The organism is candidate division WWE3 bacterium (genome assembly GCA_026396615.1).
GTDB lineage: Bacteria > Patescibacteriota > WWE3 > JAPLWK01 > JAPLWK01 > JAPLWK01.
In genome coordinates, this window is record JAPLWK010000008.1 from 140883 (window position 1) to 183058 (window position 42176).

The window sequence follows — 42176 nt, forward strand, 5'->3', positions numbered from 1 at the left end:
GAAGATGGGCACACCGGCCGTGAAGGCGGGCAATATTTGGTTTACTTACCACCGACTGCCTGGGCCGATCAACAAATTGCCGATAATGGTTGGCTATTGTCCTAAAGTTTCTGAAATGTCCTCCGCAGATTGGAAAGAGCTGGCGACGGTGGGACGAGCTAAGAAATGTGCTTTTATTAAAATCGAAAGCAACGTGGTCATGTCAGATTCAACAGATAGGACTAACCCGAAAGTTTCGGGCTTAGAAATTAGAAATTCTTCCAGGGTCTTTGCCTCTCACACCTACCTCTTAGACTTGGCTCAAACCGAAGAGCAACTCTTATCAAATCTTCATCAAAAGACCCGCTACAACATCGGTCTCGCGGCTCGTAAGGGTGTGGTCATCGAAGAACGCAATGATGACGAGGCTCTAAAGATATTTTTAAAACTCCAGAAAGAAACTACGGATAGGCAACATTTTTTCGTACATCCGAATAAATACTACGAAACTTTGTGGAATATTTTGGCCCCTAAAAAGATGGCTTACTTACTGCTAGCTAAGTTTAATGATGAATATTTGGGAGCCTTAATGCTTTTTAAATACGGCGATACTTTTTATTACCCCTATGGCGGGACTTCGGAGCATCATAAAGAATTAATGGCGCCGTCACTGCTGATGTGGGAAGCGGTTCGGCTCGGTCAAAAACTTGGTTGTAGCACTTTTGATATGTGGGGAGCCGCCGGGTCACTTGATCCCAAAGATCCGTGGTCGGGCTTTACTAGATTCAAGCAAGGTTTTGGTGGTCAGCTGGTCGAGTTCAAACCCACTTATGATCTCGTCCTCAACAAGCCTTTATATCACCTCTTAACTTTGGGAAATAAATTACGGTGGTTCTTTTTAAGAATTAGCCGCTAGGATTTTGCGATAAGCGTCGGCCGGAATCGAGATTTTTCCAATTAACCTCATTTTCTTTTTACCCCTCTTTTGAAGATCCGTGAGTTTATCTTTGCGGCGCTGGTCGCCACCACTCATTTTAGCGAGGACGTCTTTACGGTAAGTTTGCAAATCTTCACGAGCAATAATATGGCCGCCAATGGCCGCTTGTAAAGACACCGCAAATTGCTGCCGCGGTAAATTTTCTTTAAGTCTGCCTAGAATTTTGCGGCCTTCGGCTTCAGCCTGGTCTCGAATTATCAACTCGGAAAGTGCAGGAACGACTTCGTTATGAACTAAAATATTTAATTTGACGACGTCGGCCGCTCTATAGTCTCCCAGTTCGTAATCCAGACTGGCGAAGCCGGAAGAGACTGATTTAAGTTCATCGAAAAAACCAATTATTAATTCTTTAAGCGGCATTTCGGCGGCGACTAGTACTTTAGAAGCCGAAAAATATTTTATCTCACCAATGATGCCGCGATGCTCTTTAACGAGGTCTAATGACGGTCCCAAGTATTGATTAGGGACAATGATCGAAAGCATGGTCCACGGTTCTCGCACTTCCGTTAGAATCGAGGGATCTGGAAAGTCGATTGGAGAATTAATAACTTCAGTTTCGCCATTAGTTTTCGTTACCTCGTAGGCAACCGACGGCAGCGAATAAATTAAGGCAATTCCAAAGTCCCGTTCTAATCTTTCGCCAATAATTTCCGAGTGTAGCAGTCCTAGGAAGCCAACGCGGTAACCAAAGCCTAAGGCGGATGATGATTCTGGGGTAAAAGACAAGGCGGCATCGGTCAACCGTAACTTCTCTAAAGCCTTTTTAAGATTTAAGAAATCATCACCAGAATTAGGATAGACGCTCATAAAAACCACCGGTTTGGCTTCTTTGTAGCCGGGAAGAGCCTGGGTTGCCGGATTATCTCTCGTCGTCAACGTTTCGCCGGCCCGAACGGCCGAGAGATCCTTAAGGCCGGTCGCCACAAAACCAACTTCACCAGTCGAAAGGTTTTCAACGGTCGTCGGCTTGGGAGAATTAACGCCGATTTGGATCGGGTCAAACGCTTCACCAGAATGTTTGGCTAGCATTTTAGTTTGACTAAGTTGCCCTGCAGTCACTTTAATGGCGGCAATGACGCCCTGGTGCTCATCATAATAAGAATCAAAGACCAAAGCTTGCAATGGTTCGTTGGCTAGACCCGTCGGGGCTGGAATTTTCTTAATTATCTCGGTCAGAAGTTCTTGCACTCCGGCGCCGGTCTTGGCGGAAATCGCCAGAATGTCGCTGTCCAAGAATCCAAAAGTACTAACTAGGTCGGCCTTGGTTTCTTCCGCGTAAGCCGTTGGCAAATCGATTTTATTAAGGACCGGAATAATGGTTAGACCTAATTCTTGCGCTTTTTGAACGTGGGCTAAAGTTTGGGCTTGAATTCCCTGAGTCGCATCCACAACTAATATTGCCCCTTCGCAAGCCGCTAAACTCCGAGAGACTTCATAGGAAAAATCGACGTGGCCTGGGGTGTCGATCAGATTTAAAGTGTAACCTTGGTACGTCATTCTTACCGACTTAAGCTTTATAGTAATGCCTCGTTCGCGCTCTAAGTCTAAACTATCCAAGAATTGCTCACGCATATCTCTGGAACTCACGGTTCCGGTCAAATTAAGTAAGCGGTCGGCGAGAGTCGATTTACCGTGATCAACATGGGCAATGATTGCGAAGTTACGGATTTGTTGTTGTTTCATAATTTGGGATTTCGGGGGCAGTCGCAGGCTTCTTAATAATTTTATTAACGAGACTGTACAGTAACCGAATTTCTTGAACTTTAAAGAGCCAGGTTAGAATTAAGTAAGATATAACGCCAGCAAGTCCTGCAATGGCGGTTAGAATTACTAAATTAATAGTTCGACTAGTGTCGAGGGCGTAGAGGTCGAGTTGCTTCAGAGGTAAGTAGAGGCAACCGGCCATAATAAAAGTGGCGGCGCAAATTTTAATGAACGGTTTGCCGAAATCAACTATCGAAAAACCGTTTAAGGTCTTGGCTAAATAAGTAAAAAGTAAAATGCACTCAATTGAGCTCGATATAAAGTAAGCTAGGGACAGTCCCCAAACTCCAAGATGAAAGACTCTTATAAACAAGATTGCCACTATAATATTTATTATCGTTCCGGCGCAGTTAATAATAAACGGCGTCTTGGAATCTTTAAGGGCGTAAAAAGCTTTAGTAATGCTAAGAGCAGCAGCCTGCGGAAAAAGAGCCAGCGCTAAAAAGGCTAAAGTGTAAGCGGCGGTAAGGGTGGCTTCCCAGGAAAAACGACTGGCGCCAAAGACTAAACGAATCGCCGGGACCCTAAGAACCAGCAGGACGGCGGCAGCCGGTAAAATTAAAAACGATAATTGCAAAAAAGAAGTTAAAAAAGTTTTCTTAAACTCCGTTTTATCTTCTATAAGCGCTTTTTGAGATAAAGTTGGAAAAAGGGCGGCGCTAATTGAAACCCCAAAAATTCCCAAAGGGACGTTTTGCAAGTGGAGCGCAAAAGTATAAGGGACGATCGCGGCCACCGACACCCAAGCGGCCAGCCAGGAATCAATCAAGATTGATAGTTGACTCACTATAATCGTTAAAGTTCTTGGTCCCAGTAAATGCATGGTTTCCAAAAATGCCGGTGCCCTTAAATTTATTTGTGGTTTAAATTTAAAATCAATTTGTTTTAGAGCCGGAATCTGGATAGCCAGGTGCATACAAGCCCCTAAAACCGCCCCCCAGGCGGCAGCGATAATCCCAAAACGAGAGGCGGCTACAATTCCCACAATTAAGCCAAGATTGTAAAAAATTGGAGAAAGGGCGGGAATTAAAAAGTGTTTATGAGACTGCAGTAAACAGGTCAAGAAATTACTGACAATTAGCAGCAGCTGCCCCAGTAGCAGTATCCGTAGTAAGGTGACGAGAGTTGCAAAATCGGAAGGCGACAGTTTACTGCTTGTTAAAAGGCTGGCAATTGGGGTCGCGAAAATAAACAGAATTACTCCAAGTCCCGCAAACCCGACAAGGACGACTGATAAAATTTGGGAAGACAGCTCCCAAGCGGTAGCCACGTCATTTTTTAAATATTTTGTGAATACCGGGATTACGGCGGTGGAAAAACCGCCAATGACTAAAACACTAAAAATAAAATTTGGCAGTTTGTCGGCTAAATAAAACAAACCAAGTGGCGTGCTATCACCGAAAAAGTTGGCTGCCAAGCGATCCCGAATAAAGCCCAGTAGACCGCTACCAAGTAACGTCAGGCCAATTAGGGCCGCGGCCGTTATAATAGACTCCTGGCGCTTGAGAAAGAGATTCTTAAAAGTCATCAAATGCAGGTTACCATAGCCCTTGATTTGGCGCCAGGGCTCTGGTATATTGGTCTCCTGTAGTTTTATGGCTAATTTAAAATCCGCTCAAAAGAAAACCCGAGTCGATATTAGGCGTACCAAATACGCTGTCTCTTGGAAAACCAAGCTACGGAAAGCGGTTAAATTAGGGGTTGTTTCCGATATCTACAAAGTGGCCGATAAGATGGCAAAAAACCATATTATTCACCCCAATAAAGCTGCTAGAATAAAGGGGCATGCCGCCTCTAAACAACTTAAGTCTAAATCTAATTAAACCCGTCTCTTTCGAGGAATCCGGAATCGGAAGTAAAATCCTCTACTTCTTCCGTGTTCAAGGGCGGCTACTCATAATAATTTTTCAGTTTTTAGTGGTCCTTTCTTTCGTGGCTCGCTATCTTTTAGATCAGCAATTGTTACCCGTTAATACTCGTTTAAGCAGTCAAATGCTTACTTTAGATAAGCTTAAAGTGGTTGAGGATCAATTAAATGTGAATAACCAGCGGTTACTGCAACTTCGTAGTATTCAAGCTAAATCAAGTGATCTTCCCGGAATTTTAGTAGCGGTTCGTGGCTGCTTACCGGAAGGTTTAACTCTGTCTCAATTAAATATTACTTCTAAATCAATAACCATAAACGGATCAACCATTGATGCGATTAATTTTGGGAAGTTATTGGTGGCTTTAAAACAAGTGGCCGCTTTTAAGCAAATCGCCCTAAACTCCGCCACTTATGATAAAACCCACAATAGTTTCTTGTTTAATTTAGAAGTAGCTTTATGACTTTAGGGATCCCTAAATATTTAAATAGAAACCTTCGGGCCTATATTTCAGAAACCCCCCAGAAAGCCTACACTTTGCTAGGATTAAGTCTAATAACCATTATAATTTTTGGCACTTTTGGAATTTATCCGGCTATCGCTTCCGTATTCAAAATTAAGGCCAATATTGAGCAGGGCAAAAAATATGAAACGACCTTCGATCAGAAAATCACGGCCCTAAAAGCAGCGTCAGTAAGACTCCGTAACGAGGCGGCCGCGGTTACCAAGATCTCAGAGCTACTGCCAATTAGTGCGGATAACGGCCAATTTATTCAGGATTTATCGCTTCTGGCCAGTAATTCTTTAGTAAAATTAGATTTTATTCAAAAAGTATCGATAACCGAAGCGGCTAGCTCCGGAGAAAATAAATATTGGATCGGTTTAAGTGGCAGTTACGGCAACATTGAGAAATTTTTAAAAGATCTAGGCAGTTTTAAACGTTTAGTTTCCATAGCTTCAATTGGCTTAAGTTCTTTAAACAGCCAGGCGCGAGCGACGGTATACTTAAGTACGTTTAATTATGTTAGGTAAGTTAATTTATGTCTAAGGATTTAATTATAGCTTTAATTGCTGTTTTAATTGGTCTTACGGTCTGGGGCCTTTTTGGAGTTATTCACAGCCGGCAGACTGATAGTCTGCCTTTCGGTGTTGCTGATTATTTAAAACCATTACCACCAACATTAAACCTTGACCTATCCGCTCAAAGCGCTAAAGTTAAGTAATGGTTATTTTAAATAAAGAAATTAACCGGGTGTTTGTGCTACCGGTCGTTGGGGTAATATTAGTTATAATACTGGCGGTTTCCGGTTGGTTTATTAGCAGGCGTCTCACGTCATCGAATCTTTCGGCGGTGACCACGCATGCTACTGAAAGTACCGATGCCGCTTCTCAAAGCGGCTCTCATAATGTTTGTGAGAATAATGCCTGCGTGGCCAAGCCTGGGATTGGGCCTTCCGACTGCACTTTAAATATCGATTGCGCGCCGGCCGAATGCGCTACTGTCGTTGCCAGTCCCGAAAAGCCGGCGATTGGCGATAGCAATGTTAAATTTATTTGTGCCGGTAGTGTGCCAAGTAGTTCCAATACGGTAGCCACGGTCGACTTTTCGTTGACAGTACCGAGCACCGCCAACGCTGACGAATTTAGTTGTCCTTCCGATAATTGTACATTTACATCAACCGGAAGTAACTTTACAGCCACTCTTACTTACCCCAAGGCGCTCGTCAAGGGCTCTTATTCTATTATGACCAGGGCTTGCTTTAAACTGGCTTCGGGAGCCGATATTTGTGGAAAATACTTGCCACCAACGCCTTAAAGCCCCATGAAGAATAATTTGCTACGGCTTCTCATCATCGCTCCGTTCCTGGTTATTGGATTTTTAGTAGTTCAAGGATCGCCGTCTTCTTCTGTGTCTCGCGAGCCCTCGGTTCTGGGGAGTTCTATAATTATTACCGTTGGAGACTCAGGAATTACCTGTACTTCCAAAGCCCAATTGACTTTACCAAAGAATTTTCCGCCGCTTAATTCCGATCTTAATAATTCCAAAACGGTCGATATCGACGGCGTTGCGGTCAAAGGGGCGCCCTTAGGCCTTGATGTCACCTATCAAATTGATTGCACCAATACCGGCATTACTCCGCTAACCGGTCTGGTTCTAACCAATCCGCTCACAGGAGCTAATCAGAATTACTTAACTTATAAATCAACGAATAACTCCGATTGTAGTTTTAATAACCCTGATTTTATTTGTAACCCCGGAAACCTTGCGGTCGGGGCCAAACTCAGCCGCAGTTTTATAGTCACTGTGGCTTCAGATATCCTTGAAAACTCAGTTGCGGTAACAAACGTAGCGACGATTACCGCGGACGGCGGGATTGCCGCACCGGCGTCAACTTCTTTCTCAATTTATAAACGGCCGGCTTGCGGCAGCTTAACCCATTCTCCCAGTCCTGTGGTTGCCAGTTCTCCCGCTACTTTTACCGGGATCGGGACCACTTATGATAATGCGCAAACTACCTATATCTTTTCAGTTGGCGCAGTAGCGGTCTCTGTCCAAAGCGGTACTACTTACAGCCAGTCATTTGTAAATCAAGCCGAGCCATATTACACCACTTTGGCGATTCGTGATTCTTTGGGTAATGCTTCCGGAGACCCCAGTAATTGCAGTGCGGCTTGCGCCAATACTTTTGAAGTGGCGGCCGCTCCCTCTCAATGTGTTTCCGGTCTCACTTTGACTCCCAGCTCTGGCCCCTCACCTCTTAGTGTCACCGCGATGGCTTCACTGACCGGAACTTTCACAATGCCGTTGACTTCGAAGGTTTACGACAGTTCAACTCTGATTAAACAAGTCTCCGGAAATAGTAACAATATCTCGGTGCTCTTAAGTTTTACAAATGATACCCAAAGTCCAGTGCCACATTTACTAAGTCTGCTGGTTTACGACAGCGCCGGAAAGTTGGTATCAAATCTCTGCGAGGCCGCGATTTTAGTCCAGCCAGCCGTTGCCCCGCCCCCGCCACCAACACTTAATCAACATTACGCCTGTGTTAGTGCAACCTGCACTTTACTTAATTCGCCAGGAATAAATTCCTGCACAGTTGGTGGCACTGAGTGCGTGGTAGCAACGCATTATGCTTGTGTTAATAATGCTTGTACTTTGGTCAATTCCGCGGGAGCGAACACTTGTATCGTTGGTGGTTCGGAATGCGCCGCGGTATCACCTCCGGTCGTTTCGCATTATGCTTGCGTGAATAGTGCCTGTACGCGGGTCAATTCCGCGGGCGTGAGTACTTGCACTTTAGGAGGAACGGAGTGCGCCCCCTTGGTCACGCACTTAGAATGTAATGCTACAAGCTTAGTCTGCGAGGCGGTGGTGGGGGCTGGTGTGGATAGCTGCAGTACTAACGCCCAGTGTGCGGTCATATCTCCCAGCGGACCGCATCATTTTGTGTGTAATCAAGTGCGAAAGTCTTGTGACAGTTATTACGGAAACGGCGTGAATACCTGCAAAATTAGTAGTGACTGCACCCAGTTTAACGGCGGTACCCCTAGTTTGACAGGAGCGTTGCTCGTAATTGGTGGCTCTTTACTTCTCGGTGGTTTTGTTACCATAATGAAGTTGCTAAAAAAATGAAAAAATCTGCCAGCCAAACAATTATAACCGTCGTAGTTTTATCTGTAGTTCTAATTTCCGGGGTATTTTTCCTCAAGGGTGGCTTCGGTCTTTTTAATGGCTCTACTGTGTCTGACGTTCCTCAAAACGTCTCCATTAGTGAAGTTCGCAGTACTCAAAGTTCTGTTTCTTGGATTACCGCTGACCGCACTCCCAGCACTGTTTACTACGGCACTACGTTGTCCTTGGGAGACGAGAAGACAATACCCGGTTTAACTACGGCTCACTTAGTGACTTTAGAAAATTTAAATCCCGATACCACTTACTATTTAATGATTGGCGGCAGTAGCCAAAAATATGCCTCCGATGGTCCCAGTGGCGCTATTCCTTACACGTTGCGCACTTTAGCCGCTCTTCCTGCTACTAATAATTCCGCGGTTAATCCGAATCCAATTCCGGTCAAACAACTCGCTTTAGCCCAAACTCCGTCTCCGTTTGGAGAAGTACTAAAAAATGGTGGTAGTAATCGTCCGCAAGTTCTAGCGGAAGCCACTACCAGTGGCGGCACGTCTGGAGGGACGTCCGGCGGCACAAGCGGTGGAAATGGCACGCCGCAAACGGCTAGTCCTTTATATACCTTGTTAGTCGCGGTCGTTTCTTTATCACTCTTAGGGTTTGGGTATAGGCTTCTGAGGCGTTAATACACTAATTTCCCAATCACCAACAGCCGACTAGTCGTTAACCCCGGTGGATAACAGGTCATCAAAACCACGGATGATGAGCTGCCGGTTTCCAGGCCGTAATCTTTTAGTGGTGCCACTTCCGCGGGGTTTAAAATCTTGGTTTCCGTTACTTCGTAGCGGTAAGTCACGGCGTTGATGCCAATGCTAAACTCGTCGCCAACAGTTAGATTTGGTAAAGTCGAAAAGATAGTTTTGTAATTATTAGGGCTAAAAAACAAAGGAGCGGCCGAATGTCCGTAAATAAAAGTCGTGCCAATGTCGCCCGGAATCGCACTGCCTCGAAAATGCCCCAAACGCTCGTCAGGGCTTAAATTTACGGAGTTAGTTTCCACACTGGCTTCTTTAATATTTAGTTTGGGAATTGTTAACAAAAAAGTATCTGGCACTTCCTCATTTACCCCGGAAGTAATTGTTAAAGATTCGCTGCTACTTAGCTTGGCACTTTTTGGTAACGGTACTCCAACCATGGGGGAAGGGGTATCAACATTAAAAGCTCCTAAAACACTGTTTTGGGGGGATTCTAATTTACTATCCTGACCTGTAAATTGAGGTAAGATTACTTGGGAAAGTAGCAATATAAATCCGCCTAAAATAAAGCAAAAAGCGGTTCCAAATTTTAAAAACGGCTTAAAAATGAAGACCCACCAGGCTTTAGCCGGCAATTTTGAGAGGTTTTTCATTGGTGTAGGTAGTGTAGTGAATGATTAAATTGGTCAGTAGCAGATCATCAGAAAGAGAGCTGCCTTTAAGGGCCATATCAACCGTTAACAGTTGACTATAGATTTCCAACAATTCCATTTCCGTAAAATTCTTTGCTGCCGTCGTCAACTTTCTTTTTTGAAAAGGCGACAAGCTTTCGGCCAGTTTATTTTTATACTTGACGGAAAGTAAGTTTCTCGTTAAGTACGTTATCATTACTAAAATTCCAATCGCCGATTCGCCTTGAGCCAAGAGTGTTTGTAATTCCTCAAAAGCCCGGGGGCGGTTTTTGGCGCCCAAGGCATCCAGTAATCCCCAGATTTGAGCCGTCACTTCGTCGTCGAAAAACGTCACTTGGCCACCAAGGTCGGCGACAGATTTTAAAAGTTTGGAGTTCTTAGGGAGCGAGCCGTCGATCCAAAGGACTGCGTCTACGCCGTCGACGCCGGTCTTATTTAAAGTCTTAAGCAGCTCCTCCTCGTATTTTTTCCACTCTGTAGCCATCTCGGCAACGATCAAAGTCTTCTCGGAAAGTAAGGACTGACTGTTAAAGAGGCTGGAAATCGGTCCCGCGAAGTTCTTGTCAATGACGATTGTTTGCACCGCCTCCGGTGGGAAGTTCTTTTTGACTTCAAGTAGGGCTTTTCGAGACGAAGTTTTATTTTTACCGCCAATTAAATAAATCACCATTTCATTTTAACAGATTTAAAAGATTCCCCACTTCCAAACCTAGCTAGATTTGATAGTATGTCTTTATATGGCAGCTACAGATGCTAAGAAACTAGCTCTTACTCATGCGTTGGCCGACATCGAAAAAAGCTTTGGTAAGGGTTCCATTATGCGACTGGGGGAGCGCCCGAAGGCCTCCGGAGTTAACATTATTAACACCGGATCTATTGCTTTAGACTTAGCTTTGGGAATTGGTGGGCTCCCTAAAGGCCGAATCATCGAAATTTTTGGTCCTGAAAGTAGTGGTAAAACTACCTTGTCGCTTCACATTGCCGCTGAGGCTCAACGAGCCGGAGGAACCGCCGCTTTTATTGATGCTGAACACGCTTTAGACCCTATGTACGCCGCCAGGATTGGCGTTAACGTTGATGATTTGCTTATCTCCCAACCCGATACCGGCGAGCAGGCCCTAGAAATTGCCGAAACTTTAATTCGTAGTAGTGCTGTCGATCTAATTATCATTGATTCCGTCGCGGCTCTCACTCCCAAAGCCGAAATTGAAGGGGAAATGGGCGATTCTTTTATGGGGCTGCAGGCTCGCCTCATGAGTCAAGCCCTCCGTAAAATTACCGGAGCTACCAGTAATACCAACACCATGGTTATTTTCACTAATCAGTTACGCGAAAAAATCGGAGTGATGTTTGGCAATCCCGAGGTGACGACCGGCGGCAGGGCTCTTAAATTCTACGCTTCGGTTCGTTTGGAAATTCGGCGGGTCGAGTCGATTAAGGATGGCGATCGAGTGACTGGTAACCATGTCCGAGTCAAAGTGGTTAAAAACAAAGTCGCTCCGCCTTTTCGGGTGGCCGAATTTGACATTATGTTTGCCGAAGGCATTAGTAAAGTGGCCAGTCTTTTGGACGTCGGAACCGAGATGGAGATTATAAAAAAGAGTGGGGCTTGGTATGAATACAACGGTGAAAAATTGGGTCAGGGCCGCGAAGCCTCTAAAGAAAACTTAAAACAAAATCCGAAACTAGCCGCCGAAATCGAGAAGAAAATTCGCGATAGCCTCAAAGATCAAAACGCCCCGGCGGTGCCCCTCGAAGTTGGTGAATCTTCCGAAGAATCCGAAGAATAATTAGATGATTTCCAAAGAAAAAGAGTTAAAAAAGATAGCGGTTAACATCGCTTCCTGCCGTCTTTGTCAGCAAGGCATGTCGGGTCTGCCAGTTCCCGGTGAGGGCGCGGTCAACGCAAAACTAATGTTTATTGGTGAAGCGCCTGGGGTTGAGGAATCTAAGACCGGAAGACCTTTCATCGGTCGCTCTGGAAAATTGTTGACCCAGATTCTGGCTGAAATCGGTCTAAAACGCGAAGAGGTTTTTATCACTTCTCCGGTCAAATACTTTCCCGGCCGCCGCGCTCCCACTTCTCAAGAAATCGATCACGGCAGAACGCACTTACTAGCACAAATAAAAGTTATTCAGCCAAAATTTATAGTTCTAATGGGAACCACGGCCGTTAAGGCTTTATTACCAGACGAAACTTTTCATGCGGTTAAAGATCATGGTCGCGTCGTCACTCAGTCCGGTCAAACGTACTTTCTCACCTTCCACCCCGCCGCCGCCCTGCGCTCCCCTAAAATTTGGGGTGGGTTAATGCGGGCTGATTTTAAGAAGCTATTAAAATTACTCTAGCGATTCATTTTCGAAATAAGATAACGCCCCTGCTTTAAGGTTAAGTACTTTATTAACCCCCACACTTTCCACGAAATAACGATCGTGCGAAACGAGTAGCAACGTTCCTTGGTATTTTCGTAAACTATCTTCTATAACTTCCTTGGTTTCAATATCTAAGTGGTTATCCGGTTCATCTAGTATTAGCAAATCGTAATCTTTATGGGCAAAAATGGCGAAGGCAAAACGAGCTCGCTCCCCGGGGCTTAATTGCCAAATTCTTTTAGCAATATCGTCTTTATTAAATAAAAATTTGCTTAAATACCCTTTAGCATCATAAAAAAAGCAATTAGTACTAGCCGTAAAAATCTCTTGTAAATTTCGATTATCTGTTCCTTCTTTATCCATATGTTGCACTTGAGCAAAGTAACCTAGTTTCACGTTGTCGCCAATCTTTACCTCTCCAGAACTTGTTAGCTCCTCGCCCATAATCATTTTCACCAAAGTAGATTTACCAGCGCCGTTGGGGCCAAAGAGCCACAGTTTTTCCTGACCGCGGAGTTCAAAATCTAAATTAGTAAACACCCGATTTTTTCCGTAAGCCTTAGCCACGTTACTGCAACGGACCATAAGCTTCCCCGGCCGAATGTCGGTCGCGAAATTTAAGCCCTTTATCTTTTTAGAAACGTATTCTTCTTTCGGCTGGCTAGTTACTTCTCGCTCCATTCTTTTCTTGGCAGAGCACGTATTCTTCGTTCCACTTGTCGATCAGCTTTAACTTTTGGGTACGATAATTATCATAATCACCTACAAATTGGTACAGCTTTCCTGCTTCGATTTCCCAAATTTCATCTACTGTGTGATTTAGAAACGAGCGGTCGTGGGAAATCATAATCACTGTGGCCGGCAGAGTTTTAACGTAATTCTCAAACCACATAATACCTTCGATATCTAAGTGATTGGTAGGCTCGTCTATAAATAATGTCGTTGGGTTCTTTAGTAAGACTTCAATTAACTTCACTCTCATCTTCTGCCCCTCGCTCATGGTTTTAACATTTTGCTGGGGATCATAATTAGTAAATTCCAGTTGCGTTACCAATTTATCAATCAGATAATATTCCCAAGAGCCATCAAGACTTGATTCTAAATACTCGGCCACCGTTATATTGGGGAAATCAAATTCTTGAGGAATGTAGCCAATCACCTCGTTTTGAATATCGAGGCCTCCGGCGGTTGGCTCTTCAATGCGGTTAACGATTCTAAATAACGTTGACTTGCCACAGCCGTTGCGTCCTACCAGACCAATTTTCTTGCCGTTACCGAGTTTAAAATCCACTCCGTTTAAGACAAAAACATCGCCATATTTTTTAGTGAGATTTTTAGCCGTAATCACGGCCTCATTTTAGCATTTACCTTCCTTTTATTGGGGTTTTCCTCATCAATGGATCAATCGTTGGGGTTTTGTTCAATGTAATATTGAAGAATCGCTAGTTCTTTTTCGTTGCGAATAATTCTTTCGAAGTAACTCCTTTGCCACAGATCAATCGATTTATCTTTTAAAAGTAGACGAACTTGTTTTGTCATCTCAGACTTGAAAGACCCAACAATGCTTCCAAGCGTAGGGGCGTGGCATGCCGCGCCCGCAATCTCGATTATAAAATGAAGGTGACTAGGCATAATCTGAAAGGTGTTTAATGAAACGGGATAATGATCTGGTATATTTTTCCAAACATTCTCAACGATTTTACCGAGGCGACTTGGGAGAAATATCTTTTCGGTTGCGGGCTGGGCATGCCCAGCCCCTACGATCGATTTTTGTGGTCTCAAGTTGCCGTCAACTATATTTCCAAGAATACACCTTCTATTTTCCACGCAAATCGTCACGAAATAATACCACTCTGTTGAATAATCAACTCCAGGTAATCTTAAAAGCTTTCGCTTAGGTCGAATCACTCGATCATATTTATCCAGCACATTAAAAGAGTAACACCTGAATAATTAGAGTAAAATAAATACATGACCGGCGAAAAATCTTCATTATCAACGGAAGAAGATAAAACTGCTGATGGTAGTCAAAATACTGTTGAGGCTGGTGAGGTTCCAAAATTGACTTTTCGGATTCCCACCGCCGACGAGGAATTTAATCGCTTGTGGTGGACAGCTAATCGAGTCGAACACTACAAAGAAACTCATGCTAACTTAGTTTGGCCGAATAACGAGGAGTTGCGATCTTTAATGACGGGTTTTCCTAAGTTAAAAGCCGGTACTAAAGACAAAATGCGAGAAGTTTTTTCAAGTAAGGTTTATTCTGCGGAAACCTATCAACGTAGTGTAGCCGCTCTAGAGGAAGCCCGACCGACGATTGAGGCAGCTTTTCCAAGATTTATCGATTTAGCAAATCACTGGGGCGTTAACTTTCCAAATGAAATTGAAATTACTGTTACCGCTTACGGAACTGGCGGTAATTTTAACGCTAAAACAGGCCATATAAAGGCGCAAATAAACCCAGAAAACAACTTTAATAATCGGGGTAACCCTGCTCATACACCTCTTCATGAGATTGTCCATATTTTAACGGACGAAGATATTGCAGCAAGATATAATCTGTCTTTTGATGAACGTGAGCGATTAGTCGATGATGTTGTAGTAGCTTTGTGTAGTGATTTAGTTCCCGATTACTTTCGTAAACATCCAGATGGTTCACAAATTGACCCCTACGCCACTGCCGAAACTTTGGATTTTTTACCAGATTCAATCGCTAAATACGTGAAAGATTTTCCCCGTTAATATATTAGGAAGTATTTGGCAACATTGGGCAGTATTTGGTAAGATTAGGTAATGCGGATCCCACCGGCTTATGAAAAGACAATTGAGCTCACTCGAAATCTCGCTAGATTGCAAAGCGCGAGTACTGTTCTTGCAAAAATCCCATTAAGTCCAATTGCTAAAACCAATTATGAGCGGACCTCACTACTGCATAGCGCTCTCTTCTCTGCACGGATTGAAGGTAATGATTTAGATCTTACGGATCTAACCACTAGTTCTCAGGCTCAGAAGCAAGTGGAAGTTCAAAATTTACAACGGGCTCTGAAGTATTTACAAGTAAAATGGGCCGAAAACTCTAGAAAGTCCATTGATCTAGCCTTAATTCTGGCGCTTCATAAATTGGTAATGGCCGAAGTTTCGCAGTATCCGATCGGAAAACTACGTAATAATGTCTCGGCGATTTTTAACGGGGCCGGGTTTGCTATTTATGTCCCTCCAGCGCCTAGTGTCGTACCGGGTCTACTAAATGACCTTATTAGTTATATAAATTCGAAGGAAGACGCCATTATTCTGGCCTTTTTAGGGCATTTGGTTTTTGAAAAGATTCACCCTTTCTTTGACGGCAATGGTCGGGTCGGGCGCTTACTGCTAAAGGCGGTTCTTCTAAAAGAGGGTTACGAAGCTTTGTCTTTCGTTTCACTAGAGGAGGCAATAGACGGTAAGCGCGATGAGTATTACTCTACTTTTACATCGTCGGCCACCAGATATTTAGAGTTTATGTCAGAAACACTGGCAACCGCCGCCGAAAAAGCTATCGATCAGCTATTGCAATCAAAAGAAGAATCTCCCAAAGAGTTGGCGTTGTTACCAAGACGTCAAGAAATTTTAAATATTATTCGTGATCACGGAGCGGTTAATTTCGATACTCTACACAGGCGCTTTCTCGCTATAAATCCCAGAACTTTACGCTACGACATAAAATATTTGATCGATCATGGATTCGTTCAAAAGCAGGGAACAACGCGAGGCGTGTTTTACAGTCTATTTTCCCATACCGGTACTAAACCTGGCGAATTCGATAAACATTCCGGTGAATAGCTCGATCATGGCGAAGGGGGCGAGAATGGAGACCCAATTCTTTTTGCCTGGTTTATAGCCTTTAAGAAGCAGTGAATTAGTGACGACCGAAATAGAGCTTAAGGCCATGGCAAGGCCCGCTAGTTCCGGCTTTAAGATCAGTCCAAAACTCATAAATACCCTGGCGGCGATGGGAATCCCAATGACGTTATAAAAGAGCGCGAAGAACATATTTTGCTTAATTTTTTGCATGGTAGTTTTAGATAGATCAATGGCATTTACTACGTCCCGCAAATCATTTTTTATAATTACGATACCACCGGTTTCCATAGCGACGTCCGTTCCCGAGCCCATGGCAATCCCCAGGTCCGCAGCTGCTAGCGCTGGAGCGTCATTAATACCATCACCCACCATGGCTACTTTTAGGCCTAGCGCTTGAAGCTTAATTACCTCTGCTGCTTTGTCGCCAGGTAGCACTTCGGAGAGGACATTTTTAATGCCCACTTGAGTGGCGATCGCTGCTGCAGTTTTAGCATTGTCACCGGTGATCATATAAACTTTTATTCCTATTTTTTTAAGTCGCTCCACAGCTTCTTTAGAAGTCTCTTTAACTGTATCAGCGACAGCGACTGTCCCTAGAATTGCTTCTTTAGTGGCCAGTATCATGGCCGTTTTGCCTTGTTCTTCTAACGTGGTTAGTTGGTTGTCAACTTTTTCTAGAGCCAGACCGGCCACCTCAGCTATCATCTTTCTATTTCCTAGAAAGTAGGTCGTGCCTAAAATTTGTCCGCTGACGCCATACCCAGGCACCGCTTTAAAATTGATGACATCGTTTATAGAAATGTTTTTTTCCTTGGAATAATTGTAAATCGCTTCCGCTAAGGGATGTTCGGAGAGCTTTTCAAGGCTGGCAGCGAGTCGTATGGTGTCATCTTTGGTGGCGTCACCGAAACTTTCCACATCCGTCACCTCCGGCTTACCTTTAGTTAAAGTGCCAGTTTTATCAAAAACAATGGCTTGAATTTTACAAGCAATTTCTAATGGTTCTCCACCTTTAATTAAAATGCCATTTTCCGCTCCCTTACCCGTGCCCACCATAATCGCAGTGGGGGTGGCAAGACCAAGCGCGCAGGGGCAAGCAATTACAATTACTGAAGTAAACGCCATTAAAGCAAACGATAAAGTAGTCCCTAGAAAAAAGAACCACATACTAAAAGTTATGACAGCTAGCGTCAGAACCATTGGTACAAAATAAGCCGCAATGCGGTCAGCTATATCTTGGATTGGGGCCTTACTGCCCTGTGCCTCTTCCACCAACTTAATAATTTGCGATAAAGTGGTGTCCGCGCCCACCCGGGTGGCGATAAATTCAAAGCTGCCAGTTTTGTTTATAGTCCCCCCAATGACGTTGTCATTAATTTGCTTTTCAATTGGCAAACTTTCTCCGGTGACCATTGATTCATCTATCGCTGATGATCCTTTAGAAATCTTACCGTCGACAGGAATTTTTTCTCCGGGCCTCACAAGAACATTGTCGCCCGCTACCACTTGGTCGCTTGCAATGTCCAGAGTCTGTCCACCACGAAGCACTCGGGCAGTTTTCGCTTGTAAACCCATCAGTTTTTTAATCGCTTCCGAGGTTTGGCCTTTAGCTTTGGCCTCTAGCCATTTGCCAAGTATTACGAAAGTAATTAGGAAAGCGGCAGTTTCAAAATAAAGCTCTGGAATTTTCGCGCCCCCCAAACCAATAATCGAAGACGTTTTTAGAAAGTACGCGATAAAATTAATAAGGCTGTAGCCAAAGGCGACCGAAGTGCCAATGGCAATTAGCGAGTCCATGTTAAACGTCTTCATTTTAAGACTCGACCAGGCACCCTTATAAAATCCGGCTCCAATAATAAACTGCACTGGTGTCGCGAGAATTAGGGAAATAATGCCAATGTACGGTAGCAGATTGGTTCCTGGTAGCCACTTAAAAAAGTCTAGTAACATGAAGTACATTAATGGCAAACTGCAGAGTAAACTAAAAATGAATTTCTTTAAAAGAACTTGAATTTCAGATTTTTTTTTAGATTCGTCCTTTTCAGGGTGTGCAGAATCGGTTAGTGCTGCTTTATAACCAGCGGCGGCTACCGCTTCTAGAAGTGGGGAGGTTTGCACGGTGTCATCGACGGTGACAATAGCTTTTTCAGATCCAAAGTTAACTCTGGCTTCAGTTACTCCGTGAACAGTTTTAAGTGATTTCTCAACCAGCAAAGCGCAGGAAGCACAGTGCATGTTGCTAATAGTGAGCGTGACTTTGTTAGTTGACGACATTAATGACTCCTCGATACATGCCCATACTACAAGAGAATCTTATTTGACCGGCAGTGGTCGGGGTAAATTCAAAAACGTTTACGCCAGGTTGTAAGGATTTTCCGATGTTTAGACTGGGAGCGACTAAATAATTAGCGCAGGTATAACTGGTCGTTGAATTAACTTCCCAGCGCACTGGGACTCCAGCTTTTACTGTAAACGTATTGGGGCTATAACCGGCTCCAATTACGTCCATTTTTATTAATTGAGAGTTGTTGGTGACAACACTGTTGCCTGCTGTTTGTTCTTTGTTATCTAATGTTATTTGTGGCAGTGGTACATTTAGAACTACTAGGGCTTGCCAGAGAGCTGAAAGGCTCATGAAAATAATTATAGCCCCGGCGATTTTAGAAATTAACGGCCGTTTTAAAATAGTGCTTCCGGCAATACCCATGAGCATAAGTACCGGTAAAGTCCCAATCGTAAAGCTTATCATAGTGATTGCTCCGGATAATGGGTTTTTAGAAGCGATGGCTAGGGCCTCAGCTGCAAGAGTGAAGCCACAAGGCAGGAATATAGTCAAAAAACCGACGCTAAAAACCACCGGTAATTTATTTGTTGAAGATTTTTTATCAATGTAGTCAGTAACTTTCCGAAATATTGGCGGCTGAAATTTTCTTAAAGCTGAGACACCAAGCATTTGCAATCCTATTAAGATCATGAAGATCGAAATAAAGATTGTAAGAACTGAGCTAGTGGTTGGCGACAGGCTAATCGCGCTACCAAGGAGTCCTAGTAGAGCTCCGGCGAGGCTAAAAGAAACTAGACGTCCTGCATTAAAAACAGCACCACCAGTAACTTTTTTGTTACCAAACGAAGGCGAGAGGGTCAGAACTATGCTGCCAATTAGAGCGGCGCAGGTAGAAAGACTCGCTAAAAATCCGAGTCCCATCGATGTTAAGGTAGGTAGGAACATATTAGCGATTAAAAAGCTTTGTTACTTGTAGAATCTCAGCGGTCATCTTTTTTTTCTTTTGACTGTTAGAGGTGGCCATGGCGTTTTTAAAACAGGAGTTTAAATGCCCTTCCATTAAGCTTTGATGGGCACTGCGGAGGAGTCCAATGACCGCTAAGTTCTGTTGCATAATATCAATGCAGTATTCACCATTTTCCCGCATCCTAATTATTTTTCCTAAAGAAGTGTGAGCTTTTTTTAATGAGGTAAGTATGGGGTCGGTGTTAGACTTAATCATAGTACCTGTACCTAGGGTATAGGTACATCTTAGTTCTACAAAGGTGCGTTTGTCAAGATGCTGGAATTCACCTGATTTAGTCAGAGATTCATTTTACAAAGCAGAGGCTTTGGCTAAAGGTGTAGAAGACTATCAAAGCGATAATTTTGGATGATGTAATAATGCTAGTTAAATTTTATAACCGACTACTTTTTTAATAATAACCTTCTTTATTTCTTCCCAATCAGCCTCTTGATGCATGCGAGGCATCGGTTGGGCATCAGCATCATCGAAATAGGTTAGTGATTTTACAATATGGATATGGTTATAATTTACGCCTTGGTATTTCTTATCTAAATTTTCAAATAATTTTACTAAAGTATAGGTTTGTAGCAAAAAATATAAATCTATAAAATCTTTCTTACTGCCTCTCGCCGAAATCGTAATTAGTTTAGTACAGGCAACGTCTATCACTGATGACAGATTAATATTTTCGTAGGGCACTAAATTCTCAAGCATTCGGTACGGGTAGTACAGAAATTGGATTTTTACCCCGTCTAGAAATAAGTTAAGAGTATTTTTTTCTAATGTCGCATCGCTAATGTCGCCAAGTGGTAAGAGTTTGGTCTGTAACATTTCAGGATTAAATTCTTTAGAAGTAAAAAAATCTAAATCTTCAGATTCGCGGTGCCCAAGTTGAAGCGATAGGGCGGTACCGCCAGAAAGGTAAAAATCAGTGAATTCTGGTTTACTCTTAATTTTATCAAGAGCAGTTTTTGTTTTTAGAGGTGGCGCTGATTCAAAAAACTTCATGTTTTTGCCTCAAAAAATATCTTCCAAAAGTTAGCTGACTTTACACTTAATTTTAAATCAGGTAATAAAGCCTTAATTTGTGGCTCTCCGACTTCAGAGAACAACCATTTGATATCAGGCGTGTCGCCTTTTTCTAATAATGTTTGGACTATATACTTTTTATTGTCCAGGAGGCTTAGGTTTTGAGTATTATCGCCCCAAAAATACTTGAGCACGGTCGCTGGTATTGGGTTTTCCATCTTTTTATTATACAAGAAAATACGGAGATTCACCGAAAGATGGAGTTGATTTACTTGCTACTTCAAACCGCAAATATTTTGGCTAAAGTTGTAGCCGATGATAAAACCTAGGAAAGGTAGAGCGACGAATAAAATCAAGGCGACGATTTTAGAAAAGGTGGTGACGGTGGTGAACTTCTTAGAAAGTTTCATATTAAGCTGGAATTGTAATTTGGCATTCGGATGTGTTTCTAGTAATGATATTTGATAATAGCTCCGCCTTAATAGTCTCAGATAATTGGAGAGTCACGGCGCTCTTACCTACTGGAGCCGTCTTCCCATTATCAATTTTTTTAGTGAAAAGGTTAATGAATGGTCGAAACGCCTTTTCGTGTGCTCCCAAATTTGCTTTGTAATACTCTATAAATACCCCTCCAATATTTGACTGCCCATCGACGTAAATGGAAAATTCGTTGCTTAGGGACAGCAGGGAAAACTCAGGTTTTATTTTCTTTGGGGAATAGTAAAGACTGTCCAAATCGTTGTCGTAGAAAAATAGCCACTTCTTTGAGGAGGCGATCTTTTGAATCTCTGCGATTTGACCCCCAATTTTTTTGTAATCAATTTTTATGGTCTTTCCCATAATGGCTCCTTAAAGTACTGAGTTTCCTTAATGTTTGTTGGTCTAAATGCCGTAATGATAATGTAGCAATATTTGGTTTTTCGTACAACTACCTTCGTATATCTAGTGGTTCCTTCGAAAGTAAATTCTTCATAGTAATAGCAAAAAAGACCCTTAGATTTATACGCTGGGTAAATGCAGGTTGGTTCTATTATAGCCTTTTTAATTCTTTCCGTGAAATCCTCTCTTAAAAGTTCCGGATGTTTTAGTAAATGATTCGAAAAGTTTTCTTTATCAAAAATATAACGCCTGCCGTCTTTGTCTTTAAAATCGAATTGGACTTCTTTATAAGCCTTATCAGCCACAGGATTTAAACTAAGTTACCAACATATACTTGTAAATAATTAGTCAACTAAAAAGGTGCTCTTGTCCTAGTCATAATTGCGCATGGCAATTTTTGGAGTGTTGTTCGGTATTTAGTTATTTCTCAAGCCGATCGATTATTTTTAGAACCACTTCTCCCAAGGTACCACTAATTTTGTGCTCTTTGTAAGCATTTATCTCATCACAAAAGTCCCTTATAAAAACCATGCCCTTTTGCTCTTCTTGTTCAATATAAAATTCTGGAGTCTCCCCAAAAATTGCTGGATCACTGTAACAAGATTTGATCGCCCGAATAAAGTGTTCTTCAACGCAAGTCTCCCAGCTGTTGTATGCCTTGGAATAACTGGAATTAGCAAGTACTTGGTCTATAAGACCAGCGTGTTTCCAGATTTCACCAAGACATGGTTCCAAAACTTTTTTGGCTTTGGGATGAGAGGCTTCGTGAGCAATGGTGTGTAGCGAATAAAACGAAAAAGGCGTGCCTATTACTTGAAATAAAGTCTCACCTATTTCAGGGCCAAAGCTGCCCTGAGTTAGAGGGTTTGGAATCACCATCTGCTTAAAGTCGGTCTCTAGTTCCCAAACCTCGTTCAAAAGTTTATCAAGGTTAACCTTACTAATTTGATCACTGACGTAATCGGCAATTTCCTGATATTGCGGTTTTACAGAGTTATAGAAATCTTCAAAGTCAGTGTTGCTGTAAAAATGCTTTACCGCCGGTAAAACGGCACTGCCTCTATTTACCTCTGACCTGATCCACTCCGTAAGTAACAAATCTTTTCGGGGACTAAAATCGGGGGCCTCACCTAAAGTTAGAATAAAAGTAACGGCTTTGGACTCGTGGATGTAATCGCTGACTTTTAGACTTGGCCCCTTGTAACCCCGAAAATGCTCTGTTACTAACTTTCTAAGAGGGTGTGAGTTTAAATCGCCATAGGCTTGACCGAGGTTGTTTAGTAATGAATAGAGGAGGAAAATGTTTTTGTTGGTCTCTACGGAAATCTTTGAAGAAACGCTTGTAGCCTGTTCTTCCACTTTCTCATTATAGCAACAATGGATTTAAAGAACCAGACTTTTCTTTTTGGTGGTGGGCTCTATACTTTAGCCGTATGTTAAATCAGGATATTATAGCTGAGCAGCAACATCTTGATGTCGTTAAGACGGCCATTGATAACTACCGTCAAGTGCTATTTGGTCATGTTAACGATATCGAAGAGAACTATAAAAACATTTTTATAAAAATCAGAGACCCTCAACTGACAACCGACGAGCGGTTTTGGGCGGTGTTTAATGCCATCGAAAATTACAAACACAGCGGTATTAGTGGCTTTTCAAAGCACCTACTAGAATTAACGGAGATCCAGGATACTCCCTATTTCGCCAGAGTCGATTTTAATCAAGAGCCACTGTACATTGGAAAATTCGCGTTTTATGAAAATGCCAGTAAAACATTAGTGACTGACTGGCGAGCTCCGGCCGCCACCCTTTACTACAACTATTCAAAACCGACTAAAAACGCCACTTATTCGGTGGATCTGGGCGATGGGGCCGTCAGCCAGTTTACCGGAGAACTTAACCTAAAAAGAAACATTGAAATCCAAAGTGGCCAAGTAGTTAGTATTTTTGATAATGACTCAGATAAACTAAGTTATCTAAAAGAGAAACTCTCACACCAAAAAGGCGGACTACTGAAAGATATCGTCACCACTATTCAAGAGGATCAAAATCAGATTATTCGTCTCCCTTTAAACGCTAGGGTCATTGTTCAGGGTTCAGTTGGTAGCGGTAAAACGACGATTGCTGTGCATCGACTTTCTTACCTCTTTTACAACTACCCCGGTAAAATGAGCAAAGACAGTACTTTGATCATTACCCCCTCGGCAGTCTTGCTAAATTACATTGCCCGAACTCTCCCAAGTATCGGAATTTACGAGACTACCTGTTTAACCTTTTACGAACTGCTAAAAAAGCTCTTTAGAGCCAATGGACTTAAATATCGAATCGTTGCCAAAGGGAGTCAACCACCTAACTTAGGGGAACTGAACGACGAGATTATAAAGTTTAAGAGAGATACTTTAAGAAAACTAGCCAAAAACCAGCTATGCTTTCGTTACGGCCTAATTAAAGAATACCGCCGACTTGAGGATTTGGGACTTCCGCCAGTTTACATTGTTCTATCCCTTAAAAAGCAGTTAAACAAAGATCTAGCCAAACTTAAACATCTCGCTCAAGTCGAGGTGGTAGAAGACAATATACGGGAGCTGAAGATAAGTTACGTGGCTATCAAAGACTTACAAGAGAAGCTCGAAATCTTAGTTCAGGAGATTCGCGGCGAACTACTAGGACAATTTTCGTCAAACCTTAATATTGACGAAGCTAGTCAACTCTTGTATCTCTACGACCAAATCGTGGGACTTAAGAAACCTCAAAAATTCCAACAGATAATTATTGACGAAGCTCAGGACCTAAGTGAATCCAATTACTTGGTAATAAAGGCTATGGCTGGAAGATCTGGACTAACGATCCTCGGAGATCTTAATCAACAGACTAAACTGGGAGCCGTAAAAAGCTGGGAAGCTTTGAAAGAAGTGCTTGGCGATATAGATATTGTTAAGCTCAAAATAAGTTACCGTAGTACCAAAGAAATTACAGATTTTTCGGCGAAGATCCTCGCTCCGTATGTACCAAAAGAGGCCCTACCTCAAAGTTTTGAGCGCCGCGGTCAACCAGTTGAAATTAAATCGACAGACACCTGGGAGGATTTGTTAACTTCGCTAGTTGGTACAATTAAAGATGTCAAAAAGAACCGTCAATCATCGATCGGAGTCATAATCTCCTCACCAAAAGACAGATTAAAAATCCTGAATTTCTTGAAAGGCCGCCTCGATAACGTAATCGAGGTAACAAATGATTTCCGATTATTTTCTGATTCTGCAATATACGTTTGCCGCAAAGAATTGGTTAAGGGGCTGGAGTTTGAAACTGTGTTATTGATAAACCCTGACGAAGAATCGTTCCCGAAGACTCTAACCGGAGCCAAGGAACTATACGTTTGCACCAGTCGAGCTATTAACGAACTTCATATTTATAATCTTAGAAACCAATCTAAATCGTAGTTGTCAACATTCTGTAGTTATATTTTCCCGTGGCAATTTTTGAAGCGCTGTTTAAATGGACACTGCAGAGACTAAAGCCTTTTATATCTAGTTGATCTCCCCAAACCAATCCGCTGGATGCGTTTCAGTTGAAGAAGTTTAGTGAGCACTTGATTGACTGTCGGTCTCACAGAATCTTATATATCTACAACATAAGATTATATAAGATTATTTACTGGATGAAGGTAGTATAAAAGATCTCATAAAACCACTAATCCACAATATTTGAGACCTCTTTTTGAAGTTACGCATTTAAGGGTTGTATGGTTAAATTAGTTTACTAAAATATTGCATTTATCAATAAATAACAAGAAATAAGCGGATTTAAACTCCATAGATTTATCAAGTTTTATGGAGTTGGACTCCTCAAATTTAGTACCCGTTACTTACAAAACTTTATAAAGTTACGCAATAAATAGAGGCTTTATAAAGTTCTCGTAAACCGGTTGATACTAATCTTGGTAATTTCTGAAGTGCTGTTTAGCTAGAGTATCGTATTAATATTTGTAGTCTTCTGGAATTTCGGAGATTACACTACTTAAAAAATCATTCTTTCGTATATTATATTCCCGCTTTGAGAAACAGTACTTCTTTTTAACTTCTGCGTATTCTTTAAGTAATTTTGGATGACCAACTAAATAAGAGTGAAGCTTTTTATCAACTTCAGCCTCGTGGCCTTTAAGAAGAATAATCTCGTTTTCTTTACCTTCGTAAACATCATTAAATTTAACGTAGTTGCTTTCTATATTTTCTGGCTTTCCAAAATACTTTGAAATTTCTTTAATTGCCAGGTCCCAATTAGCCTCATCTAGATAAACTCCGACCTCTACTTCTCCCTTGCCAGCGATTTTAAAAAGAGATGACCCTCTTAATTTTACTTCCGCATCGATACCTTTAAGGTAACCGCTAATTTTTGAAATGTAAAAACCACCAAGTATAGTTTGCTGAGGGTCATATGGTTTTATCTTAACTGGTTTAGTGGAATATTTAAGAAAGTAATCTTCTGTAAATTTATCTAAGCCGATCACAAGTTAATTATAGCAAAGCAGCGACACTCTACGTAGAGACGATTCATGAATCGTACTCAATTATTTACCATGACAGTTTTTATATTTCTTTCCTGAACCGCAAGGGCATAGATCGTTGCGACCGACTTTTGGTCCTGCCACAACCGGGGTTGACGAAGCAGCGGTTTCGTCGGCGACGCCTAGGTCGGATTCTTTGTGAATATACTGCGCATGGGCCAGTTCCCGTGGTTTCTCTACTTGAACTTGCTGCTGCGTCACCGCGTCTTTTTCTAGCATTTCCATCCGCTCCTTAATCGTGGAATAAATAGTTTGAACCAGACGCTCAAAAGCTAGTCGGCCCTCGCGTTTGTAGGCCACTAGCGGGTCTTGCTGCGCATAGCCTCGTAGACCAATGCCTTCATGAAGATCGTCCATGTAGGTTAAATGCTCAATCCAGAGAGTATCAATGACTTGCAAGGCAATTTGTTTAAGAACTTGCAACCAGTGTTCACCAAACTGCGGACTTTTGTCTTCCATCCCGGCGTTTGATAACAACCAAGCACTATCACCAGCTAGTAATTTATTGCGGAGGTTATAAATAACCGTTCGTTGCTTATTCATGACGTCATCGTATTCAACTAAATGCTTGCGAATATCAAAATTGTGGCCTTCCACTTTCTTCTGAGCACTTTCAATAGAACGGGAAACAAGCCCGGCTTCCAGAGGGGTATTTTCGTCCATGCCAAAACGATCCATCAGGTGAGAAACCGCCTCACCGCCAAAGATCCGCATTAGATCATCCTGCAAAGAGACGTAAAAGCGGCTATAGCCCATGTCACCCTGCCGTCCGGCTCGGCCCCGGAGCTGGTTATCAATCCGCCGGGACTCATGGCGTTCCGTTCCTAGTACTGCCAGGCCGCCTAATGCGACGACTTCATCATGCTCTTTTTGCCAATTAGCCTGGTCACGGTTTGAGGTTTCTCCACCTAAAATAATGTCGACCCCCCGTCCCGCCATGTTAGTGGCCACTGTCACTGCCCCTTTGTGCCCGCTCTGAGCGATAATCAAGGCTTCTCTTTCGTGGTTTTTGGCATTAAGAACCTCATGATTAATGCCTCGTCTTTTAAGAAGATTCGATATCAGTTCGCTCTTGTCAACCGAAACAGTGCCGATTAGAATCGGTTGACCGTTTTTATGCCTGGCTTCGATTTCGTCAACAATAGCCTTAAATTTGCCAGCCACTGTCTTATAAACCACGTCAGAGGCATCCTTGCGCACCATCGGTCGATGAGTAGGAATCCCCAGAACTTCTAGTTTATAAATTTTGTGGAATTCTTCGGCTTCAGTTAAAGCCGTGCCGGTCATGCCGGCCAACTTTTCGTAAAGCCGAAAATAATTTTGAAAAGAAATAGTGGCTAAAGTCTTGGATTCTTTTTGGACAGGGACGTTTTCCTTGGCTTCCAGGGCTTGGTGTAAGCCTTCACTAAAGCGTCGCCCCGGCATAAGACGCCCGGTAAATTCATCAACTATGACCACTTCCCCATCTTTGACCACGTAATCCCTATCCCGTTCAAAAAGTGAACGGGCTTTAAGTGCATTCTCAATGTGATGAACCGCTTCAAAATCTTTTTCATAAAGATTGTCGACCCCAAGTTTCCGCTCAATTTTAACGATCCCCAACTCTGTAAGAGTGGAACTGCGGGTTTTCTCGTCAACTTTATAGTCGGTATCGGGAATTAAAATCGTCGCCAGTTTGGCAAACTCTAAATAACGGCTGGTAGAATCAGCATCGGGAGCGGAAATAATTAAAGGAGTTCGGGCTTCATCTATTAAAATCGAGTCGACTTCATCGACAATCGCAAACGCATGTCCGCGCTGCACTTTTTGGCTTAAATCCCAAACCATGTTGTCGCGCAAGTAATCAAAACCAAACTCATTGTTAGTGCCGTAAGTAATATCGGCGGCGTAAGCGACCCGCCTGTCCACCGGTTTTAAATGACGAGAATATTCATCAAGGAAAGTAGTGTTTTCAAACGCAGCGTCAAATATAAAAGCTTGATCGTGAATAATGACCCCAACACTTACGCCCAGCAAATTATAGATTTGACCCATCCAACCGGCGCCATGACGACTTAAATAATCATTTGGGGTCACTAAATGGCAACCGCGGCCGGTCAAAGCGTTTAGATAAAGCGGTAAGGTTGCGACATTTGTCTTTCCCTCACCAGTCCGCATTTCCGCGATTTTACCTTGATGCAAGGCAATGCCCCCCAGTAATTGCTCATCAAATAAATGCTTATTTTGGGACCTGGCTGTGGCGATTTTAACCAGGGCGAAAGCCTCTGGAAGAATTAAGTCTAAAACACTTTCGTTGGGGCTGGTAGCTCGCTGCCTTAGATCCTGACTCTGGGCCAAAAGCTCCGCGTCAGTAAGGCCCTCATATTTCTTTTCTAGTTCATTAATTTGAGATAAATAAGGCCGGATTTTATTAACTTGGCTGGAATTAGAGTCGAATAAACTTGACAAGAGGGTCATAACGGGGCTATTTTAACATTTAATAAGGCCTTTTTCATGAACAAATAAGGAGGAGAGATGTCAGATCAAACCGGTTGTATGGAGTGCCCAAAGTGTGGAGAGGGTCATCTTTTTACAACAATTATTCAGGGGGCAAAATATTGGAAGTGTAACGATCCACGTTGTGACTACAGAGAGTCGGTAACTAGATCTAAAAGTGACCTAACTCACGATCTTTCAGGTGGTCGTTTAACCACTCCGTCTGACTGTAATTGTGGAGAGTGTGGACGACCAATGATTTGGATGCCTATTGTTTTGGTGGTTAGTAAGTATCGTAAAAGTAGCCATAACGGGGTAGGAAAGGGTCGCTATGTTTGTTTTAATCCGGGTTGTAGAGGTGGTTGAGATTAAAGACGATAGATGATAAGGCTAGTTATTTCTTCGAAATAATTGGCCTTTTTAGTTTTATTTTTGGGCTGTAGTTAATAAATAGTCCAACAATCACACCAACTATTGCCCCGCCAAAAATGTCAATTGGGTAGTGCACTTGCAATATTACTCGAGAAGCACCAACAATCATGGCGATTACTAAAATTACTATTCCCCACAATTTATTCTTCAAAAAAATCACTGTTCCCAAAGCTACTAGGGTCGCGGTGTGGGCGGAGGGGAAGGCGGGGTCAAAGATAATTAAAGGGGTTACTTCTTTTAAAGCAACGAATGGTCTGGGAGTGTTAAAAATATATTTAAGGGCTTCGGCGACTAAAAAAGAAATTAGCGTGGTTAAGCCGATTCGGGCGGCTGCTTTTTGGCCCCAGCGGAAATAAGCCACGGCTAAGGTAATCCCTATCACAACGTAAATTAACCAACGGGCAATAAATATTATGAGAGTTTCGATCATTTGGAGGTTATAACGTCTTTACCTAAGTATGGCCGCAGGACTTCGGGAATTGTGACAGAACCATCTGCATTTTGGTAGTTATCTAAAATGGCAATCAAGGCTCTCGGGAAAGCAATTCCAGTGTCGTTAACGTTGTTAACGTAGTGACGCTCGCCAGTGGCGTCAACATAGCGAGTGTTAAAGCGCCTGGCTTGGAAGTCAGCGGCGTTGGTGTCGCTCCCGAGTTCCATAAACTCGCCTTGAGAAGGAATCCAAGCTTCAAAGTCATATTTTTTGTGGGTCGCAAAGTAACCGGCGTCACCGCTACACATCAAGATAACGTGGTAAGGAATTTTTAATGATTGCAGTAACCATTCGTTAATAGCCAGCAGTTGCTCATGGATCTCTGTTGACTGGGCTGGCGTGCAGACCACATCCATTTCTAACTTATCAAACTGATGCACCCGTTTAACGCCGCGAACATCTTTGCCCCAGCTGCCTACTTCGGAGCGAAAACAGGTAGTAGTAGCAAACATTTTTTGAGGTAACTCGGCTTCTTTTAATGTCTTATCCATAAAGTAAGAAAATAGTGACGGTTCTGAGGAACCAACCAGGTAAAGATCTCGGCCCTCTTCCACATATTTATTTTCGATTTTATAAACCTGATCGGCATCCCCTGGAAAATGCGAGGTGCCGTATAAACTACGCTCACCGACGAGAAGAGGTACCACCATCGGCATAAACCCATCTTTAATTAATTTATTTTTTAGGAGATCAAACACCGCCATTTGCAAAAGAACCGCCTCATTCTTTAAATAATAAAAGCGGCTACCAGAAACCAAAGCGCTTTGTTTAGTGTCGATAAGGCCCAAAGATTCACCAATGTCGGCGTGGTGCTTGCCACCGAAAGCGTGACGGGGCATAAACTTTTCGGAGAAATTATATTTACCCAGCTGCTCTGGTTTTAAGTAACTATCTTTAGGCGTCCAGGCTTTGACCTCCACATTATCTTTCTCATCTTTGCCAATTGGGGTGTCACTGGAGAGAATATTGGGGATCCACGCCGCTTTTTCGTTTACCGCTTTTTCGGCTTCTTTAAGTTCTGTTTCTAGAACATCTAACTTCTCCCGCATTTGCCTACCACTGGCAATTTGCTCTGGTGTTGGCTTCCCGGCTTTTTTAATTTCCTCGTTGATCTGGTTGCGCTCCGTCCGCAAACTTTCGACCTGTTTTAGAATCTCTAGCCGACGGTCCTCGAGAGCGACTACTTCCGCAGGATCCACTTTAGAACTACGTAAATCGCAGTTCTTTTTAACTAATTCCAGATTTTCACGGATAAATTTAAGATCGAGCATATGAGTGTATTATAGCCGCTTAGTAAAAATTGTCATTCCGGGCTTGACCCGGAATCCAGTAATCGATCTTTGGTCTTAAATCCAATTAGCTTCTTAGGTTTTGACTCAACGCTAATTAATCTTCTGATTGTCTCGAAGACATCTTGGAATTGTTGATCGTATTTGTTCTCCATTTCTTCAATTTTCTTTCGCAGATCTTCATGAGTTAATAATATTTCTCGTAATTTTGTAAAGGCTCGCATGATCTGAATATTAACGGTAATTGCCTTGTTACTATTTAAAACGCTAGAAAGCATAGCAACCCCTTGTTCCGTAAACACCCGTGGTTGCTTCCTGCGACCGCCCCAGCCTAAACTTGAAGTCACAAATTGTGACTTCAAGTTGTGAATTTCCTTTTGTGACAGCTTAAACATGAAGTCGACAGGGAACCTTTTTTGGTTTCTGTCGACCGCTTGATTCAATACTTTAGTTTCAACGCCGTATAAAACAGCCAGATCTCGATCCAGAATTACCCTTTGGTTTCTTATAATAAGAATTTTCGAAATTACCTGTTCTTGTACGACTTTTAAAACTTTTCTCTTAGTCATAAATCCCTAATTTGGTGCCACAATTTGTGGTATCAAACATTCTAAAGCCCCAGTTCAGCCGAAATCTCCTGCATTGCTGGCAGACAAATCTTTACGAACTCTTCTAAAGATAAATTTAACTTTTGACACTCCGCAATATTTTCCCGCTTGGCCCCTTTAGCGAAACTTTTTTCTTTAAAACGGCGCAGGACCATTTCGGCAGTCACTTCCGGCAATTTCCCAGTCATTTTCTGGTTCGCCCAAATGCTCGGCCAAAGCCTTCATCACCACTCCCGAAGCTAGGCAGTGCTTAAGCATGTTCTGATTGGTGAGATTTTCTTTAAGAATAACGACGGCTTCAGGTTTAGTCATAAAATCGATTGAAACGGTCACTTCGTTCGCTACCAAATCTAGTCGATTTGTAGGGGCGGACCTGCGTGTCCGCCCTCAATCCGATTTGGGTGAGGGTCGACACATAGGTCGACCCCTACATTTTTTTAGAGCTTCTCGAATTCTACCTTCCTAGCTTTTTTTACGGCTTCTTTATCTTCTAATAGCTCTCCTTTGTATAGTTTGTACAACAACGGAAAACTGCCACAGGAGTCGCACGTGCCCCAGTTACAGTGACCTTGTTTGGATGATAAATCACGACACATTTTTATCTCTGCTTCATAAGTGGCTTTTGATATTTTTGGTGCTTTCATTACGATGTCACCTCTTCTGATTGCTCAGGGTAAAATGCTGGAAGATCAACGGTAATATACTCAAAGTCACCTTCGACCGCGAATATACATTCTGTGGGAATAAATATCACATCGTCAACAGTAACCTCAAAAACTTCCGCTTCCGTGAAGACCTTGCCAGAACCTCTCGTCACTAACATCACAAATTGACAAACATGTTCTAGTAAAAACTTACTGCTTTCCTCCGGACTGCGACCTTTGATAACCATCTTCGCAATATCAAAATCATTAGTCGGTGTCGGATATTTATAAATAACTTTAGTTCCTAAATCTATTTTATTTGTTTCGTTAAATGTGTATTTTGTTGGTTTCATAACTTATTAACCAGGTGCTGGTTTTGCAGGCAAAACCCCTACGATTTATCGTCTTCTCTAGTTTCTTTTGGTTTTAAAGTTGGAAAGGCAATAACTTCCTTAATGGCCCATGTATCGGTAAGGAACATCGCGAGTCGATCAACCCCAAAGCCAATGCCACCAAGAGGCGGGCAGCCGTACTCTAATGCTTCGATAAAGTCTTCATCCAGTGGCATTGCCTCAGCATCGCCGGCTTTCATGTTTTTCTGCTCGTTCTCAAACCGAGAACGTTGCTCTATTCCCGATACAATTTCACTCCAACCATCAAATACTTCTACTCCACCCAGATAACCTTCAAATCGCTCCGCCCGACCAGCTTTAGAGCGATGCTCGTGTGAAAGTGGCGAGACTGCGATGGGGTAATCAATCGCCCAAGTAGGCTCTACAAGTTTCCCAGTCACTTCATGATCGAAAATAGCGAACAGCGCCTTATCACGACTCCAAGTACCTCGGACCTCCACATTTAATTTTTCTTGGAGAGTTTTAACCTCTGCTTCAGTAATTGATACCCAATCAATCCCCAAATGTTCTTTAACCAGCTCATCAACCGTTTTTCGAGCCCACTTGCCACCAATTTCTACTGCCGCACCTTTAATATTAATTTTGGTAGTGCCTAGAATCGTCTTTGCTAGGTGTTTAAGTAGCGCTTCTGCTAAATCCATCACTCGCTGGTAATCAGCGTAAGCCTCGTACCATTCCAGCATTGTAAACTCTGGCGAGTGACTGTGGTCTATTCCCTCGTTTCTAAAATTGCGGGCAATTTCAAAAACTCGTTCGTAGCCGCCAATTGATAGTCGCTTTAAATATAGTTCCGGAGCAACCCGGAGATAAAAATCTTTGCCCAGGGCGTTAAAGTGGGTCGTAAAAGGCTTGGCATTGGTTCCACCGTAAAGACTCTGAAGGACTGGTGTTTCCACCTCTGTAAATTTTTGGTCCCATAAGAACTTCCTAATTTCTTTTTCCATTTGCCAGCGGATATCTAAAATCTTTTTAGCGTCTTTGTTAATAATTAAATCCAAGTACCGCCGCCTGTAACGCTCTTCAGTGTCTTTAAGGCCGAAGTGCTCTGGAGGTAGTGGCCGGATTGATTTATTTAGGAGTTTAAGTTCGGTAACAAGTATCGACAGCTCCCCAGCAGTGGTAATAAATAAAGAACCATGGGCGTGAATAAAATCACCAACGTCTAAAAGTTTAACAAGCTCAAAAAGATCAGCCGGAATTTTGTCGGCTTTTAAACACAGCTGTATCTGCCCCGATTCATCCCGTAAATCTAGAAAAATTAACTTACCGTGTCCACGGTACCCCAGTACCCTTCCTGAGACGTCAAAGTCACCAGGTTTTGGCCGACCATTTTCCAGGTCGCGAATTGTAGCAATAGCCACTCCTTTAACTGGTTCTGAGGGATATGGGTTTATCCCCAAATCTTTAATTTTTTGGAGTTTGGCAAGACGTTCTGAGCGAAGGTTATCTATTGGCTGTTCCATGAGAGCATTGTAGCCTTGTTAGTGTAGTAGTGGCAAGGGGTGTCTAAACTAGACCTACTTGAAGCTTTTTTTGTCTTGTAATCCAAATACGCAAATCGCTGTGAACAAAGCAAAGAATAGTAATGATACTAAAAAAGAACCTCCCCGAGTTGAATTGAGAAAAAAAACTAAAACACCTATTAGGAAGAAAACTGCCAGAGCTGCTGAAGCGTACAGCCCGATTTTATTTGCTTTAGTCACTAAAAATGCCACAAAAATAGTTATTACAGGAAGTACAAACAGTGCTAAATCAACTTGACTTGTTGTGTAGAATCCGGAAGTAAGTATTGTAAAAACCTGTATAACAGCAATTAAAACGACTATCTGCGCGATCCCTTTGGCATGTTTCATACCTTAAATATAGATGTCTTGATTACTTTGTCAAGGATATTTTAACAACAGCAAGGATTACTTGATAGTAATAATGGTGTAAACCAGCTTCCCGGACGGGGTCTCAACGGCCACTTTTTCTCCTGGCTTTTTACCAAGAAGAGCTTGCCCAAGTGGGGATTCATGAGAAATCTTCTTTTCAGCCGGGTTAGCTTCGGGAGCCCCTACGATCTGAAATTCCTCTTCAGTACCATCAATATGGACTTTGACTTTGCAGCCGAGTCCAACCTGATCACGACAGGTGTTACTATTAGTAGTTACAGAGACATTATTTAATATTTCTTCTAATTCAGAAATCCGGCCTTCCACAAAGGCTTGCTCTTCTCGAGCGGACTCGTACTCCGCGTTTTCGGAGATATCACCAAATTCCCGAGCCTGCTTAATCCGTTCCGAAACCTCTTTTCTTTTGGTGTTAACCAGGGTTTCGTATTCGGCTTTAAGATCGGTTAAACCCTCACGAGTGAGGATTATTTTGTTGTCGGTGATGGTCTTTTTCATAAACAAAAAACCGTGCTTTAGGGGCGCGGCCAAAACCGCTTAAAAACGGTGAATTTTTGCCATTTTTTGGTGAGGTTGGCGTAGCGTTCATCGTAAATGCCTTCAAGATCTAGGCTCACGAAGCCTTGGGCTTTGAGAGTCTCTAAAATTTTCCAAATGATCGCATACGGCAGTTCTAATTCTTGAGCTCTAGGAGTTGATGCCGCATGCAGATAAAAGGCATGAGTGCCGGTTGAGAGAACCATCGCTCCGGCTAATGGCTCGTTATTTTCTGACGCTAAAAAGATCTGGCAGCTGTCACCAAACGCCTGGGCCTTCGCGGTTATCTCTGAAAGACTCGGGACCCAAAAATGATTAGCTTTGGCAGTCAGAGTAAAGATTTTATAAAAGTCGGCAATATTATTCGCGCTAGGATTTTTTAAAACGTCAATCCGAAGGCTGTCTTTTAACTGCTCCAGATTCTTTTGGGCTTGCCGCAAACAGTAACGCCCGTCTTTACTCATTAATTTTAGGCGTTCCTCTGGGGAAATGGTTAAATCTAAAATAATTGTTTTGGGGGCGGAGAGGGGCCAGCTATCTAGTTTAAACTTAGCTGCAATAATTTGATCGAGACTAGAGTTTTGGCGAGGCTCCAGTTTTGTTAAAAAAGCTCGGTTATCCCTTCCGATTCTTCTAATTTCCGCTATTAGCTTTGGTGTCAGCTCATTGGGGCGTTGGACTTTTATAATCGATGTCAGAGGCAACTTTTTAACTCTTACGGCCACCTCATTATCACCGTCTTTAAAATAAACTGATTCCCAGCCCAAAGCCTTTAAGAAATTACCCCACTCATGAGTCTGCCGAATATCAAGAATTTCCATTAAATATTAAGTTCGATCTGCTCATCTTTGGCTGTCGGTAGTCCATTGGGCCAGCAATGTTTTTGGTAATCACAAAATTTACAGGCGTTAAGGTTAGTCGTCCGCGCGAAGTCAAGACCGCGGAGGTTGACCATAGTCTTACGAATGACGTCCTTCAAATTATCCGTTTCGGCTTTAGTAATTACAAAAACTTCTTTTTTCCCATCATTTCCCCGGTCCCCTACAAAATCAAGCTCTGTTTCGGCGACTTCGTAACCATTAAAAGTCCGGTCGAGTTCTGTCAAAAGTTTGTAGAAAACGAGCTGTTGCTTGTAAGCGCCGTCTGAATATTTCGTCGTTCCCTCAATGTCTCCCCTGGTCTTGGGCTTGCCGGTTTTATAATCAACCACCCGGACCAGTTTTTTAACCGGGTCAATAACGTCAACCCGGTCCACTTTACCAACCAGCGGAATATCGTCCAGATAAATTTTACCGTAGCCATAACCAAATAATTTTTCGGTATAGAGCGGTTTTACTAAGTTGGCCCTATTACTTTCATAATAACTATTTAGGATTTTCTGACCCTGCGTCAACACTGCCTTCAGATCTTTAGGTGACAACAGTTCTTTAGTAGCCGCGTCAATAAAGACTGTGGTTAAAAGATCAACCTTCGGTAAAACTCCAGCCACTTTGTATTCCTGGAAGAATTTATCCAGAGCCATGTGAACAGCCGTTCCTAAGGATAAGCTACGACTCTTTGCTCGAGGGGTCCGAAGGAGATTGTTTAGTTTAAATTTATAGTGACACTCGGTATAAGTGTTTAGCGCGGTGACACTGAGTTTAAAGTCACGGAGGACCTCGGCTAAAAACTCTTTTTCTTCCGCCAAGGCCTTTTCGGTTGACGCAGGTACAGGCTGAAGAACTTCTTTAACAATTTCTATCGCGCGGTCTTCAAACTTTGACGGATCAATTTTCTCCTTTTTATCTTCTGAAATTTCGGCGATAAACATTGATGGCACGGCACCCTTAGAATTCTCACCATTTCCGGATAACGCATAGGTTAAATAGACTTGCGACTTGGCTCGCGTCAAAGCGACATAAAAAAGCCGGCGTTCGTCTTCATTCTTTTCTTTTTTAGAGAGATCGGTGTTTTTGAGAATCCCTTCAGGTAACTTAATTAACTCACGGACGCTGTTGTTACCCCATTTTTTATCTAAGCAACCAATAATAAAAACCACTTTAAATTCCAGTCCTTTAGCCCGATGGGCAGTGGTAAGTCGAACTGCGTTTTGACTAACATTTATTACGGTCTCAGCGATATTTAAATGATTATTCTGCATTATTTCCAAATTCTTAAGAAATTCTGAAAGACCAAGAGTCCGAGTCGCCAGATTTAGTTTCTTGACTTCACTAAACAAGGAATTAATTTTATTAAGCTTTTCGTGAGCATCGGGAAGATTCAGAAGCCACTCTAAAAAGCCACTTTCATTTAAAACTTGTTCAAAAAATTCCACGAAAGTTTTTTGGCTGTCCGCCTTCTCCCAAGCCAGCAATTTAGTCAGGAAATCTTTAAAACTGGCGACGTTTTTAACTTTACTGTTCTTTTCAAAATCCTGATGGTTGATCGCTTCCACAAAATTTATTTTGCAGTTGCTGGCAAAACGGGCCAGTTTAAGGACGTCGAGGGCGTCTATTTTAAGAAACTCGTAATTAAAAAGAGTAAACCAGTCGAGGTCGTCGGTTGACCTTCGGGCGTTGTCAATTGCTTTTAAAAGCAGGAGGAACTTTTGAATATCATAATCTTCCAAAACATCGTTACCGCCTTCCAGGTCATACTCAATTCCCAAGCGATCCAAAGTATCAGCAATCTGATCGCTGTCTTTATTGTGACGGTAAATAACAGCAATTTCTTTGGAATCAAGTCCTCCGTCGATTAACTCTTTAACCTTATTTCCGACGAAGAAATTCTCGGTGGTAGCGCTGCCAAACTCACCGACCAAAATCTTTGGACCGTCTTTAACAGCCGCGGCTTCTAGACCCTCTGGGATATCTGAAAATATTTTTGAAAGTCGCAGTTCGTTTTTGGATATTAACTCAGTCGCCGCGTCTAAAATGATTTGGGAGCTTCGATAATTCTTAGTTAACGAAATCTTTTGGCAGTTTTTGTAGCGCTTCACAAAGCCGACCATGTTTTCTGTTGATGCGCCTTGAAAACGATAAATGGATTGATTGGCATCCCCTACCACGAAGATATTCGGTTCGTCCCAAAAACTGGCCAGGAGACGTAGGACTTCGTTTTGGGCATTATTCGTATCCTGAAATTCGTCGACTAAAATGTACTGGTAGCGTTCTTGATATTTTCGCAAAAATTCCTCGTCGGTTTTAAATTTTTCAACGACGAAATTGATCATGTCCTCAAAATCGAAGAGGCCCTTCGTCTTAAGAGTTTCCTCGTAGGTTTTATAAATTGCGAAAAGTTCACGCTGTTTTTCTAAATTCTTCTCACGTTCAGCAATAGCACTTTTGCTAGTAACCTCGTCAACCGACGCTTCTTTAGTATTATCTTTACTTAATTTTTCGAATTCGTCTGGTGTCACTCCTTCCCGCTTCAACTCTTGCAACGCTTTAATAATCGCTGGCACATAGAAATAATGATTAGTGAATGGTTTTAAGGCATTAAATTCGCCTTTATCTAAAATTTCGCGAAAGATTTGCAGACGCTGTAAATCCGAAAGAGGCTCCAAATCCTCTACCATCGCAAACTGATCGGGACTACCTTTTATAATGTCGCTGCAAAAAGAGTGGAAGGTGGCAATGTTAACGTAATAGGCCGTTGGTCCAATCGTCTTTAAGAGTCGTTCCCGCATCGCCCGCACGCCGGATTCGGTGAAGGTCAACGCGAGCACCGCATCTGGGGGCACGTCCGTCTTCGTAAGAATGTTGGCAATTCGGGCGGCTAGAATCTGGGTCTTACCAGTCCCCGGCCCCGCCGCCACAAGGACAGGCCCTTCGATTGCTTCCACTGCCTTAAGTTGTTCCTGATTTAAGCCTGCTAAGAAATCTTTAATCATGCTAGTCGTAAGTATAAGGTATTGCGCAAAGTTAATCTAAAAGCTGCTTTTGGAGCGGGTCTTCGGGAGAGTTTAGAGAATTTAAAGAAGTTAGGCGCTGATTAAGTTGGTTGAAACTAGAGGTGACTTCATCGGCGCTGTTTTTAGCATTAGTGACGTGCTTCGTCATCACTCTTAAATTTTCCCCAAACTTTTCGGCATCATGATCAATGGATCGAATCGCCGCTAAAATCTGTTTAGCCCGCTCTTCGACTTGCTTTCCTTCAAGCCCTATTAATATCGCCTTTAAATAAGAGTAAAAGACGTTTGGAGAGACTGGCAACACCCGCTTTTCCCAAGCGACCCGCGTCAAATCCTCGGAATTGACCACGATTTCGTAATAAATGGCTTCACTGGGAATGTACATTAGGGCAAAATCAACAGTGCCCTCACTCGGTAAAATATATTTTTTGGCAATATCTGAAATGTGTTTTTTAACATCACTTTCAAAATCTTTTTTAACCCGAGCCCGATCGGCATCGTTTTCGGTACGCACCATGGCCATAAAGTTTTCTAAAGGGAATTTAGCATCCACTGGAATTAAACCTTCGGAAACGCGGAGGACAGCGTCGCACTTTTGGCCATCTTTAAACTCGAATTGCAGTGCATAGGCTTCATTTGGTAGCATTTGGGCTAGAAGATCCGCCAGAACTTGCTCGCCAATATTACCCCGAAGCTTAGGCGACTTTAAAAAGTCTTGTAGGCTTTTCATAGAATGCCCAATTTCGCTCATAATCCCAACTTCTTTTTGCACTCCTTCCATACTTTTACTTACTTCCATAACGGCCCGAGCGGCATTATCCAAGCGCTTCCCGAGGACCTCGTTTTGCTGCAAAAGTTTTTGGTTAAGTTGTTCGGTGTTAGTGTTAAGTGACGACCGAACGTCTTTCAAGTTAGTGCCCACTTCCGTCTTCATCTGCTGCATCGTTTCCCACAGCATCCGCTGAGCCTCTTCGTTTTGTGGCTTCTGCAACTTCTTCATTTCGTTTAAAAGAATATAAACGGTCACCCCGAAACCAAGAACGATTAGGACAAGTACAATGACGATGGAAAAATTGGTCATGGGCTTAGTATATGGTGGACATTGATCGATGTCCATCACGATTGTAGTGGCGGCATGAATGTCACCACTACAGTGTGTTCTTGACAGCACCCCATAACGAATGCTATACAAACAACATATGTTCACACCTCTTTTCTCAAATGTTTTAATAGAACCCTTGGAAGGCGAGCAGAAGACCGCCTCCGGAATTATTATCCCAGACTCGGCCCGCGAAAAACCCCAAAAAGGCAAAATTATTGCCGCCGGTCCTGGAAAAACTGAAGACGGTAAGCTAACTCCAGTCTCCGTAAAAATTGGCGACACGGTGATGTACAAAAAGTGGGGCGGCACCGACATCAAAGTTGACGGAAAAGATTACTTGATAGTTGAAGAAAAAGATATTTTAGGAGTTTTAAATTAAGGAGGTTTTATGGCCAAACAAATCATTTACGGCGAGGAAGCTCGCAAAAAACTAAAAACCGGTATCGATACCTTGGCCGCAGCCGTGGCGACCACTTTGGGGCCTAAGGGACGTAATGTGGCCATTGATAAAAAGTATGGCGCTCCCTCAGTTGTTCACGATGGTGTTACGGTCGCCAAAGAAATTGAACTCCCTGATCCTTTTGAAAATATGGGGGCCGCTATGGTTAAAGAAGCCGCCAGCAAAATTAATGACGTGGCCGGAGATGGCACCACTACCACCACTATTCTTGCTCAAGCCATTGTTAACGAGGGCTTTAAAAATATCGCCGCTGGCGCTAATCCGATGATCCTTAAGGCTGGTTTGGAAAAAGCATCGGAGCTAGTCGTGGCTGAAATTGCCAAGATAAAAAAGGAAGTTTCTAAGCCGGAAGAAAAAGTGCAGATTGCGACAATTTCTGCTGGTGACGCCGAAATTGGGAAGCTTATCGCTGAAGCTTTAGAGAAAGTTGGTAAAGAAGGCGTGGTCACGGTTGAAGAATCCAAAGGACTGCAACTGGAAATTGACTACCGCGAAGGGATGCAACTGGATAAAGGCTACGTTTCAGCTTATTTCGTAACCAACACCGACCGGATGGAAGCCGAGATTAGCGACGCTTACATCCTCATCACCGATAAAAAGATTTCGGCGATGAACGATCTACTCCCGATTTTGGAAAAACTCCTAAAGGTCAGCCGTAATCTCGTAATTATCGCTGATGATATTGACGGTGAGGCCCTGGCGGCGTTGGTCCTTAATAAACTTAAGGGGACCCTAAACGTCCTAGCTATCAAAGCCCCAGGCTTTGGTGATCGGCGTAAAGAAATGCTTTCCGATATTGCGGTTCTCACTGGTGGTAATGTCATCTCCGAGGAACTCGGGCGGAAACTCGAGAATGTAGAAGTTGATGACCTCGGTCGGGCGGACCGGGTAAAAGCGGCTAAGGACGAATCGGTCATCGTTGGAGGCAAGGGCCAAAAGAGCGCTATAGAGGCTCAAGCGGCGACGATCCGAAAGCTAATTGCTGATACCACATCGGATTACGATAAAGAGAAACTTCAGGAACGTTTAGCGAAATTGACAGGCGGAGTGGCCGTCATTAGCGTGGGTGCGGCTACAGAGGTCGAGTTAAAAGAGAAGAAGTTACGGGTTGAAGACTCAGTAAACGCTACTAAGGCAGCCATCGAAGAAGGCGTCGTGGTTGGCGGCGGGGTGGCCTTCGTTCGCGCTCGGGAAGCTTTAAAGAACAATAATCTTAGTGAATCCGAAAAAGTTGGCGCTGATATTTTGTACCGGGCTCTCGAGCAGCCAATTCGAATGCTGGCCAAGAACGCCGGAGCCGATGACGGTTGGGTAATTCGAGAAGTCGAGAAGCGTGGTGGTAACATTGGCTTTAACGTGATGACCATGGAATTCGGGGACCTAGTGTCTCAAGGCATTATTGACCCTGCCAAAGTTTCCCGCAGCGCCGTGCAAAACGCTGTTTCCGTGGCGATGATGGTTTTAACAACTGAAGCCTTGATCACCGATTTACCGGAAAAGAAAGAATCGACTTCTGGTTCAGGAATGGGTGGAATGGGCGGCATGGATATGTAAGTTTGTTTTATAGGTATCAAGAATTTTTTGACGGTTATCGTTTTTCTTAAAATGAGCTTTATTTAAAGTGACCTCTTCGGAGGTCATTTTAGTTTTCATAAACTTTAGTTGAAGATCATAGGCAAATTTGTCCAGTAATTTAATGAGTACGTTTGTCTGTTTTGTTGTGCTAGTCCAAACCGGTTCGGATAAACTTAATCCTTGGGGCAAAAATTCAGCCACCCATTTGTTACTCACCAAAAATTTCTCATAAATATAATTACGGTTGAGAATTGGTGTCGTCATTACCAAATTAAATGCGGTGTAAATGTTTTGGTCCTCCCAGGCTAGATTTCCTGAAGTCACCCAGATGTTGGGGCAGATGGTTGAGCGGTATTTACGAACAAACAACAAATAACAAACAGCAATTAAACGAGTCAGCCATAAAGAACTAGGACTGGTCACAATCATGACATCGGTGTCACTCTTCTCCGTGGCATTCTTGGCAGCTACTGATCCAGTCACGAAAATTCCTTGCATATACGGCCAGAAAAATAACGGTTTACAGATTCGATAAGCTTCAGCTATTTTTTTCTCAGATATTTTCCGTCGCTCCTCCCGGTCAACTTGAACGGTAGAACTTGGCAAGGAATACCAGTTTATATTTTTTATGACCTTATTAGTGTCAACTAAAATTTTTAAAGCTTCTGATAACTCGTCTTCTTTGTGAAGTTGATAGCCAATTAAATAT

Annotated in this window: 46 protein-coding genes and 1 pseudogene; 16 read left to right on the top strand and 31 right to left on the bottom strand. The window is 42.8% G+C overall.

Going from position 1 to position 42176, the window contains the following annotated elements:
- Nucleotides 1–115: 115 nt before the first annotated feature.
- Nucleotides 116–895 carry a peptidoglycan bridge formation glycyltransferase FemA/FemB family protein gene (locus NT141_02305; protein ID MCX6783876.1) on the top strand — a complete coding sequence of 260 codons (780 nt, stop codon included), beginning with the start codon at nt 116–118 and terminating at the stop codon, nt 893–895.
- On the opposite strand, the gene lepA is transcribed toward NT141_02305, so the two are convergent.
- Together lepA and murJ are read right to left on the bottom strand one after the other, a co-directional pair.
- Nucleotides 878–2659, bottom strand: a complete 1782-nt coding sequence (gene lepA, locus NT141_02310) for a translation elongation factor 4 (protein MCX6783877.1) — start codon at nt 2657–2659, stop codon at nt 878–880. The two genes, NT141_02305 and lepA, sit on opposite strands and share 18 nt — an antisense overlap.
- Entirely contained in the window at nt 2637–4268 is a 1632-nt protein-coding gene (gene murJ / locus NT141_02315) for a murein biosynthesis integral membrane protein MurJ (GenBank protein MCX6783878.1), read from the bottom strand. Before murJ ends, lepA begins: the two co-directional genes overlap by 23 nt.
- 67 nt (nt 4269–4335) lie before the next feature.
- On the opposite strand from murJ, the gene NT141_02320 reads away from it, so the two are divergent.
- The 7 genes from NT141_02320 to NT141_02350 are packed head-to-tail and all read left to right on the top strand — an operon-like array spanning nt 4336 to nt 8919.
- Nucleotides 4336–4563 carry a 30S ribosomal protein S20 gene (locus NT141_02320; GenBank protein ID MCX6783879.1) on the top strand — a complete coding sequence of 76 codons (228 nt, stop codon included), beginning with the start codon at nt 4336–4338 and terminating at the stop codon, nt 4561–4563.
- On the top strand, nt 4526–5068 hold the full coding sequence (locus NT141_02325) for a PilN domain-containing protein (GenBank protein MCX6783880.1): 543 nt from the start codon (nt 4526–4528) through the stop codon (nt 5066–5068). The genes NT141_02320 and NT141_02325 overlap by 38 nt, the downstream gene beginning before the upstream one ends.
- Complete coding sequence (pilO, locus tag NT141_02330; GenBank protein MCX6783881.1) at nt 5065–5637, top strand: type 4a pilus biogenesis protein PilO; 573 nt, start codon at nt 5065–5067, stop codon at nt 5635–5637. Before NT141_02325 ends, pilO begins: the two co-directional genes overlap by 4 nt.
- 8 nt (nt 5638–5645) lie before the next feature.
- Nucleotides 5646–5828 carry a hypothetical protein gene (locus NT141_02335; GenBank protein MCX6783882.1) on the top strand — a complete coding sequence of 61 codons (183 nt, stop codon included), beginning with the start codon at nt 5646–5648 and terminating at the stop codon, nt 5826–5828.
- The gene (locus NT141_02340; GenBank protein ID MCX6783883.1) at nt 5828–6421 is read left to right on the top strand and encodes a hypothetical protein; all 594 of its coding nucleotides are present in this window, start codon (nt 5828–5830) and stop codon (nt 6419–6421) included. The genes NT141_02335 and NT141_02340 overlap by 1 nt, the downstream gene beginning before the upstream one ends.
- Before the next feature lie 6 nt (nt 6422–6427).
- Nucleotides 6428–8239 (top strand): hypothetical protein, encoded by a 1812-nt coding sequence (locus NT141_02345; GenBank protein MCX6783884.1) that lies wholly within the window; start codon nt 6428–6430, stop codon nt 8237–8239.
- Nucleotides 8236–8919, top strand: coding sequence for a hypothetical protein (locus NT141_02350; protein MCX6783885.1), 684 nt, complete (start codon nt 8236–8238; stop codon nt 8917–8919). Before NT141_02345 ends, NT141_02350 begins: the two co-directional genes overlap by 4 nt.
- Here NT141_02350 and NT141_02355 read toward each other — a convergent pair.
- On the bottom strand, nt 8916–9641 hold the full coding sequence (locus NT141_02355; protein MCX6783886.1) for a sortase: 726 nt from the start codon (nt 9639–9641) through the stop codon (nt 8916–8918). The genes NT141_02350 and NT141_02355 overlap by 4 nt on opposite strands.
- Nucleotides 9613–10350, bottom strand: coding sequence for a hypothetical protein (locus NT141_02360; GenBank protein MCX6783887.1), 738 nt, complete (start codon nt 10348–10350; stop codon nt 9613–9615). The genes NT141_02355 and NT141_02360 overlap by 29 nt, the downstream gene beginning before the upstream one ends.
- A gap of 67 nt (nt 10351–10417) precedes the next feature.
- Between NT141_02360 and recA the strand changes: the two genes are divergently transcribed.
- Together recA and NT141_02370 are read left to right on the top strand one after the other, a co-directional pair.
- Nucleotides 10418–11470: a recombinase RecA gene (gene recA, locus NT141_02365; GenBank protein MCX6783888.1), complete on the top strand. Its 1053-nt coding sequence runs from the start codon at nt 10418–10420 to the stop codon at nt 11468–11470.
- 4 nt (nt 11471–11474) lie between these two features.
- On the top strand, nt 11475–12029 hold the full coding sequence (locus tag NT141_02370; protein MCX6783889.1) for a uracil-DNA glycosylase: 555 nt from the start codon (nt 11475–11477) through the stop codon (nt 12027–12029).
- Here the strand turns inward: NT141_02370 and NT141_02375 are convergent.
- From NT141_02375 to NT141_02385, 3 genes are read right to left on the bottom strand one after another with little or no spacing between them, the layout of a single operon-like run.
- Nucleotides 12021–12734, bottom strand: a complete 714-nt coding sequence (locus tag NT141_02375; GenBank protein MCX6783890.1) for an ATP-binding cassette domain-containing protein — start codon at nt 12732–12734, stop codon at nt 12021–12023. The two genes, NT141_02370 and NT141_02375, sit on opposite strands and share 9 nt — an antisense overlap.
- Nucleotides 12715–13401, bottom strand: a complete 687-nt coding sequence (locus NT141_02380) for an ATP-binding cassette domain-containing protein (protein MCX6783891.1) — start codon at nt 13399–13401, stop codon at nt 12715–12717. The genes NT141_02375 and NT141_02380 overlap by 20 nt, the downstream gene beginning before the upstream one ends.
- Nucleotides 13402–13454: 53 nt before the next feature.
- Nucleotides 13455–13982 (bottom strand): transposase, encoded by a 528-nt coding sequence (locus tag NT141_02385; GenBank protein ID MCX6783892.1) that lies wholly within the window; start codon nt 13980–13982, stop codon nt 13455–13457.
- 42 nt (nt 13983–14024) lie between these two features.
- Between NT141_02385 and NT141_02390 the strand changes: the two genes are divergently transcribed.
- Together NT141_02390 and NT141_02395 are read left to right on the top strand one after the other, a co-directional pair.
- The gene (locus NT141_02390; protein ID MCX6783893.1) at nt 14025–14795 is read left to right on the top strand and encodes a hypothetical protein; all 771 of its coding nucleotides are present in this window, start codon (nt 14025–14027) and stop codon (nt 14793–14795) included.
- A 51-nt stretch (nt 14796–14846) separates the two neighbouring features.
- The gene (locus tag NT141_02395) at nt 14847–15872 is read left to right on the top strand and encodes a Fic family protein (GenBank protein ID MCX6783894.1); all 1026 of its coding nucleotides are present in this window, start codon (nt 14847–14849) and stop codon (nt 15870–15872) included.
- Here the strand turns inward: NT141_02395 and NT141_02400 are convergent.
- The 9 genes from NT141_02400 to NT141_02440 all read right to left on the bottom strand — a co-directional run bounded on the left by NT141_02400 (nt 15816) and on the right by NT141_02440 (nt 22450).
- Complete coding sequence (locus NT141_02400) at nt 15816–18167, bottom strand: heavy metal translocating P-type ATPase (GenBank protein MCX6783895.1); 2352 nt, start codon at nt 18165–18167, stop codon at nt 15816–15818. The two genes, NT141_02395 and NT141_02400, sit on opposite strands and share 57 nt — an antisense overlap.
- Nucleotides 18154–19122 (bottom strand): sulfite exporter TauE/SafE family protein, encoded by a 969-nt coding sequence (locus tag NT141_02405; GenBank protein MCX6783896.1) that lies wholly within the window; start codon nt 19120–19122, stop codon nt 18154–18156. Before NT141_02405 ends, NT141_02400 begins: the two co-directional genes overlap by 14 nt.
- A gap of 1 nt (nt 19123) precedes the next feature.
- Nucleotides 19124–19399: a metal-sensing transcriptional repressor gene (locus NT141_02410; GenBank protein MCX6783897.1), complete on the bottom strand. Its 276-nt coding sequence runs from the start codon at nt 19397–19399 to the stop codon at nt 19124–19126.
- Between the two features lie 168 nt (nt 19400–19567).
- Nucleotides 19568–20191: a nucleotidyl transferase AbiEii/AbiGii toxin family protein gene (locus NT141_02415; protein MCX6783898.1), complete on the bottom strand. Its 624-nt coding sequence runs from the start codon at nt 20189–20191 to the stop codon at nt 19568–19570.
- Nucleotides 20188–20430 carry a hypothetical protein gene (locus NT141_02420; GenBank protein MCX6783899.1) on the bottom strand — a complete coding sequence of 81 codons (243 nt, stop codon included), beginning with the start codon at nt 20428–20430 and terminating at the stop codon, nt 20188–20190. The genes NT141_02415 and NT141_02420 overlap by 4 nt, the downstream gene beginning before the upstream one ends.
- 57 nt (nt 20431–20487) lie before the next feature.
- Nucleotides 20488–20622 (bottom strand): hypothetical protein, encoded by a 135-nt coding sequence (locus tag NT141_02425; GenBank protein MCX6783900.1) that lies wholly within the window; start codon nt 20620–20622, stop codon nt 20488–20490.
- A 1-nt stretch (nt 20623) separates the two neighbouring features.
- A complete protein-coding gene (locus NT141_02430) occupies nt 20624–21052 on the bottom strand; it encodes a hypothetical protein (protein MCX6783901.1) in 429 nt (142 codons plus the stop codon).
- Entirely contained in the window at nt 21037–21396 is a 360-nt protein-coding gene (locus NT141_02435) for a hypothetical protein (protein MCX6783902.1), read from the bottom strand. Before NT141_02435 ends, NT141_02430 begins: the two co-directional genes overlap by 16 nt.
- 115 nt (nt 21397–21511) lie before the next feature.
- Entirely contained in the window at nt 21512–22450 is a 939-nt protein-coding gene (locus tag NT141_02440; protein MCX6783903.1) for a DUF4932 domain-containing protein, read from the bottom strand.
- A gap of 74 nt (nt 22451–22524) precedes the next feature.
- On the opposite strand from NT141_02440, the gene NT141_02445 reads away from it, so the two are divergent.
- Complete coding sequence (locus tag NT141_02445) at nt 22525–24531, top strand: AAA family ATPase (GenBank protein ID MCX6783904.1); 2007 nt, start codon at nt 22525–22527, stop codon at nt 24529–24531.
- 536 nt (nt 24532–25067) lie between these two features.
- Here the strand turns inward: NT141_02445 and NT141_02450 are convergent.
- Both NT141_02450 and secA read right to left on the bottom strand, forming a co-directional pair.
- Nucleotides 25068–25598 carry a hypothetical protein gene (locus NT141_02450; protein ID MCX6783905.1) on the bottom strand — a complete coding sequence of 177 codons (531 nt, stop codon included), beginning with the start codon at nt 25596–25598 and terminating at the stop codon, nt 25068–25070.
- Nucleotides 25599–25658: 60 nt separating this feature from the next.
- A complete protein-coding gene (secA, locus tag NT141_02455) occupies nt 25659–28112 on the bottom strand; it encodes a preprotein translocase subunit SecA (GenBank protein MCX6783906.1) in 2454 nt (817 codons plus the stop codon).
- Nucleotides 28113–28169: 57 nt separating this feature from the next.
- Between secA and NT141_02460 the strand changes: the two genes are divergently transcribed.
- Nucleotides 28170–28496: a hypothetical protein gene (locus NT141_02460; GenBank protein MCX6783907.1), complete on the top strand. Its 327-nt coding sequence runs from the start codon at nt 28170–28172 to the stop codon at nt 28494–28496.
- A gap of 28 nt (nt 28497–28524) precedes the next feature.
- Here the strand turns inward: NT141_02460 and NT141_02465 are convergent, their stop codons facing one another.
- The 12 genes and pseudogenes from NT141_02465 to rmuC all read right to left on the bottom strand — a co-directional run bounded on the left by NT141_02465 (nt 28525) and on the right by rmuC (nt 39501).
- Complete coding sequence (locus tag NT141_02465; GenBank protein ID MCX6783908.1) at nt 28525–28992, bottom strand: phosphatase PAP2 family protein; 468 nt, start codon at nt 28990–28992, stop codon at nt 28525–28527.
- Nucleotides 28989–30326, bottom strand: a complete 1338-nt coding sequence (serS, locus tag NT141_02470) for a serine--tRNA ligase (GenBank protein ID MCX6783909.1) — start codon at nt 30324–30326, stop codon at nt 28989–28991. Before serS ends, NT141_02465 begins: the two co-directional genes overlap by 4 nt.
- A gap of 32 nt (nt 30327–30358) precedes the next feature.
- The gene (locus NT141_02475) at nt 30359–30913 is read right to left on the bottom strand and encodes an ORF6N domain-containing protein (GenBank protein MCX6783910.1); all 555 of its coding nucleotides are present in this window, start codon (nt 30911–30913) and stop codon (nt 30359–30361) included.
- A 41-nt stretch (nt 30914–30954) separates the two neighbouring features.
- Nucleotides 30955–31264, bottom strand: a pseudogene (locus tag NT141_02480) (hypothetical protein).
- A 125-nt stretch (nt 31265–31389) separates the two neighbouring features.
- Nucleotides 31390–31596, bottom strand: coding sequence for a hypothetical protein (locus tag NT141_02485; protein MCX6783911.1), 207 nt, complete (start codon nt 31594–31596; stop codon nt 31390–31392).
- Complete coding sequence (locus NT141_02490) at nt 31596–31949, bottom strand: hypothetical protein (GenBank protein MCX6783912.1); 354 nt, start codon at nt 31947–31949, stop codon at nt 31596–31598. The genes NT141_02485 and NT141_02490 overlap by 1 nt, the downstream gene beginning before the upstream one ends.
- Before the next feature lie 38 nt (nt 31950–31987).
- On the bottom strand, nt 31988–33472 hold the full coding sequence (gene lysS, locus NT141_02495; protein MCX6783913.1) for a lysine--tRNA ligase: 1485 nt from the start codon (nt 33470–33472) through the stop codon (nt 31988–31990).
- Between the two features lie 54 nt (nt 33473–33526).
- Nucleotides 33527–33862, bottom strand: a complete 336-nt coding sequence (locus NT141_02500) for a hypothetical protein (protein ID MCX6783914.1) — start codon at nt 33860–33862, stop codon at nt 33527–33529.
- A 57-nt stretch (nt 33863–33919) separates the two neighbouring features.
- Nucleotides 33920–34399 carry a transcription elongation factor GreA gene (gene greA / locus NT141_02505; GenBank protein MCX6783915.1) on the bottom strand — a complete coding sequence of 160 codons (480 nt, stop codon included), beginning with the start codon at nt 34397–34399 and terminating at the stop codon, nt 33920–33922.
- A gap of 17 nt (nt 34400–34416) precedes the next feature.
- A complete protein-coding gene (locus NT141_02510) occupies nt 34417–35259 on the bottom strand; it encodes a GNAT family N-acetyltransferase (GenBank protein MCX6783916.1) in 843 nt (280 codons plus the stop codon).
- A complete protein-coding gene (locus tag NT141_02515; protein ID MCX6783917.1) occupies nt 35259–38309 on the bottom strand; it encodes an ATP-dependent DNA helicase in 3051 nt (1016 codons plus the stop codon). Before NT141_02515 ends, NT141_02510 begins: the two co-directional genes overlap by 1 nt.
- Nucleotides 38310–38340: 31 nt before the next feature.
- Complete coding sequence (gene rmuC / locus NT141_02520) at nt 38341–39501, bottom strand: DNA recombination protein RmuC (GenBank protein ID MCX6783918.1); 1161 nt, start codon at nt 39499–39501, stop codon at nt 38341–38343.
- 28 nt (nt 39502–39529) lie between these two features.
- On the opposite strand from rmuC, the gene NT141_02525 reads away from it, so the two are divergent.
- On the top strand, nt 39530–39811 hold the full coding sequence (locus NT141_02525) for a co-chaperone GroES (GenBank protein ID MCX6783919.1): 282 nt from the start codon (nt 39530–39532) through the stop codon (nt 39809–39811).
- Between the two features lie 9 nt (nt 39812–39820).
- Nucleotides 39821–41446, top strand: a complete 1626-nt coding sequence (gene groL / locus NT141_02530) for a chaperonin GroEL (protein MCX6783920.1) — start codon at nt 39821–39823, stop codon at nt 41444–41446.
- Here groL and NT141_02535 read toward each other — a convergent pair.
- Nucleotides 41411–42176: hypothetical protein (locus NT141_02535; protein MCX6783921.1), on the bottom strand; the 766-nt coding region annotated here is incomplete at its 5' end. The genes groL and NT141_02535 overlap by 36 nt on opposite strands.

Coding starts and splice junctions, on each gene's coding strand:
- NT141_02305 (MCX6783876.1), top strand. CDS start 116: ATGTCCTCCGCAGATTGGAAAGAGCTGGCGACGGTGGGACGAGCTAAG.
- lepA (MCX6783877.1), bottom strand. CDS start 2,659: ATGAAACAACAACAAATCCGTAACTTCGCAATCATTGCCCATGTTGAT.
- murJ (MCX6783878.1), bottom strand. CDS start 4,268: ATGACTTTTAAGAATCTCTTTCTCAAGCGCCAGGAGTCTATTATAACG.
- NT141_02320 (MCX6783879.1), top strand. CDS start 4,336: ATGGCTAATTTAAAATCCGCTCAAAAGAAAACCCGAGTCGATATTAGG.
- NT141_02325 (MCX6783880.1), top strand. CDS start 4,526: ATGCCGCCTCTAAACAACTTAAGTCTAAATCTAATTAAACCCGTCTCT.
- pilO (MCX6783881.1), top strand. CDS start 5,065: ATGACTTTAGGGATCCCTAAATATTTAAATAGAAACCTTCGGGCCTAT.
- NT141_02335 (MCX6783882.1), top strand. CDS start 5,646: ATGTCTAAGGATTTAATTATAGCTTTAATTGCTGTTTTAATTGGTCTT.
- NT141_02340 (MCX6783883.1), top strand. CDS start 5,828: ATGGTTATTTTAAATAAAGAAATTAACCGGGTGTTTGTGCTACCGGTC.
- NT141_02345 (MCX6783884.1), top strand. CDS start 6,428: ATGAAGAATAATTTGCTACGGCTTCTCATCATCGCTCCGTTCCTGGTT.
- NT141_02350 (MCX6783885.1), top strand. CDS start 8,236: ATGAAAAAATCTGCCAGCCAAACAATTATAACCGTCGTAGTTTTATCT.
- NT141_02355 (MCX6783886.1), bottom strand. CDS start 9,641: ATGAAAAACCTCTCAAAATTGCCGGCTAAAGCCTGGTGGGTCTTCATT.
- NT141_02360 (MCX6783887.1), bottom strand. CDS start 10,350: ATGGTGATTTATTTAATTGGCGGTAAAAATAAAACTTCGTCTCGAAAA.
- recA (MCX6783888.1), top strand. CDS start 10,418: ATGGCAGCTACAGATGCTAAGAAACTAGCTCTTACTCATGCGTTGGCC.
- NT141_02370 (MCX6783889.1), top strand. CDS start 11,475: ATGATTTCCAAAGAAAAAGAGTTAAAAAAGATAGCGGTTAACATCGCT.
- NT141_02375 (MCX6783890.1), bottom strand. CDS start 12,734: ATGGAGCGAGAAGTAACTAGCCAGCCGAAAGAAGAATACGTTTCTAAA.
- NT141_02390 (MCX6783893.1), top strand. CDS start 14,025: ATGACCGGCGAAAAATCTTCATTATCAACGGAAGAAGATAAAACTGCT.
- NT141_02395 (MCX6783894.1), top strand. CDS start 14,847: ATGCGGATCCCACCGGCTTATGAAAAGACAATTGAGCTCACTCGAAAT.
- NT141_02400 (MCX6783895.1), bottom strand. CDS start 18,167: ATGTCGTCAACTAACAAAGTCACGCTCACTATTAGCAACATGCACTGT.
- NT141_02405 (MCX6783896.1), bottom strand. CDS start 19,122: ATGTTCCTACCTACCTTAACATCGATGGGACTCGGATTTTTAGCGAGT.
- NT141_02410 (MCX6783897.1), bottom strand. CDS start 19,399: ATGATTAAGTCTAACACCGACCCCATACTTACCTCATTAAAAAAAGCT.
- NT141_02415 (MCX6783898.1), bottom strand. CDS start 20,191: ATGAAGTTTTTTGAATCAGCGCCACCTCTAAAAACAAAAACTGCTCTT.
- NT141_02420 (MCX6783899.1), bottom strand. CDS start 20,430: ATGGAAAACCCAATACCAGCGACCGTGCTCAAGTATTTTTGGGGCGAT.
- NT141_02425 (MCX6783900.1), bottom strand. CDS start 20,622: ATGAAACTTTCTAAGAAGTTCACCACCGTCACCACCTTTTCTAAAATC.
- NT141_02430 (MCX6783901.1), bottom strand. CDS start 21,052: ATGGGAAAGACCATAAAAATTGATTACAAAAAAATTGGGGGTCAAATC.
- NT141_02445 (MCX6783904.1), top strand. CDS start 22,525: ATGTTAAATCAGGATATTATAGCTGAGCAGCAACATCTTGATGTCGTT.
- secA (MCX6783906.1), bottom strand. CDS start 28,112: ATGACCCTCTTGTCAAGTTTATTCGACTCTAATTCCAGCCAAGTTAAT.
- NT141_02460 (MCX6783907.1), top strand. CDS start 28,170: ATGTCAGATCAAACCGGTTGTATGGAGTGCCCAAAGTGTGGAGAGGGT.
- NT141_02465 (MCX6783908.1), bottom strand. CDS start 28,992: ATGATCGAAACTCTCATAATATTTATTGCCCGTTGGTTAATTTACGTT.
- serS (MCX6783909.1), bottom strand. CDS start 30,326: ATGCTCGATCTTAAATTTATCCGTGAAAATCTGGAATTAGTTAAAAAG.
- NT141_02475 (MCX6783910.1), bottom strand. CDS start 30,913: ATGACTAAGAGAAAAGTTTTAAAAGTCGTACAAGAACAGGTAATTTCG.
- NT141_02485 (MCX6783911.1), bottom strand. CDS start 31,596: ATGAAAGCACCAAAAATATCAAAAGCCACTTATGAAGCAGAGATAAAA.
- NT141_02490 (MCX6783912.1), bottom strand. CDS start 31,949: ATGAAACCAACAAAATACACATTTAACGAAACAAATAAAATAGATTTA.
- lysS (MCX6783913.1), bottom strand. CDS start 33,472: ATGGAACAGCCAATAGATAACCTTCGCTCAGAACGTCTTGCCAAACTC.
- NT141_02500 (MCX6783914.1), bottom strand. CDS start 33,862: ATGAAACATGCCAAAGGGATCGCGCAGATAGTCGTTTTAATTGCTGTT.
- greA (MCX6783915.1), bottom strand. CDS start 34,399: ATGAAAAAGACCATCACCGACAACAAAATAATCCTCACTCGTGAGGGT.
- NT141_02510 (MCX6783916.1), bottom strand. CDS start 35,259: ATGGAAATTCTTGATATTCGGCAGACTCATGAGTGGGGTAATTTCTTA.
- NT141_02515 (MCX6783917.1), bottom strand. CDS start 38,309: ATGATTAAAGATTTCTTAGCAGGCTTAAATCAGGAACAACTTAAGGCA.
- NT141_02525 (MCX6783919.1), top strand. CDS start 39,530: ATGTTCACACCTCTTTTCTCAAATGTTTTAATAGAACCCTTGGAAGGC.
- groL (MCX6783920.1), top strand. CDS start 39,821: ATGGCCAAACAAATCATTTACGGCGAGGAAGCTCGCAAAAAACTAAAA.